Genomic DNA, 55,897 nt, shown 5'->3' with positions numbered 1-55,897 from the left:
CGCCTCACCGGCGAGACCACGATCTCCTGGCGCGACCCGACACCACCGGATGAAACCCGCATCTCGGGATGAAACAACGGGAGAAAACGACCTCTTACTGATCCCTGAGCTGGACGGTCACCCCGGCGACGTCAGCCCTATGACCTGCGCCGGGTCGGTTGGACGCGCCTGGTCGGTCGGGCGAGCGCCAGGCATGCGGCGACGCCTGCCGGCCCATGGACCGCGAACCCGTCCAGCGTGGCCGGCCTCCCCGACGGCATCGAAAACATGTTGCCCGTACCCGTGCGGCCCCGTTATGTTCGCCGCACTCTGACGCACACGCTCTCTTGAACCATCGCCGCAGAACGGGAGCAGGTCCGCGCACAGCGCGCGGCGCCACGGAGGGGCGGCAACGGATCCGGCCGACCGGCGGATTCCGCACGCCCTCCGGAGGACTCTCCCATGAACATCGGCCTCGGCCTCCCCATCGAAGCCCCCGACCAACTGCTGACCTGGGCCCGGCGCGCCGACGCGGGCCCCTTCAGCACCCTCGGACTGCTCGACCGCCTCGTCTACGACAACCCCGAACCCCTCGTCACCCTCGCGGCCCTCGCCGGCGCCACCTCCCGCATCCGCATCCAGACCGAGGTGCTGATCGCGCCCCTCCACAACACCGCCCAGCTCGCCAAGCAGACCGCGACCCTCGACCGCCTCTCGGGCGGCCGCTTCACACTCGGCATCGGTGTCGGAGGCCGGGAGGACGACTGTCTGGCCGCCGGGATCGACCTCCACCGCCGAGGCCGCCGCCTCGACGAGCAGATGACACTGCTGCGCCGCGCCTGGTCCGGCGAGCCGTACGGAGAGGGCGTCGGTCCCATCGGCCCCGCCCCCGCGACCCCCGGTGGCCCGGAGGTGCTGTTCGGCGGCTTCGCTCCCGCTGCCCTCGAACGCGTCGGCCGCTTCGGCGACGGGTTCCTCGGCGCCGCCCTGCCACCGTCCTTCATGTCCAACCTCTTCCGCGACGCCACAACGGCCTGGCAGAAACACGACCGGCCCGGCCGACCCCGCCTGGTCGCCCAGGCGAACGTCGCTCTCGGCCCCGACCACACCCTGGACCGGGCCCGCCGCAACCTCCGCGACTACTACGCCTTCAGCGGCCACGCCGCGTACATGGAGGCGGGCCTGCTCACCACACCGCGGCAGATCCGCGAGGCCGCCGACGCCTACTTCGGCATCGGCGCCGACGAGGTGATGCTCTACTGCTGGGCCCCGGACACCGACCAGATCGACCGCCTCGCAGACGCGCTCCTCTGACCTCGTCCACTGCCACGGCTTCGAGGCCCGCAACTTGCGGCCGGGCCCCGAAGCCGTCGCCCGCATGGTGGACGTTGCACCGAAGCCGTTCGGCGTGCCCGGTAGGCTGGCCGACAGGCCGTGACTGGCGCGCTGGGATGGGACGGACCATCGGGGAGCGGCCTGTGAGTGACCAAGTGCCGTGCGCCTGGGCCGAACCGTGATCCGTGACCGCTTCAAGCCACGCAGCCCGGAGGCCGCCATGTCAGAGCAGCAGCCCCTGTCCCCCGAGTCCACGGCCTTCCGCGCCGCCCTCGACGTGATCCGCGCCGTCGAGCCGCGCGTCGCCGACGCCATCGGCCAGGAGGTCCACGACCAGCGCGAGATGCTCAAGCTGATCGCCTCCGAGAACTACGCCTCCCCGGCCACCCTCCTCGCGATGGGCAACTGGTTCAGCGACAAGTACGCCGAGGGCACCGTCGGCCGCCGCTTCTACGCCGGCTGCCGCAACGTCGACACCGTCGAGTCCCTGGCCGCCGAGCACGCCAAGGAACTCTTCGGCGCCCGCCACGCCTATGTCCAGCCGCACTCCGGCATCGACGCCAACCTCGTCGCCTTCTGGTCCGTCCTGGCCCAGCGCGTCGAGGTCCCCGCCCTGGAGAAGGCCGGCGTCCGCCAGGTCAACGACCTCTCCGACGCCGACTGGGCCGAGCTCCGCCAGGCCTTCGGCAACCAGCGCATGCTCGGCATGTCCCTGGACGCCGGCGGCCACCTCACCCACGGCTTCCGCCCCAACATCTCCGGCAAGATGTTCGACCAGCGTTCCTACGGCACCGACCCCGCCACCGGCCTCGTCGACTACGACGCCCTGCGCGCCTCGGCCCGTGAGTTCAAGCCGCTGATCATCGTCGCCGGCTACTCCGCCTACCCCCGGCTGGTGAACTTCCGGATCATGCGCGAGATCGCCGACGAGGTCGGCGCCACGCTCATGGTCGACATGGCCCACTTCGCTGGTCTCGTCGCCGGCAAGGTCCTCACCGGCGACTTCGACCCGGTCCCGCATGCCCAGATCGTCACCACCACCACCCACAAGTCACTGCGCGGCCCGCGCGGCGGCATGGTGCTGTGCGACGACTCCCTCAAGGACCAGGTCGACCGGGGCTGCCCGATGGTCCTCGGCGGCCCGCTCCCGCACGTCATGGCCGCCAAGGCCGTCGCCCTCGCCGAGGCCCGTCAGCCCTCCTTCCAGGACTACGCGCAGCGCATCGTCGACAACTCCCGCGCCCTGGCCGAGGGCCTGATGCGGCGCGGCGCCACCCTGGTCACCGGCGGCACCGACAACCACCTCAACCTGATCGACGTGGCCTCCTCCTACGGCCTCACCGGCCGCCAGGCCGAGGCCGCCCTGCTCGATTCGGGCATCGTCACCAACCGCAACGCCATCCCGGCCGACCCCAACGGCGCCTGGTACACCTCCGGCATCCGCATCGGCACCCCCGCCCTGACCACCCGGGGCCTCGGCACCGGGGAGATGGACGAGGTCGCCGGACTCATCGACCGCGTTCTCACCACCACGGAGTCCGGCACCACCAAGTCGGGTGCGCCCTCCAAGGCCCAGCACATCCTCGACCCGAAGGTCGCGGACGAGATCTCCCACCGGGCCAGCGACCTCGTCGCCGGCTTCCCGCTGTACCCGGAGGTCGACCTCGGCTGAACCACGGCCCCGGCAGGGCCGAGCGGCACATCACGCTCTTGAGTTGTCAAGGACCGACGATTCCGAGAGATCGATGGCTTCTAGAGATCGATGAGTTCCTGTCGTGGCCCTTCCCGCGGCGGTCCGGCTCCCGGCCGGGCTGCCGCGCGGCGTATCAGCCGTGTGCCGCCGGCCCCGGCCACGAACCCCACGGCGAGCCCGGGCACCGCCCACCGGGCCCCGTGGGTGAGGCTCCAGGACCCGTCACCGCCCTCGGCCCCCGCACCGGACACGTGCTGCCCCTCCACGGGTCCACCCACCAGACCCTCCCGGTCCAGCTGATCGAAAACCGTCCGCGGCGCCCGGTGCCAGCGGATGTCGTCGTCCTCTGTCTCCGGTGCCGGGTCCGAGCGCACCCACGGAGTGCCGTCCGCAGCAAGGAACAGCTGGTCCTGGCGCTCCACCGCCACGTCACCACCCGGCGCCGAATCCGTCTGCGGCCAGCCGCCGACACCAGTCAGCCCCCACACCACAGTGATCCGCACCGGCGGATACCGGCCCTCCTCCCACGCGTCCGACACCCGCTCCGTGCCCATGTCCGTCGGCTGCAGCAACCGCCACAGGCGATCGAAGTACGGCTCGTGGGAACGCACGGCCTTCGTCCGGCCCGAGGCGCCGGTGACGACCATCGCCAGATCGGGCCGGTCGAGGCCCGCTCCGCGCATCGGCGGTGTCCCCGCGTAGGCCATCGGTGCTCCGAGCACGGTCACCGCCATCGCCACGGCTACGAGCGCCGTGAGCACTCCGCGTGGCCCGAGCCGCAGCCCTGTGTGTCTGCTCCGCACTGCCATCCCCCTCGATCGACTCAGCCTCGCTTCCTCAAACTCGCGGGCCCGTCCCTTCGTCACATATCGCGCAGTTCCTGGCGCGGCCCCGGCTCCCGGCGCAGGCGCTTCCATGGCATCCGCTGTGCGAACGGCCGCAGTGCCAGCGTCAGTACGGCACCGGCCGCCAGGCCCGGCAGAGCCCACCACCACTCGGTGCCGTCCTCCGCCGCCGAGGAGGCTCGCACGGGTGCCGAGGTCTCCGCCGCGTCCGTGTCCGTCGACCCGACGTCGATCCCCGGCTCCTGTCCGGGCGCCGGGAAGATGGCGTGGCCTTCGCCGGAGACCTTGCCCATCACGCCCAAGTCCTTCAGCAGCGCGCGCAGTTGGTCGGGATTCTTGGTGCGGTGCCAGTGGCCGTTCACCGACTCCGGCATGTTCTCCGTGGTGTGTATCCACACCTGGTCCGTGTCGGCCAGCGGGAAGATCTGGTCCAGCCGCCAAGGTGAGACGTCGTGCGCCAGCCATGTGACGTTGATCTGCCGGGCGGCGAGCACATTTGCCCCAGGGGGCCTGGAGGGAGTGCCCACACCGAGCGGGCCGAGCAGTCGCTGCAATTCGTCGTACTCCTCGTCGGAGTGGTAGAGCGACGACGTCTCCCCGCTCTCCGGCGAGACCACGAGCACGCTCGTCGGTCCGCCGGCCGACGCGGAGGGCGCACCCCACAACGTCAGAGCGAGCGTCGCGGCCAACGCGCCCAATCCCGCCGCCAGTTCACGACGTCGGCTCCTCAGGCCGGCCTCACGCCTCTCCATGTCAACCCCCTACAGACGATCCCCGTGCGGCCCGTCCGCGAGCCGCGTGTCACTTCTGGTACACCGCCCGGCCCGGCGGGGTTCCCACTCCGCGCGCACTATTTCGAGGAGTCTCGGCACCGTCGTCCGCCGGGTCGCCGAGCGACTTCGCGATCTCCATCGCCCGCTCTTTGGATGCCACGCCCTCCAGCCGCAGCGTCACGTCCGGCACGTCCACCCCGCCCGACGTGTGGGTCCACAGCAGCGTCGGCCCGGCGGTCCGCTTCTCGCGGGTAAACCGGGAGCCGTCCGCATCCACCAGCCAGAAACTCAGCACATGGGGCCGCGGAAACCACAGAGCCGTGTCATTCAGCCCGCCGGGGGCCGAGGAGTCCCCACCCAGCGAAAGCCATTCCGGCTGCTCGCGGACACTCTTGGCGAAGCCGACGTCCAAGCGGGCCGGATACTCGTCCAGCCGGATGGTGTCCCCTCGCTCACGCCAGCACAGGCTCACCAGAAACCGCCCCTGCGGCTCGGTCGCCACCGTCACCACGTCCGGAGTGCCGAGCGCCGCCGGCACCAGCGGCTCGAATCCCGCCCGCCGCTCCGCCTGCGCGAGCGACACCGAGCGCCCGCAGCCGGGCACCTCGGCCCCCGGTGAGGGCACCGCCGAAGGGTCGTACCGCACCTCGACCCCGCCGAAGTCGAACCAGTCCAGGACCGCCGCCCGCACCGGGGGAGTGAGCGCGAGCACCGCCAGTAGTCCGCACAGCGTCGCGGTCAGTGACCGCCACCGCGCCCGCGTCCAGCGCCGCACCGCCCGCAGCCGCTCAGCGGGCCCCGACGCCTGCGCCACCGGAACCGGCAGCCGCTCGGCGAGTATCTGCTCCAGCACCCGCTCCACCATCGACTCGGCCCCTCCCGTATACGGCGCATCCAGCGAACGCCCGAGCGACCGCAGCTCCTCCGGCAACCGGGACGCGCGCTCACGCCCGCTCCCGTCGGCGCCCTCACCGCCGTAGGACTCACTCACGCTCATCACCCCCTTCCCGAGGCTCGAAGTCCGGCAGCAGCTTCTGCAGCTTGCGCAGGGCACGGTTCAGCCGGGACTTCACCGTCCCGCGGGGCCAGCCCAGGGCCTGGGCCGTCTCGGACTCGTCCATCTCCAGCAGATAGCGGTAGGTGACGACCAGGCGGTGCTCCTCGCTCAGCTTCGCCAGGGCGGACTCCAGCGCGGCGCGGCGCTCTATCTCCACGGCCGCCACCGCCGGGTCCGCCGATTCCGGTATCAACGGCTCGGCCTCAGCGAAGGCTGCCTCGCGGCCGGCGAGGGTGCGCTGGCGGGCCGCCGTCCGCACTGTGTTCCTCGTCTCATTGGCCACGATCGACAGAAGCCACGGCTTGAACGCCGAGCCCTCCTTGAAGCGGCCCAGCGCGCAGTACGCCTTGACGAAGGCCTGCTGCACCACGTCCTCCGCGTCCGCTCCCGCCCCGAGCGCGGCGGCCGCCCGTAGCGCGATGCCCGTATGGGCCCGCACCAGCTCCGCGTACGCCTCCGGCTCTCCGGTGCGTACGCGTGCGATCACCGCGGCCTCATCGACGATGCGGCCCCCCTCCCGCGTCCTCACACGATTGGTACACCGCCCGGACCGAATCGGTTCCCACCCGTGGCACATCTGTTTCCGACTGGTTCCGGATCGGCCCCAGACACCTGAGAGAATGGTGAGCATGGCCTCTGACCGACCCCGCGTGCTCTCCGGAATCCAGCCCACCGCAGGCTCGTTCCACCTCGGCAACTACCTCGGCGCCGTCCGCCAGTGGGTGGCTCTGCAGGAGTCCCACGACGCGTTCTACATGGTCGTCGACCTGCACGCGATCACGATTCCGCAGGACCCGAAGGAGCTCACGGCCAACACCCGCCTGGCCGCCGCCCAGCTCCTCGCCGCCGGTCTCGACCCGGAGCGCTGCACGCTCTTCGTCCAGAGCCACGTCCCCGAGCACGCCCAGCTCGCCTGGGTCATGAACTGCCTCACCGGCTTCGGCGAGGCCTCCCGCATGACCCAGTTCAAGGACAAGTCCGCCCGTCAGGGCACCGACACCGCCAGCGTCGGCCTGTTCACGTACCCGATCCTCCAGGTCGCGGACATCCTGCTCTACCAGGCCAACGAGGTCCCGGTCGGCGAGGACCAGCGCCAGCACATCGAGCTGACCCGTGACCTCGCCGAGCGCTTCAACGGCCGCTTCGGCGCGACCTTCACCATCCCGAAGCCGTACATCCTCAGGGAGACGGCGAAGATCTACGACCTCCAGGACCCGTCGATCAAGATGAGCAAGTCGGCGTCCACGCCGAAGGGCCTCATCAACCTCCTCGACGAGCCGAAGACCACCGCGAAGAAGGTCAAGAGCGCGGTCACGGACACCGACACCGTCATCCGCTACGACGTCGCGAACAAGCCGGGCGTCAGCAATCTGCTCACCATCTTCTCGACGCTCACCGGCACGAGCATCACCGAGTTGGAGCAGCAGTACGAAGGCAAGCTCTACGGCGCGCTCAAGACGGACCTCGCCGAGGTCGTCGTCGACTTCGTGACGCCCTTCCGGGAGCGCACCCAGCAGTACCTGGACGACCCGGAGACGCTGGACTCGATCCTGGCCAAGGGCGCGGAGAAGGCCCGCGCGGTCGCCGCCGAGACCCTCTCCCAGGCCTACGAGAGGGTGGGCTTCCTGCCCGCCAAGCACTGATCACCGGCATGGCCCGTCGGCACCGGCGCCCGGGCGCACCACCGCACACCAGCCACACCGGGCAGAGCGCTGCACATCACTACGCCTGCGCCTGCCCACAGCACAGCCGTGGCCGTACAGTCGATAGCCGGACGGCTGGGAACGAATCCGACAGGACGACAGAACGAACAGGAGACGACGTGGGGACCGTAACGATCGGTGTGTCGATCGCGGTCCCGGAGCCTCACGGCAGCCTGCTCCAGGAGCGGCGCGCGGGCTTCGGCGACGCCGCTGCTCACGGCATCCCCACCCATGTCACCCTGCTGCCGCCGACCGAGGTCGAGGACACCGCGCTGCCCGCCATCGAGGCGCACCTCACCGAGGTCGCCGCGGCGGGTCGGCCCTTCCCGATGAAGCTGTCCGGCACCGGCACCTTCAGGCCGCTGTCACCGGTCGTGTTCGTCCAGGTCGTCGAGGGCGCCGAGGCGTGCACCTGGCTGCAGAAGCAGGTCCGTGACGCCTCCGGACCGGTGGCGCGGGAACTGCAGTTCCCGTACCACCCGCACGTCACGGTGGCACACGGCATCGACGAGCCGGCCATGGACCGCGCCTTCGAGGAGCTCGCCGCGTTCGAGGCCGCGTGGCCGTGCACCGGGTTCGCGCTCTACGAGCAGGGACCTGACGGTGTGTGGCGCAAGCTGCGCGAGTTCGCCTTCGGCAGGTCTGTGGTGCCGCCGCAGGCGGGGCATGTGGAGCGCGGCTCCCTGCCCACGGGCCAGCTGTAACCACGGTTACAGCCGCTGTATCCGTAGTTACAGAGTCAGCCGAGTTGCAACGGCAGCCGCCGAAACACCGTCTGCGGCAGATGCCGTACCGCGGACATCACCACCCGCAGCGCCCCCGGCACCCACACCACCTCCGCATGTCGGCGCAGCCCCAGCTCGATCGCAGTCGCCACCGCCTCCGGAGTGGTTGCCAGGGGTGTCTTCCCCATACCCGCCGTCACGCTCGACCGCACGAACCCGGGGCGTACGACCATCACGTGCACACCCGAGCCGTGCAGGGCGTCGCCCAACCCCTGGGCGAAGGCGTCGAGGCCGGACTTGCTTGAGCCATGGATGAAGTTGGCGCGACGGGCGCGCTCAGACCTGGCTCGCGATCTGCGGCCTCGCGGTGGCCAAGTTGGAGCCGGACACCGCGAGCCCACGAGCAGGACATGCGCCGATACACCGCTTTTTCGGGGTACCCGCACATCGGTCTTCCGCACGGAGGGCAAGATCCGATCATGGACTGGCTGAAGAGACTCCCCGTCGTCGGGCCGCTCTGGGTGCACCTGACGGCCACACACGCGTGGCGGTCGTACGAACGGCTGGACCGGGTGAAGTGGACCCGGCTGGCCGCGGCGATGACGTTCACGAGCTTCGTCGCGCTGTTCCCGCTGCTGACCGTGGCCGCCGCGATCGCCGCCGCCACGCTCAGCACGAAGCAGCAGAACGACCTTCAGGACAAGATCGCCGAGCAGGTGCCCGGCATCTCCGACCAGCTGAACATCGACGACCTGGTGCAGAACGCCGGCACCGTCGGCCTCATCGCCGGCGCTGCCCTGCTGTTCACCGGCATCGGCTGGGCGGGCTCGATGCGCGAGTGCCTGCGCGCGGTGTGGGAGCTGCCCGACGAGGACGAGAACGCGATCCTGCGCAAGGGCAAGGACCTGGGCATCCTGGTCGGGCTCGGCGGCGCCGTCCTCGTCACGCTCGCCATCTCCACCATCGCCTCCGCGCTGGTCGACTGGATCGGCGGCGAACTCGGCCTCCAGGAGGGCGGTGCCGGCCGGATCCTGCTGCGGATCGCCGCGTTCGTCATCGCCGTACTCGCCGACTTCCTGCTCCTGCTGTACGTGCTGACCCTGTTGCCCGGCGTCGAGCCGAGGCGCCGCAGGCTGTCCGTCGCCGCGCTGACCGGCGCGATCGGATTCGAACTGCTGAAGCTGCTGCTGAGCGGCTATATGCAGGGCGTGGCGACGAAGAGCATGTACGGCGCGTTCGGCGTCCCCGTCGCCCTGCTGCTGTGGATCAACTTCACGGCGAAACTGGTGCTGTTCTGCGCCGCCTGGACGGCGACGGGCAGCAAGGAGCAGGAGCTCACGGACGGGACGAGCGACGCCGTACCAGATCCGGCAGCGGCCAGCGGCGGTTGACCAGGAACGCGGCGCCCGCCAGCAGCACCAGCAGCCCGCCGGTGATCGCCAGGGCGGTCTCCACGCCCCTGGAGTCGCCGTCGGCCGTGGCGGACGCGACGGGCTTCGCCGAAGTTCTTGAACCCGCGGAGTCCCCTGAGCCGCCCCCGGCCTGCCCGGCCTCGCCTGAGCTCCCCGGCTGCTCGCTGCCCTTCGGCGGCACCAGCTCACCCACCGGCTGTACCTTGCCGGCCGCCTTGAAGCCCCAGTCGAAGAGCTTCGCGGTCTCCTTGTAGACCTCGTTGTGCCCTTCCCCCGACGGGTTCATGACGGTGACGAGCAGCACCCTCCCATCGCGCTCGGCGACGCCGGTGAAGGTGGCTCCGGCGTTGGTGGTGTTGCCGTTCTTCACACCTGCGATGCCCTGGTACTGCGAGATGTCGTAGTCGCCGCTCAGCAGCCGGTTGGTGTTCTGGATCTCGAAGGACTTGCGGACGGTCTTGCCTTTCTTGTCCTTCTTCGTCTCGCCGGGGAACTTCGCGGTGACTGTCGAGCAGTACTCGCGGAAGTCCTTCTTCTGCAGGCCGGAGCGGGCGAACAGGGTCAGGTCATAGGCGGAGGAGACCTGGCCGGGGGCGTCGTAGCCGTCGGGGCTGACCACGTGCGTGTCGAGGGCCTGGAGCTCCTCGGCGTGCTCGTTCATCTCCGTGACGGTCTTGGCGACGCCCTTGTTCATCGCCGACAGGACGCGCACCGCGTCGTTGCCGGAGCGAAGGAACACGCCGAGCCACAGATCGTGGACCGTGTACGTCTCGCCCTCCTTTATCCCGACCAGGCTGGACCCGGCGCCCATGCCCGCGAGGTCGGAGGGGACGACCTTGTGCTTCTCGGTCTTGGCGAACTTCGGCAGCACGGTGTCCGCGAAGAGCATCTTCATGGTGCTCGCCGGGGGGAGCCGCCAGTGCGCGTTGTGCGCGGCGAGCACATCGCCGGACTCGGCGTCGGTGACGATCCAGGACCGCGCGGTGACGTCCTTCGGCAGCACAGGGACCCCGCTGGCGAGATTGACCTGGGTGCCCGCCTGACCGAGCCGGTCGCCACCCACGGTCGACATGTTCGCCGGAGGTGTGGCCGAGGGACTGGCGCTCGGCGTCGGACTGGGGGCCGCGAGGGCGACGGGCGCCGTCAGCGCGAGGGACGACAGGGCGGCGGCGGAGGTGACCAGCAGGGATCGCCCGGGGGTCTTCTTCTGGGGAGCGGACACGCTCAGGAACGTACATGCCGCGGAGGGCGGAGTCCCACCGTCCTCCCCACCCCGGGCGCCGAACCGGACAGCGCCCCGCAATACTGGACCCATGAAGCTCAGCCGCCCCGTCTCCTGGTTCCTGCTCGCCTTCGGGGTGTGGAGCTGGATCATCTGGATCACTTTCGTCAAAAACCTGGTCAAGGACGCCAGCGGGCTCGCGTTCGACGACGCGGGCGACCCGACGGGTTACTTCTGGGTGCACCTGCTGCTGGCTGTCGTCTCCTTCGTACTGGGGACGGTCGTCGGGGGCATCGGGTTGCGTGGAGTGCGCGCACTGCGCCGGAACTCACAGCCGACCCCGGAGAGTTAGCACACCGTGTTCATCGTCTTCGCACTGCTCGCCCTGGCCGTCCTCGTGTCGGCCAACTGGTATCTGTGGCGGCGCCTGTTCCGCGACACCACCAGCGGTCCGGGGTGGGTCCGCCGGGTGGGTGCCGTGGTCATCGGTGGCGGCTGGGCGCTGGCGGTCGCCGCCCTGGTCGCGGAGCGCACCGGCGCTCCTTTCTGGCTCCAGCGTGTGCTCGCGTGGCCGGGCTTCCTGTGGCTGGCGCTGTCGGTCTACCTGCTGCTCGCGGTCGTGGCCGGAGAGCTCGTACGACCCCTGCTGCGACGTTTCCTCGAACTCCGGGACGGGCGCCGGGAGCGGGCCGTGGCGGTCGTACCGCGTCCCGAGTCGGTGCCGGCGGGAGCGCCTGCCGAGAAGCCGCAGGAGGCCGTGAGCCTGCCCCAGGAGCCGGGGGACGGCGGGCCGGTGTCCGAGGAGCCGCGGGGACCCGGCTCGACCACCCTCGCCCCCGCCCCCTCCCGCCGTCTCTTCGTCTCCCGGATCGTCGCCGGAGCCGCCGCCGCGGCTGCCGTGGGGACTGTCGGCCAGGGCACTTACGGCGTCCTGCGCGGACCGAAGGTCAAGCGGGTCACCGTGCCGCTGGCCAAGCTCCCGCGCGCTGCACACGGTTACCGGATCGCGGTGGTCAGCGACATCCATCTGGGCCCGGTCCTGGGGCGCGGCTTCGCCCAGAAGGTCGTCGACACCATCAACTCCACGCAGCCCGACCTGATCGCGGTCGTCGGCGACCTGGTCGACGGCAGCGTGAAGGACCTCGGCCCGGCGGCGGCCCCCCTCTCCCAACTCCGGGCACGGCACGGCTCGTTCTTCGTCACCGGCAACCACGAGTACTTCTCCGGCGCCGAGCAGTGGGTCGACGAGGTACGGCGGCTCGGTCTGCGCCCGCTGGAGAACGACCGTACGGAACTGGCCTGGTTCGACCTCGCCGGCGTCAACGACATCGCGGGCGAGAGCGAGGGCCAGGGCCCCGACTTCGCCAAGGCCCTCGGTGACCGGGACACCGCACGCGCGTGCGTGCTCCTCGCCCACCAGCCGGTCCAGATCCACGACGCGGTCGACCACGGCGTCGACCTCCAGCTCTCCGGCCACACCCACGGCGGCCAGCTCTGGCCCGGCAACCTCGTCGCCAAGGCCGCGAACCCGACCGTCGCCGGTCTGGAGCGGTACGGCGACACGCAGCTCTACGTCAGCCGCGGCGCCGGCGCCTGGGGCCCGCCCACGCGCGTGGGCGCCCCGTCGGACATCACGGTCATCGAACTGGCCTCCAAGCAGGCCTGAACGGCGGCGCGGGACTGTGTACGGCCGCGCCGGGCGCGTCGTACGGCTGTGCCCGCCGTGCGAGTCGGCGTACGTTGACGTACGACGGCCCCGTCGGGCCGCCCGGGGGAGGGCTCGCCGCATGATCGCCGACGTGTCCGTCGTGCGCCTCGCACGCAACAGGCCGGTTCTGTTCGCCCTGTTCGAGACGCTGCTCACCGGCGGCTGCGCGCTGGGCTGGTACGCCCTCGCGGGGTTGCTGTACCTGGAGAACGCGGCTCACGAACCCTGGGACCCGCGTACCCGCCCGCGCGGCCGTTCCTGCTCCTCGCCTGCGCGGCCGCGCTCTCACTGCCGGTCACCTGGGCGCTCAGGTGTCTTCCGGTCGCGCCGCTGCGGCGGGCCGTGGACCGGGCGGTCCAGGTGCGGGCGGTCGCGACGATCGTCGTGTCCGTCGGGGTGCTCGCGTTCGCGATCGTGTTCTGACGGGCCCGAAGGGCGCCCGCCGGAGGACCCTGTGGAAGGCCTGTGAAACATGGCCGAAACCCCTCGCGGTAACGTCTTGTCCAACTCGACAAATCCCTCTTCCCCCAGGTGAAACACCTGTGATTAGGTGATCCGCGCCACTAGGGGGTGGCGCGTGCACTGGGGCCCGTGGGGGCCCGGGGAGGGCAAACCGATGCGGTCGGTTCGCATGCGGATTCTCGCGACGCTACTCGTGCTGGGCGTGGTGGGAGTGGGCGGCTGGCAGTTGCTCCCGTCCGATGAGGGCACAGGCGAGACGATCAAGGTGGGGACGACCGACGAAGTCACCTCGCTCGATCCGGCCGGCGCCTATGACGCCGGTTCCTGGGCGCTGTTCAACAACGTTTTCCAGTCACTGCTGGCCTTCGAGCCGGGCAGTGTCGCACCCGTGCCCGACGCGGCCGAGAGCTGCGGGTTCGAGGGCAGCGATCTGCGCACCTACCGCTGTGTGCTGCGTGAGGGCATCAAGTTCCCGAGCGGCCGCGAGATGACGGCCGAGGACGTCAAGTACTCCTTCGACCGGGTCAAGAAGATCAACTCCGACGTCGGCCCGGCCGCCCTGCTGGACACCCTCAAGTCGGTCGACGCCAGTGGCCGCACCGTCACCTTCAAGCTGTCCACGCCCGACGCCACCTTCCCGTTCAAGGTGGCCACGGGGGCCGGTGCCATCGTCGACAGCACCAAGTACCCCGCCAACTCGCTGCGCACGGACAACGGTGTCGACGGCACCGGGCCGTACGAGCTGACGACGTACACCAAGGAGAAGAAGGCGGTCCTCGCGCCCAACGGCGACTACAAGGGCGAGATCAAGGGCACCGGCCGCCCGGTCGAACTCGAGTACTACAGCGACTCGACCAAGCTGAACGACGCCTGGAAGGCGAAGCGGATCGACGTCGCCTACCGGCAGCTGCCGCCCAAGGTCCTCGCCGGACTGAACCCGAGCGACCCCGGCCAGCGTGTCTCCGAGGCCGACAGCTCCGAGATCCGCAATCTCTACCTCAACACCCGCGCGGGCAAGCCGCTGCACGACGTCAAGGTGCGCCAGGCCATGGCCTGGCTGATCAACCGTGAGCAGCTGGCCGCCTCGGTGTACGAGGGGACCGTCGACCCGCTGTACTCGCTGATCCCGACCGGCATCACCGGCCACACCACGTCGTTCTTCGACACCTACGCGGAGCCGAGCGTCAAGAAGGCGCGCGCCCTGCTCACCGCGGCCGGTGTGACCACCCCGGTGAGCTTCACCTACGGCTATGGCCTCAACAGCGGTTCCGCCGCCGCGGAGGCCGCGGAGATCAAGAAGCAGCTGGAGGCGAGCGGCCTGTTCAAGGTGACGCTCAAGGGCTACGAGTGGACCGACTTCCAGAAGCGCTGGGCCACCGGGAAGCTGGACGCCTACGCGGTCGGCTGGGTGGCCGACTACCCCGACCCGGACACCTACGGTTCCCCGCTGGTCGGCACCGACGGCACCATGAACACCGGCTACAGCAGCAACGGGGTCGACCATCTGATTCAGGACAGCCAGCGGTACGCCGACCGCGCCGAGGCCGAGCAGGACTTTCGTGACCTCCAGGCGGACGTTGCCCGTGATGTCCCGGTCATCCCGCTGTGGCAGGCCAAGGACTACGTCGTGACCAGCGAAAACGTCGGTGGCGGCCAGTACCTCTCGGACGGCACGGGAGTCTTCCGGCTCTGGCGCCTCGACTGGATCTGACCCCGACGCGATTGCGCCGTATCTGACGCATTTACATGGAACTGACATTCGCCCGAGTGACGCCGGGCAGCCACTCAACGCAGCACCATGTGACGGAGGTGTGCGCGGGGTGAGGAGCAAACGTGCTGAGACGCAACTCCTTCCGGCTGCCCCGGCATCCGGCTTCCGTCGGTCTGGCCCGGCGCCGGGTCCGGGACCATCTGTCCGACTGGGGGCACGGTCCGGACGATCCGGCGTTGGCCGACGCGGTTCTGCTGGTGTCCGAACTGGCCACCAACGTGGTGCGTCACGGGCCGCTCCTTGAGCGGGAGTTCGAGGTCGCGGTGACCGCTCTCGCCGACGGCTCCTGCCTGATAGAGGTCTCGGACGAAGGCCGGCTGGAACCCCGGCTGCGGGTGGTCGGCGAAGGGGAGGAGGCAGGCCGCGGTCTGCATCTGGTGGAGCACATCGCCGCCGCGTGGGGGGTGTGGGGCCGGGGCGGGCACGGCAAGACCGTGTGGGCCCTGGTGATGGCCAACTGACCGGCCGTACGAGACCGTCCGGCCGGTCTGCGCAACCGTACCGGCGCGATCACGACCGTACGACCGCCCGCGCGGGCAGCGTGACCGTCACCGCCAGCCCCTCGCCCGGGGCTGTGCGGACCGCCACGTCGCCGCCGTGGGCCCGGACCACGCCCTGCACGATCGCCAGGCCGAGACCGCTGCCCGCGCCACCGCCGGTCCGGAAGAACCGGTCGAAGACCCGCGCCGCGTCGTCGGCGGGCAGTCCCGGCCCCTCGTCCGCGACGCACAGCCGTACGACCCCGTCCTCGCGCTCCACTCCCAGCCGCACCGGCACGTCGGCGGGCGTGTGCGTGCGGACGTTGCCCACCAGGTTGCCCAGGACCTGTCTGAGCCCCGACTCGTCGGCCTGGACGAGCAGCGCGCCCTCTGCGGCGATCTCCACGGGCCGGTCGGGCTGCTGCACCCGCAGGTCCTCGGCCGCCTCCCGCACCAGACGGCTCAGGTCGACGTTCCTGAACCGCAGTTCGGGCTGCTGGTCGAGACGGGCGAGGGTGAGCAGCTCGTCCACGAGCCGTCCCATGCGGTCGGTCTCCGCGAGGACCCGAGCCCAGGCCCGCCTCCGCTCGTCCGGATCGGACAGCATGCCCTTGTCGTACAGCTGGAGATAGCCGCGTATCGCGGACAGCGGGGTGCGCAGCTCGTGCGAGGCGTCGGCGACGAAGCTGCGCAGCTGGGCCGCGCTGCGCTCGCGCGTGCGGTACGCCGACTCGACCTGGTGGAGCATGGAGTTGAGGGCGACCCGCAGCTGCTCGACCTCCAGGGTGGCCTCACGGCTGGACGGGACGCGCCGGGTCAGATCGCCCTCGGCGATCGCCGACGAGGTCTCCACCATGTCCTCCAGCGGTCGCATCCGGCGCCGGACGCTGAACATCGTGAGGCAGGCCAGCAGGGCGAGCAGCAGGCTGCCGATGGCGAGGTCGAGCCGCACCGCCTTGGCGACGCCCTGGTGCAGGACGTCGGTGGGGGCGGCCATCAGCGCGTAGCTGCCGTCGGCGAGCCGGGCCGCGGTGGCGCGGTAGGCAGAGCCGTCCAGGGTGACGTCGTGCGGCCCGGAGTCGGCGTCGAGCGTGCGCGGGTCGCCGACCGCTTTCGCGAGCGCCCGCTGGGTCCTGGTCGGCGCGAAGCCGAGGATCTCGACCGGTTTGCCCCGGCTGTCCACTGCGGCGAAGACGGTCTCCGTCGCGCGGTCCTCGTCCTGGTCCTCCGGCACCACCCGGTCGCGGACGAAGCTCATGGCGCTCAGCGAGTCGATCTGGCGCAGGGTGAGCTGCGAACCGCCCAGGGAGTCCCGGGTCTTGATGAGCTCGGTGTCGATCTGGTCGAGCAGGTAGTACCGCATGCCCATCACGCTCACGGCGGTCGCCGCGACGATGCCGATCGCGAGCAGCACCACATTGGCCAGCGTCAGCTTGCCGCGCAGGGAGTGGATGCCGTGGCGGTGCCGGAACGTCATGCGAGCCCGTATCCGACACCCCGCCGGGTGGTGATCACCGGCGGTCCCAGGGCGTCCAGCTTGCGTCGCAGATAGCTGATGTAGGTCTCGACGACGGTCGACTCGGGCGGGGTGTGCTCGTACTGCCAGACATGGCGCAGGAGTTGCTCCTTGGGCACGATCCGGCCGCCGTTGCGCACAAGGAACCGCAGCAGCGCGTACTCGGTGGGGGTGAGCTGGACCGTGCGGCCGTCGCGGTGCACCGAGTACGTCGTCTCGTCCAGCTCCAGGTCGCCGTAGCGCAGCGGCGGGCGCTGCGGCAGGACATCGGCCGGGCGGGTGCGGCGCAGGACCGCGGTGATCCTCGCGACGACCTCGTCGATGTTGAACGGTTTGGTGATGTAGTCGTCGCCGAAGCCGAGGGCGCCGACGATCTCGGCGGGGGAGTCCCGCGCGGTGAGGAAGACCAGGGCCAGGTCGGGCCGTTGTGCGCGCAGTTCGCGGGCGAGGGCGCGGCCGTCGCCGTCGGGCAGCATGACGTCGAGCAGGGCCGCGTCCGGGCGGGTGCGCCCGGCGAGGGCGAGTGCCTCGCGGACGGTGCCCGCGACCATCACCTCGAACCGGTGGAAGCGCAGGGCGATGGTGAGCACGTCGGCGATGCTCTCCTCGTCCTCCACCACCAGCACGGTGCCCGGATGTGCCGTCTCTCCCCCAGTCATGTTCCCCAGTATCGGCCGGGCCACTGACAGTCGGGCCGGTTCGCGCTTTGGAGTTCCTTGAGAGTCATGGGCGTCTCATGTCCACGCGCGTGTGCCGCCGCCAATCCTGTTGCGAGGACCTGGGGGACCAACCGACCGACCTACTGAGGAGAGATGAGCGTGGCGGCATTGGCACGCTGGTGCTACCGGCACCGGCTGGTGGTCCTGTTGCTGTGGGTGGGGGCGTTGTTCGGGCTGGGCTTCTCGGCCTCGACGGCGGGCACGAACTACGCGAACGTGTTCTCCCTGCCCGACACGGACTCCAAGAGCGCGTACGACCTGATGGAGAAGGCCTTCCCGAACACCTCGGGCGACACCGACACGGTGGTCTGGAAGGTCGACGACGGCTCGGTGCGGGACCAGACGGTCCAGGACCGGATCCGGCCCGCGCTGGACGACATCGCGAAGATGCCGGGCGTCGGGGCGGTGACCAGTCCCTACGGCGCCCAGGGGGCCGCGCAGGTCAGCGAGGACGGCACGATCGCGTACGCCCAGGTGACCTTCGTCAAGCGCGCGAACGAGGTGCCCAAGGAACTCGTCCAGGACGTCGTCGACACCGCGCAGGGGGCCGAGCGGGCCGGTCTGCAGGTGGAACTGGGCGGCCAGGCGATCCAGCGCGTGCAGGAGCCGCCGCAGGGACTGTCGGAGACGGTCGGCGTCGTCGCGGCGGCGGTCGTGCTGTTCCTGGCGTTCGGCTCGTTCTTCGCGATGATGCTGCCGATCGCGATCGCCGTCTTCGGTGTGGGCATGGGCCTGTTCGCCACGCAGCTGCTCAGCCACACCACCGACGTCCCCGACATCGCCCCGCTGCTGGCCTCCCTGATCGGCCTCGGCGTCGGCATCGACTACGCCCTCTTCATCGTCACCCGGCACCGGCGCGGCATCCTGCGGGGCCTGGACCCCGAGGAGTCGGCGGTCATCGCCCTCAACACCTCGGGCCGGGCCGTGCTGTTCGCGGGCGGCACCGTCTGCATCGCGCTCGCCGGGATGCTGGTGACGCAACTGCGCTTCCTGGACGGCGTGGTCATCGGCACGTCCCTGACCGTGGTGCTGAGCGTCCTGGCCGCCACGACCCTGCTGCCGGCCCTGCTCGGCTTCCTCGGCCCGCGTGTGCTCAGCCGCCGCCAGCGGCGCAGGCTGGCCGCCCAGGGGCCCGAGCCGGAGAGCGCCTCCGGTCTCGCCGCCCGCTGGTCGGCGGGCGTCGAGAAGCGCCCCCGCAGGACCGCCGCGCTCGCCCTGCTCTTCATGGCCGTCCTGGCCATTCCGGTGCTGTCGCTCCGCCTGGGCGCCACCGACCAGGGCAACGACGACGCCTCGACGACCACCAGGAAGGCCTACGACCTGCTCGCCGAGGGCTTCGGCCCAGGCTTCAACGGCCCGCTCCAGGTGGTCACCGAGGGCGGCGAGACCGGCACCCTGGTCAAGGGCCTCCAGGACACGCCAGGGGTCGCGAGGGTCGCCGCGCTGCCGCCCGCGCGGGGCGTCACGGTGATCCAGGTCGTACCGGCGACCTCACCGCAGTCCGAGGAGACGGACCAGCTCATCGACAGGCTGCGGGACGACGTCATCCCCGGTGCCGGGGTGGAGGCCCATGTGGGCGGGGTGACGGCCGTTTCGAAGGACTTCTCGACCGTCACGGGCGACCGTCTGCCGCTGTTCATCGCGACGATCATCGGACTCGGCTTCCTGCTCCTGCTGGTCGCATTCCGCTCGCTGGTGGTGCCACTGACGGCCGCCTTGATGAACCTCATCGCCGCCGCGGCCTCCTTCGGCGTCCTGGTCGCGATCTTCCAGTGGGGATGGGGTCTGGAGCTGCTCGGACTCGGCAAGGAGGGACCGATCAACGCCTTCCTGCCGGTCATCATGCTGTCCCTGCTCTTCGGGCTCTCGATGGACTACCAGGTCTTCCTGGTGAGCCGTATGCACGAGGAGTGGGTGCACACGCGTGACAACGCGCGCGCGGTACGCGTCGGCCTCGCGGAGACCAGCCGGGTCATCAACTCCGCCGCCCTGATCATGGTCTGCGTGTTCATGGCGTTCGTGCTCAGCGGAGATTCGGGCGCGGCTGTGGCGGGCGTGGGCCTCGCGGCCGCCGTCGCCCTGGACGCCTTCATCCTGCGTACGGCGCTGGTGCCGGCCGCGATGCATCTGCTCGGCAACTCCAACTGGTGGCTGCCGCGGTCGCTGGAGAAGCGGCTGCCGCACCTGGCGGTGGAGCCGAAGGAGGAGGCGGCGGCTCCTTCGACCGAGGCACCCGCGCGCGGTGGCCCGGCATCGGTCGTCCACGGCTTCGTCCGTACGACGGAGGGGGACCCGGTGGAGGGTGCGGCCGTCACGCTGCTGTCGGGCGGGGGCCGGCAACTGGACCGCGTCGTGTCGCTGGCCGACGGCTCGTACATCGTCTCGGTCCCGGCCCCGGGGACGTATCTGCTCGCGACCACGGCCGCGTCGTTCGGCTCGCGTGCTCGTCATGTCGTCGTGGGGGAGGGCCCACTGGTGTACGACGTGGAGCTCGCGGACGGTGAGGTGGACGCCGTCAACTGACGTGGCTACGACTTCCCGCCGGGGCCGGGCATCAGCTTCGTCATCCCCGGCAGGAAGTCCGTGAACAGCTCGTGCACCTCCCGTACGAGCGGCCGCAGTACCCGGAACCGGGCCAGTGACACGCCCCTCGCGGTGAGCCGTGCACCCCGCTCCGCGAGCCGGTAGCTCCGCTCCCTTCCCTCCGTGCGGTCGAAGATCCAGTACAGGACGAGCCCCATCTGGGAGAGCCACATCAGCTCGGGCAGGATGTCGCGGAGTTCCTCAGGCACCTTGGTCCTCGTCGCGCCGCGCAGCACCTCCCGGTGCACCGAGATCGCCTCCACGCGTGCGTGCTCCGACTCGGGTGAGAAGGGGCTGAGCGGGCTGTCGGGATCGGCGGCGTTCTTGAAGAACTGCACCGCGAACTCGTGGTACGGCTGCGCGATGTCCAGCCAGACCTTCAGCACGCCCGCGAGCCGGGCCTCCAGGTCGCTCTCCCGGGCCAGGACGTCCCGGACCGCCACCTGGTGCTCGGCGGCGATCCGGTCGTAGAAGCCCTGGATCAGGTGCTCCTTGCCCGCGAAGTAGTAGTACGCGTTGCCGACGGAGACGCCGGCCTCCTGGGCGATGGCCCGCATGGTGGTCTTGTCGTACCCCCGCTCCTGGAACAGCCGCATCGCGGTCTCCAGGATCAGCGCGCGGGTCTGCTCGGACTTGCTCGTCGGCTCGGACTTGCCGGTGGTACCGCCCTCGTCGGGGCCGTCGTTGTTCGCAGGCACGACAAGAGAGCCTAGCCAGTGGCGCAGCCGCCGCTGTCGCAGCCCGGTGGGGTGTACACCCAGCCCCGGCTGGTGTCGTAGGCCCAGCCGTCCGTGCGGCGGTACACCTTGCCGCCCCACTGACCCCCCTGCCACTGCGCGCCACGCCACTTGGCGGCGGCGAGCACCGCGCCCCTGGCGAGCCGCGCCCCGGACGGGGTGCTGAGCCGGTGGGCGAGCGGCCGGTGCTCGCGCAGCGCCCACAGGGTGACGATCCAGGCGGCGGTGCCGCGGTAGACCTGCCCGGCGTCGCCGACGACGGTGATCTCCTCCAGGGTGGCGCGGTGGTCGAGCCCGGGAAACCTCCGCCCGGCCTCCTCGGACGCCGCTGGCACCGGCTCCAGCGGCACCAGTTGCGGCTGGCGTACGAGCCAGTCGCGCAGGAACGCGCAGAGGGAGCACTCGGCGTCGTACAGGACAGTGAGCCGGCGGACCGGGGCGCGGTCCGCCGAAGTGCCGCTGTTCATGCCCGAACCCAGTCCTGCGGTGCGACCGGCGGCACCTGCTCGCGCTCCATGGCGCCCCGTCGGCGGATCCGGTTGAGGACGTACACGTTGGCCAGGTGCATCACGCCGAGCACCAGCAGCACCACGCCCAGCTTGGTCGACAGGGCCTCGAAGACTCCGCGCGTGTCCTCGATGGTCCCGTCACCGCTGAGGTACAGCGCGACGAAGCCGAGGTTCACGAGGTAGAAGCCGACCACCAGGAGGTGGTTGACGGCCTCGGCGAGCTTCTCGTTCCCGCGCAGTACGTCGGCGAGAAAGATCCGTCCGTTCCGGCTGAGCGTGCGGGCCACCCAGACGGTCAGGGCGATGCTGACGACGAGGTAGATGACGTAGGCGACGACCGTGCGGTCCATGCGCCTCCCCCTTCTTGAACACGTTCAAAACTCTGACAGGGGAGACTCTAGACCCGCTTTTGAACGTGTTCAACCCGCTCGTCGAGAGGTCTGCGTCACGCTCTGCGGCCCAGCTCCGGCCGTTTGCCGTAGTCGGTGAACCCGAGGACGTTCCCCCAGGGGTCGGCGACCTCGACCGTCCAGCCGGTTACCACGGAGAAGGGCTCATTGAGCAGCTCGATGCCCGCCGTGCGCAGCTCCCGGGCGGCGGTCCTGGCGTCGGGCACCTCCAGCCACACGCGCGTGGCGGGCCACGGCGGCGGCCGGTGCCCGAGCGCCTCCTCCTGCCGGAGCAGGATCCCGGGCGTCTCGCCCCCGACCTTCAGGAGCGCGATCCCGGCCTCGTCGAGCCGGAAGCCCACGGTGAAGCCCGCTCGCTCGTAGAAGGAGACGGCCTCGCCCAGGTCTCCGACGGGAAGCAGTACGTTGTCGAAGCCGAGCAGTTCGTACGACTGGTCATCTGACATGTCGTCAGATTAAGCCGGAGGTGACGGAACGGGCTTCTGCGACGCGGTGTCCGTCGTGCATGATGACCGGGCTCATTGTCGTTTTTTCGCGGGTCCGCCCGCTTCGGTCCCCAGGAGTAGTCCCCCTTGAGCGAGCAGCAGGGTCACGAGCAGCAGGACCCCCAGCCGGGATACCAGCAACAGGCTCCCCCGCCCGGATATCAGCAGCAGGGGTATCCGCCGCCGGGGTATCCGCCGCCGGGTTATCCGCCTCCCGGTTTCCCGCCGCCGGGCTACTACCCGCCCCCGGGGACGTACACGGGCGACCCCAACGCCCCCTACGGCTACGACCCGTACGGGCGGCCGTACTCCGACAAGTCGAAGGTCATCGCAGGCATCCTGCAGCTCACCCTCGGCGGCTTCGGCGTCGGCCGCTTCTACCTCGGCAACGTCGGGATGGGGCTCGCGCAGCTCTTCACCTGCGGCGGGCTCGGCATCTGGTCGCTGATCGACGGCATCCTCCTGCTCACCGGTAACGATCACACCGATGAACATGGCCGGATCCTCCGGAGCTAGGGCGGAGAGGACCGTCGTCGGAGCGGAGTCCTCCGCTTCCGTACGGCGCTCCCCGCTCCGTCACCCCGCGGCGGCTCCCTCAGCGGTGCTCACCGCGGGCGCCGTCGGTGCCTGGTACCTCTACCGCACCGATCCGCACGAGCCCGGTCACGTCCTGCCGCAGTGCCCGTTCCGGATGCTCACCGGCCTGCTCTGCCCGGCCTGCGGCGGCACCCGCATGGTGTACGACCTGATGCACGGCCACTTCACCGAGGCATGGCTGGACAACCGTGCCCTCCTGCTCGCCTCCCCCTACGCCCTGGTCCTGCTGGGCCGTTGGGCGTGGGAGGGCCTGCACGGCCGCCGCTGGCGCCCCACACTGAGCCCCCGGGCCCAGGTGGCGGTCCTCGCGGCGGCCCTGGCCTGGACCGTGGCCCGCAACATCGTCTAGCCCATGCCGGTCCGGGCCCGTTGTCAGTGGTGCCTCGTACTGTCGTGGCATGGGAATCGTGATGTTCGTCGACGAGACGACAAGCGGGAGCCGTAGCGACGGCTGGGGTCTGGAGATCGCCGAGGAGCGGCTCGCCGTGCGCGAGTTGATCCGGCGCCGGGTCTTCCAGGAGGTCGCCGAGTACAACGCGCGCACACCCGCCGTCTTCCAGGGCCTGGTCCAGCCCGAGAACACCGAGCGCGTGCTGAACGGCTACGCGTTGCGCACGCCCCGCCGCATAGACCCCGAGACCCAGACCGAGCTCGCCCTCAAGGCCTTCACGGGCAACGGCTTCCTGGTGCTGGTCGGCGAGCGCCAGGTCACCGAGCTCGACGAGGAGATCGACCTCGTGCTCGGCACCGAGGTCACGTTTCTGAAGCTCGTGCCGTTGGTGGGTGGCTGAGCATGGGACACGTCCAGAGATTCAAGGACCTGATCCGGCAGCGGGTCGCCGACGGCGACCTGGAGGAGCTCGCCGCCGACCTGCTCAAGGCCGCGGCCGTCAACAACGGTAACTGGACCGGCCTGTGGGACGGCGTGCTGGCCCGGCTGCTCGAACTGCCGCCGGACGCGCGGTCGCGGGTCGCCGACGGCCTCGTCACGCAGTACCACTCGGAGCAGGCGGGTCCGATCGCCCGGGAGAACGCGCTGGTCCTGCTGGGTATCGTCTCCCGCGACCTGCCGCCCCACGACCGCCTGGCCGCGGAGCGCCTGTCCCTGCTCGACAAGGTCTCCCGTCAGCACTCCTTCTGGTACGGCGCCCGGTACGAGAACCTCATCGAGGCCGAGCTTGCCGCGGGCCGCCCGATCGCGCCCGCCGTCGTCGCCACCGTCCGCCGCGCGGTCCTGCACGCCTACCAGAACGAGGACCTGCCCAGGACAGCGAAGAAGCTGACCGAGCCACCCCTCAACGTCGGCGAGGAGTGGGCCGAACAGGCCCTGCGGGACACCGATGCCGGCCCCGCCTGGAAGGCACTGCTCGCGCACACGGCGACCGCCACCGCGGCCAAACCCTCCGCCAAGTGGGACAAGCAGGCCGCCGCGCTGATCGAGGCTCTCGACCCCGACCACGTCCGCGAGGCGGTGATCCGCTGGCTCGTCCTCGTCGGCCGCCCCCGCACCTTCGAGCTGGAACGCGGGCAGTACGAACCCGACGTCAACGGCGCCTACGACCCCTACAACGCCAACGCCCTCCGCGGCCTCGCCTGGCTGCTCTCCCTTCTCCCACCGCACCCCGACACCGCCCGCACCCTCGGCGCCCTCGTCGAGACCTCCCTCAGGAAGGTCGCCGGCCTGGGCCCCCGCAACCCGAAGGTCGCCAACGCCGGGGTCAACGCCCTCGCCCGCATCGACAGCGAGGCCGCCCTCGCCGAACTGGCCCGCCTGGCCACCCGGGTGACCTACAAGAACACCGCCAAGCTCCTCGACACGGCCCTGGAAGCCCGTGCCGTCGCCCTCGGCCTCAGCCGCGAGGAGATCGAGGAACTGGCCGTACCGGCGTACGGGCTCACGGAGATCGGGCGCGCGGAACACCAACTCGGCGAGGCCACCGTCGTCCTCGAAGTCCAGGGCTCCAAGGCCGTGCTGGCCTGGAGCAACGCGAGCGGCAAGCCGGTCAAGAGCGTGCCCGCGGCCGTACGACGGGACCACGTGGAGGAGTTGAAGGAGCTCAAAGCGGCCGTCAAGGACATCGACAAGATGCTCTCGGCCCAGAGCGAGCGCCTGGACCGCCAGTTCCTGGCGGACCGCACCTGGTCCTACGCCACCTGGCGCGAGCGCTACCTCGACCACCCTCTGGTCGGCACCCTCGCCCGCCGCCTGTTGTGGACGGTCGACGGCACGACGGTCGGATACGCCGAGGGCTCCCTGCGCACCGCCACGGACGCCCCGGTCACCGACGGCACGGAAGTCCGCCTCTGGCACCCGGTGAACCACACCCCCACCGAGATCGTCGCCTGGCGCGACTGGCTGGAGCGCCACGGAGTCACGCAACCCTTCAAGCAGGCCCACCGGGAGGTGTACCTGCTGACGGACGCCGAGCGCACCACCGGCACCTACTCCAACCGCTTCGCCGCCCACGTCCTGCGCCAGCACCAGTTCCACTCCCTTGCCGCGGCCAGGGGCTGGCGCAACAAACTCCGCCTGGCCGTCGACGACGAGGCCCCGCCGCCCAGCCGGGACCTCCCGCGGTGGGGCCTGAGAGCCGAGTACTGGATCGAGGGCGACGGCGGCGCGGACTACACGGACATCACCGACTCCGGCACCTTCCTGCGCCTGCGCACCGACCAGGTCCGCTTCTACCCGATCGACGCCCCGGAGAACTGGGCGCACTGCGCCGGCGGTGAGTACCGCATGTGGCTGCGTGACGGCGCCGACCCGGTGGACCCGCTGCCCCTGACGGAGATCCCGCCCCTGGTCCTCTCCGAAGTCCTGCGCGACGTGGACCTGTTCGTCGGAGTGGCCAGCATCGGCAACGACCCCACCTGGCAGGACGGCGGCCCCGGCGGCCGCTTCCGCGAGTACTGGACGTCGTACGGCTTCGGAGAGCTCAACCAGAGCGCCGAGACCCGACGCCTCCTCCTGGACCGCCTGATCCCGAGACTCGCGATAGCCGACCGCTGCACCCTGGAAGGCCGCTTCCTCCACGTCAAGGGCGACCGCCACACCTACAAGATCCACCTCGGCTCGGGCAACATCCTCCGCACCCCCAACGACCAGTACCTCTGCATCGTCCCGACGTCCAACCCGTCCACCCCGCAGGCCGGTTACCTCCCCTACGAGGGCGACCGCATGCTCGCGGTCATCCTGAGCAAGGCGATGATGCTGGCGAAGGACACGAAGATCACGGACCCGACGATCCTGAGCCAGCTGTGACCGATCCGACCCAGGGGACCGTCACAGGTTCCCGTATCCGTCCCTGACGACTTCCCGGGCCAGCGTCTTACGTACCTCCGCCAGCTCACCGGCGATGCGCTCGGTCGTCTCGGTGTCCGTCGTCACCGAGGCGGGCAGCGGCGTACCGCCCAGCAGGAGCCGGCGGCGCAGATGGGTCGGCGGGTGGCTCGCGTCGATGCTGTGACCGCGAAGTGCCCCGATCCGGCGCCGGCGTTCGAACTCGGACTCCGGGACGGAGCCCAGATGGGCGGTGAGGGCCTCCCACAGGCCGTCGGCGTTCTGTTCGTGGCCCCGGCCCGGCCCGCGCAGTCGGCCCCTGTTGGTCTCGCGGAACAGGGTGGTGACGATGCGCAATCCCGGGTTCAGCCCCCGTTTCCGCAGCCACCCACGCGCCGGGAGGAGAGCGCGATGTCGTCCATGCGGATGTCGTACGACGACGGCGTCGGGTCGGCCTGGTAGAGCTGCCAGCCCAGCTTCAGCTTGTCGAAGGCCGGGAAGACGAAGTCGTCCGCCGTGCCCCCGTGCTGTTTCGTGGACACGGTCAGGTCGGACTGCTCCACGCCGCCCAGGTACACGGTGACGCGATTGTCGCTGGCATCGAGATGAAACTCGACGCACTGCCACGCCCCGGCGACGGCGGGAGCGGAGGTCTTCCAGTCCGTCCAGTCACCGGTGGGCCCGAGATCCGACCCGACCCCCCAGAAGTTGCCCCCGTCGGTGGGTGCGTACTGCCCACCGAGCGGCCGCACCAGCGTCGCCGCGTCCGCGCCCGACGCCTCGGCGATGGTCCAGTGCGCCCAGTCGGGAGCGGTGGGAAACCCACCGACCCGCAGCCGGACCCGCCCCCAGAAGCTGTTGCCGGGCGCCGAGAGCTCGTCGAACACGAGAAAGGCCCGCCCATTGCCCTCGGTACGAATCCGAAGCTCATGCCCATGCCCCGTGGCGCTGGGAGCGACGGTCAGCGTGCCGTTGTCCGTGTCGGCGGACCACCCGAGTCCCCCGGTGACCGGACCGAGGGGAAGACGGTCGAAGTCCTCCCGGGCCAGTGTTCCGTAGGGAGCGGGGGTCGCGGAGGCAGTGGAGGGTATCGCGAGCAGCGCGGCCGACGCGGCGAGGAGCGTGGCGGCGACTCTTCTCAGGATTGCCATGACGGCAGTCTGCGACTGAGGCCACACAAGTCACAACAACCACACAAGACTTGGACCGTTTCAGCCCTGAGCGTGTCCTGATCGCACGGTCGGCACACGTCGGCTCTCTCCAGTGGATCACTCCTTGAAGGTGAGGCGGCTGCCGTTTTCGCTGGATACGCTGAACGGACTGGCGAGACTCCCTCCCATGGGAGCACCGATGAGCGGCGCATCCGACGACGGCTTGGACGACGAGCCGGTATACCGCCGACCGAACCCACCTGCCGAAGGCTGGACCGCGGACGACCTCGACCGGATTCCGGGCCCCCGCACACTGAGTTGATCGACGGGAGTCTCGTCTTCATGAGTCCGCAGACTCGATTCCACAGCCGGACGACGCGCCTTCGACATCGAGATCGACCTCACTGCGGTGAACCGGCGCTCTGGGCTCTCCCCGGAGGAAACCCACGGGGATGAGTCAGAGGAAGACCGTCGGCGCTGAGCTCCCGCTGGGACGGCGCGAACGCCCCGCCGTCTGCCCTGCCTGACACCGCGCTCCATACTGAACAGCGCTCAAGGAGCGGATGGGGAGGGCGGGCTTCGTGCGACGGGTGCTGGCGGTGCACTTCGCGCCGTGCGCGCTGTTCGTCACGGGGGTGCTCGCCTTGGTGCGGGCGGGGAGCTTTTCGGGGCGGAGCGACTGGCATGCCGTACCGCCCCAGGGACCGTCTGACGCACTCGCCCTGACCGCGACCGTCACTGCCTGCGCCATACTTCTCGGCCTGCTCCTCCAGCCGTTCCAGGTCCGTGCGGTACGCGTCCTGGAAGGCTATTGGGACCGCTGGCTCCTGACGACCCGGCTTGCGGGGGCGCTGGCCAGGATGCAGCGCAGGCGGTGGCAGGCATTGCACGAGCGGGCCCAGCGCCAGGCCGACGGGGACGCGGAGCTACGCCTACGTGCCGACGCACGCCGTCGCCTCGCCGCGCACCCGCCAGCTGAGGTGCTGCTTCCCACCGCCCTGGGAAACGCCCTGCGGGCCGGGGAATTGAGCGCGGGCGAGCGCTACGGCCTGACGACGCTGACCTCCTGGCCGCGCATCTACCTCCAGGTGTCCGACCGCATGGCCGAGGTCCTCCGCTCGACCCGGGACGCGTTGGACACCGCCGTGAACCTGTGCTGGGCCTTCCTGATACTCACCGCGACGGGGTGCACGGCCCTGTACGACGAGCCGGCGGTTTGGTGGTGGTGCAGCGCCGGTCCGGTGTTGGCGGCGGTGGCGTACAAGGGCGCGGTGACCGCGGCGCAGGCCTACTCAGGTTTGATGCATGTCGTGTACGACCTGCACCGCTTCGATCTTCTGGACGCGCTGCACTTGCCGTTGCCCGCGGATGGCGCGAGCGAGAAGACGTTGTTCGCCGAGTTGTCGGATGAGTTCGTCGGAGTGCGGCGACGGGAACGGCCGTATGGTCACGCGGCACGGGGCGGGCGGGAGGACCCGACGGAGCCCTAGCAGTTGTCGATGATCGCCCGGACCTTGTTCATCTGGGCCTCAAGTTCCTCGTTGGAGCATCGTGCGATGAGGACCGGAGGCAGGCACCTGAGGGGACACGTGGGGTCGTGGTCCACGTCCTGAACGCGGGCGGCCTTGTTGAGGTAGTTCTTCACGGCGTCGGGGTCGCCTCGTTCGACAACGGCGTCCCAGGCGGCTTTGTCCTTCTCCGTGTAGAGGCCGGAGAAGGTCCCCGGACACCTTCGCTGAGGACATTTGTGAACTGGGGGATCGATACCCGGAAGCGTGACGTCATAGAGCATCAGATCTTGCCTCCGCCCGGTGATGCGGGTTTCTTCTCGGCTTTCCTGGGCTTCTTGTGGAAGAGGTGATAGATCCACCAGGCCTCGACCAGAGCGCCCGCGAGCGCCAGACCAGCGGAGATCCATCGCAGGACGGCGTGGTTGTCCTGGGGAAGCAGCGCAGCCGACAGGGCCAGAACCAGCAGTAGGGTGCCGAGGTTGAAGGCGATCACCGCCAGGTAAATGCGCTCCTTCCAGGTGTTGAAGTGCGTGGTGTGCTCGGTCCAGTCCCTGGTGAGCGTGATGTCCTCGTCCTTGCCGTGCCAGGCCTCGATTGTCTCCCTGTTGTAGAGGTACTTGCGGGCGTCCGCGCCGATCTGGATGCTCGTGATCAAGGCGATCGAGGCCCCGACGACGAGGAGCAGGGTCACGTCGGGCCACCGGAAGTGCTCTTCGCCTTCCACCAGGATCACGCCGACCAGAGCGAGGGCCGCCCCCGTCAGCAGAGGTGCGGTCACCGTCTGACTGGAGGTCGCCGCCTCCGCGTAGCCAAGCGGATAGGGAGCTCGCGGCTCCAGATCCAGTTTCATGTTCATCGCCATGAAATCGCCCCCACCTGTTGGGCATTGTGCCCGGAGCATGACAGACGGAACCAGGAGTTCAGTAGTGGTGAAAACCGGTCAGAAAGGCCAGAGGGCCCTGTTTCCCAAGTGACGGAAACAGGGCCCTGAGGTGGAGCTGGGAAGATCAGAACCGCCGAGTGATCAGCGCCCTCTTCACTTCCTGGATCGCCTTCGTGACCTCGATCCCGCGAGGGCACGCGTCCGTGCAGTTGAACGTGGTCCGGCAGCGCCACACGCCGTCGCGGTCGTTCAGGATCTCCAGGCGCTGTTCGCCCGCCTCGTCACGCGAGTCGAAGATGAAGCGGTGGGCGTTCACGATCGCGGCCGGGCCGAAGTACTGGCCGTCGTTCCAGAAGACCGGGCACGAGGAGGTGCAGGCGGCGCAGAGGATGCACTTCGTGGTGTCGTCGAAGCGCTCGCGGTCCTCCGCCGTCTGGAAGCGTTCCCGGGTCGGCTCGTTGGTGTCCTTCGTGATCAGGAAGGGCATCACGTCCCGGTACGCCTGGAAGAACGGCTCCATGTCGACGACCAGGTCCTTCAGGACCGTCAGGCCCTTGATGGGCTCGACCGTGATCGGCTTCTCGGGGTTGATGTCCTTGATCAGCGTCTTGCAGGCAAGGCGGTTCTTGCCGTTGATCCGCATCGCGTCCGAGCCGCAGATGCCGTGCGCGCAGGAGCGGCGGAAGGTCAGCGAGCCGTCCAGATCCCACTTGATCTTGTGGAGGGCGTCGAGGACACGCTCCTTCGGGTCGATCTCCAGCTGGAAGTCTTCCCAGACCGCTTCCGCCGAGACCTCGGAGTTGAAGCGGCGGACACGCATCGTGACCGTGATGTACGGGGAGTCGGCGAAGCCGGGCTCGGGCTCGCCGGCCGCGTCCGCCTTGTCCAGAACAGGGGTTGCCATCAGTACTTACGCTCCATCGGCTGGTAGCGGGTCTGGACGACCGGCTTGTAGTCGAGACGGATGGACTCGGCGCCGTCGTCGCCCACCTCGCGGTACGCCATGGTGTGGCGCATGAAGTTGACGTCGTCGCGGTTCGGGTAGTCCTCGCGGTAGTGACCGCCGCGGGACTCCTTGCGGGCCAGCGCGGAGACCGCCATGACCTCCGCGAGGTCCAGGAGGTTGCCGAGCTCGATCGCCTCCAGCAGGTCCGTGTTGAAGCGACGGCCCTTGTCCTGGATCGAGACGTTCTTGTAGCGCTCGCGCAGCTCCGCGATCTTCTCGACCGCCGTCTTGATCGTCTGCTCGGTGCGGAACACCATGACGTTCGCGTCCATGGTCTCCTGCAGCTCGCGGCGGAGGACGGCCACCCGCTCGGTGCCGGTGGAGGAGCGCAGGTGCTCGACCTGCTCGACGACCAGCGAAGCCGGGTCCTCCGGCAGCTCCACGTACTCCGCCTTCTGCGAGTACTCCGCCGCCGCGATGCCGGCCCTGCGGCCGAACACGTTGATGTCCAGCAGGGAGTTGGTGCCCAGCCGGTTCGCGCCGTGCACCGACACACACGCGACCTCGCCGGCCGCGTACAGGCCCGGGACGACCGTGGTGTTGTCCAACAGGACCTCACCCTCGACGTTCGTCGGGATGCCGCCCATCGCGTAGTGCGCGGTGGGCTGGATCGGGATCGGGTCCGTGTACGGCTCGATACCGAGGTAGGTGCGCGCGAACTCCGTGATGTCCGGGAGCTTGGCGTCCAGCTGCTCCGGCGGGAGGTGGGTGAGGTCGAGGTAGACGTGGTCGCCCTCGGGGCCGCAGCCACGGCCCTCACGGATCTCCGTGTAGATGGACCGGGACACGACGTCACGCGACGCCAGGTCCTTCATCACCGGCGCGTACTTCTCCATGAAGCGCTCGCCGTCCTTGTTGCGGAGGATGCCGCCCTCACCACGGGCGCCCTCCGTGAGCAGGATGCCCATGCGCCAGATGCCGGTCGGGTGGAACTGGAAGAACTCCATGTCCTCCAGCGGCAGCCCGCGCCGGTACACGGCGGCCTGGCCGTCACCCGTCAGCGTGTGCGCGTTCGACGTCACCTTGAAGAACTTGCCGCAGCCGCCGGAGGCGTAGATGACCGCCTTCGCCTGGAAGACGTGGATCTCGCCCGTCGCCAGTTCGTAGGCGACGACGCCCGCCGACCGCTTCACACCATCCACCTCGGTGATCAGCTGGTCCAGGACATAGAACTCGTTGAAGAACTCCACGCCCTCCTTCACGCAGTTCTGGTAGAGCGTCTGGAGGATCATGTGGCCGGTGCGGTCGGCCGCGTAGCAGGACCGGCGGACCGGCGCCTCGCCGTGGTTGCGCGAGTGACCGCCGAAGCGGCGCTGGTCGATCGTGCCGTTCGGGGTCCGGTTGAACGGCAGGCCCATCTTCTCCAGGTCGAGGACCGAGTCGATGGCCTCCTTCGCCAGGATCTCGGCGGCATCCTGGTCGACCAGGTAGTCACCGCCCTTGACCGTGTCGAAGGTGTGCCACTCCCAGTTGTCCTCCTCCACGTTGGCCAGCGCGGCGGCCATGCCGCCCTGCGCGGCGCCCGTGTGGGAGCGGGTGGGGTAGAGCTTCGTGAGCACGGCGGTACGGCTGCGCTTCGTCGACTCGATCGCGGCGCGCATGCCGGCGCCGCCAGCGCCGACGATGACGGTGTCGTACTTGTGGATCTTCATCAGGAATTCCTCAGCCCCGTGCCTAGCGGATGTTCGGGTCGAAGGTGAAGATCACCAGCGTGCCCAGCAGGATGGTGAACACCGTGGCGGTGTAGAGCAGCCCCTTGAGCCACAGCCGGGTGTTCGCGCGCTCCGCGTAGTCGTTGATGACCGTGCGCAGGCCGTTGGCGCCGTGCAGCATCGCGAGCCACAGCATCAACAGGTCCCAGACCTGCCAGAACGGGGACGCCCAGCGGCCCGCGACGAACGCGAAGCCGATCTTCGAGACACCGCCGTCCAGCACCAGCTGGATCAGCAGGTGGCCGATGACCAGGACGACCAGCACGATGCCGGACAGCCGCATGAAGAGCCAGCCGTACATCTCGAAGTTGCCCCGTGTGGACTTCGGGGTCTTCTTGGTGCGCTGGCGCGGGGCCTCGATGAGGGGCGCCGGGTTGTCGACGCCGAAGCCGGAACCGCCCTCTACGGGGCCGATGCCGGAAGCGGTGGATTCAGTGGTCGCCATCAGTCTCAGCTCCCGAACAGTTCACGAGCGGCGTGGCCGAGGACGGGGTAGATCGCCCCGATCATGAGTACGACCCACAGGCCCACGACGGACCAGAGCATCTGCTTCTGGTAGCGGGGCCCCTTCGACCAGAAGTCGACGGCGATGACGCGCAGGCCGTTGAGCGCGTGAAAGAGGATGGCCGCGACGAGGCCGTACTCCAGCACAGCGACGATCGGGGTCTTGTACGTGTCTACGACCTTGTCGTAGTCCTCGGGGGAGACACGAACGAGAGCGGTGTCCAGCACGTGAACGAACAGGAAGAAGAAGATGAGGACGCCGGTGACTCGGTGAGCCACCCAGGACCACATTCCTTCCCGGCCGCGGTACAGCGTTCCAGCCGGCACGGAAGTCCCTCCGGGAGCGGGGTATCGGGGCCTGCCGGCTTGTGCTGTCGGTCGGGCCCGGCCGGGTACGGTCCTCCGGCCCTCAGCATCGTAGCGAGACGCTGGCGCTGGGCTTACGCCGGGCCTACCGGTGTGATCAAAGTGGCACGCGTATGGGTGAGCCGCGGCGGCATCCGGGGCGATCTCGGCTGTTATGTACCGGGTGCGGGCTCGCGGTGGCTGGTCGCGCGGTTCCCCGCGCCCCTCAAGGACGTCATCAACCGTTGCCGTGCGAGGCGACGGAGTTCCTCTGCCGCCACCACCCGTTCTTCCTCGGGATCGTTCGTCAGTCGTGACCGGATGCCCTCCAGGACGTGGTCCAGGGCCTCCGAAGGGGGCAGCGCGTCCAAGCAGATGACGAACGCGTGTCCGAATCGGGCCTCGTATGCCGCGTGGGCCGCGTCCATGGCCATGTGGGCCGCCGAGTGGGCGCCGTCCGGCAGGGCGGGCAGGGTCTCACCCGCCAGGGCCTCGGAGAGGTCGGACGGGGTCAGGTCGTACGCCGCCTCGTCCGATGCCGCCAGCAGTGCGTCCGCGGTCGGGTAGGGACGGTGGGCCGTGACCCGTTCGGCCCAGCGGAGACTGCGCAGGCAGTCCAGGAGCAGGGGCAGGAGCTCGTCGGCGGGCGCGATGTTGAAGGCGTCCAGGACGGTGGGCGGCGACGGTACGGCCAGTCGGCCGGGAGAGTGTGTGGGCGTCACGTGTGTTTCGGCAGAGGAAGCTGTGAGCGGTGTGACGTCACGCTATCGAGAGTGGACATGACCTGTCCGACGGATGCCCGAATTCCACCCGCACGGGAGAGTTTCGGAACATGTGATGGACGCGGCTGTTCTCCCGAGGCCCTAGCGTGGACAGTGTGAGCCAGCACAGGAAGCGATCGGAGAAGCAGGTGCGGGGGCTGATCGCCGGGGCGGTCGCCGTGACCGTGGCGGCCGGCGTGGGTCTCGGACTGTGGGCCGGGGACGACGACAGTGCCCCCGCCGGATCGGCCACGTCGCAGGCCCGGTCATCCTCGGGCACCAGCTCGGAAGGCTCCCCGACCCCCTCCAGGACACCGAGCCCGACCCCTACCCGCTCCTACCCGCTGTCCACCACCCCCCGCACCATCCCCGCCGTCCGCGCCCACACCCCGGCCCGCGGCCCCGGCTGGCGCCCGGCCGCCGGGCTCCGCGTGGTCGTGAACGACGCCGGCCTCGCCGACGAAGGGCGCCTTATCGCCGGTGAGCTGGGGCTGACGTACGCCGGGAAGAAGGACGACGTGCGCGCCGGGGACGTGCAACTGGCACTCAACGACGGCGGGGGTGCCGATCCGGAGTCGTACCGCATGACCGTGCGCGGTGGGCGGGTCGTCATCAGCGGGCCGGGCGAGGCCGGGGTGTTCTACGGCACCCGCACGCTCAAGCAGGAGGTGCACGGCGGCGGTACGGCGCCGGAGGGCGTCGTACGCGACGAGCCGGCCAAGCCGGTGCGCGGGTTCATGCTGGACATCGCGCGCAAGCCCTTCACGGCCGGGTGGATCGAGGACCGGGTGCGGGAGCTCGGCGATCTGAAGTTCAACCAGCTGGGCCTGCACTTCTCCGACGACCAGGGGTTCCGGATCGAGTCGGACTCGCACCCGGAGATCGTGTCGAAGACGCACCTGACCAAGGCGCAGGTGAAGAAGATCGTCGCGCTGGCGGCCCAGCGGCACATCACCGTCGTACCGGAGATCGACTCGCCCGGGCATCTGGGTGCCGTCATCGCCGCGCACCCCGAGCTTCAGCTGCGGAGTGCGGCGGGGCTCGCGCCGCAGGGGACCGTCGACATCTCCAAGCCCGCTGCCGCCGAGATCGTCGACGATCTGCTGAACGAGTACGCCGGGCTGTTCCCCGGCGCCGACTGGCACCTCGGCGGCGACGAGTACCGCGCGCTGATGGTGTCCAGCCCGGCCGCGACCTACCCCCAGCTCGCGGCTGCCGCCCAGGCGGCCTACGGCTCCGGCGGCACCGTCGCCGACCTCACCACCGGCTGGCTCAACGACCGCGCCGCCACCGTCCGCGCCCACGGCAAGACCCCGCGCGCGTGGAACGACGGCTTCTTCCGTGGTACCTCCGTCCAGCCGGACAAGGACATCCAGGTCGGGTACTGGACCGGCAAGGAGATCGGCGCCCGGCAGCCCGTGGAGTATCTGAGCGCGGGACGCAAGGTCGTCAACTACAACGACGAGTTCCTCTACTACGTCCTCGGTCAGCCGAACCAGTTCTCCTATCCGACGGGACAGCGGATCTACGAGCAGTGGACGCCGAGAGTCGTCCGCGGCACCACGGCCGTCTCCTCGAAGTACGACGCCCAGATCCTCGGCGGGTACTTCGCGGTGTGGTGCGACTACCCGAACGCGCAGACGCAGGACCAGATCGCCGCCGGTATCCGGATGCCGCTGCGCGCGACCGTGCAGAAGCTGTGGGACCCGGGCAAGCCCGCGCTGACCTGGACGCAGTTCAAGGCGCTCGGAGACCGGCTGAACTGAGAGCCGGGGATTCCTGGTGGACGTACGGGGTCGGCGAACCGTATCTTCCGCATACCGCGCGCGAGGCTCTGGGGAGAACCTGCGCGGTCTGCCGATCGTCCACAGCTCGCTGATCATCCATGTCCCGGGGGGACCCCACCATGCTCTGCACGCGCTGCCGTCACTTCGAAGCGGCACCGGACGGCGTCCTGTGCACCCAGTGCGCCGCCCCGTCCGGCTTCCAGGCCCCGCCGGCCGGCGCGCCGAAGATCTGGCTGCGCTCGCCGGTCGGGCTCGGGTGGGCCACCGTGGCACTGCTCGGGCTGTCCGCGGCCGTCGACTTGTTCGCCCTCGGCGCGGACTTCCTGATGTACGACGTCACGGGCGACGTCGGCGGCGGTGACCTCGGGAACGACGTGCTGGACCGGGCCGACCTGGCGGACACGCTGACGGCGGTGGCCGCCTCCGCGCAGGCCGCCGTGTTGCTGGCCAGTGCCGTCGTCTTCGTGATCTGGTTCTGGCGGGTGCGGGTCAACGCCGAGGTGTTCGCCCCGGGCGGGCACAGCAAGGCGCGCGGCTGGGTGATCGCCGGCTGGGTCGTGCCGATCGCGAGCCTCTGGTATCCGCGCCGGGTCATGCTCGACGTCTGGGACGCGAGCGGCCCCGAGGGCGGGCGCAAGGGACATGCGCTGGTCAACGCCTGGTGGACGCTGTGGCTCCTGACGAACGTCGTCGGGCGGTTCCTGGCGAGCATGGCCGACGAGGCCGACACCTCCCAGGAGATCCACGACACCATGGTCCAGATGATGTTCGCGGACGGCGTCGACCTCGTCGCCGCCCTGTTCGCCGCCGCCGTGGTGCTGCGGCTGACCCGGATGCAGGACGAGAAGGCCCACCAGGGACCCGCGGTATCCGTCGCAGTGTGACGGAATCGGTCCTTCCTGCTGCGAACTGCCGTACGACTGTGGTGTATTCGGCACCCTAAGCGCTCCGCTAAATGTGCGGCGATGCGTCGTCGTTCGTCTGCGGTGCCGTCGTGGCTGGTCGCGCTCGCGCGGCGGCAGCCGCACAACGGCACAGCCCCGCGCCCCTTCAGGGCGCTGCCGAACCGCAGCCGACTTCGCCCTGCCCGCTCAGCCGTACCGAACAGCCAGGGGGAACCGGGGATGGGCTACTGGGGTTACTTCGTCGTGGGTCGCGGGGAGCGGCCGCTCGCCGAGCTGGACGCGCTGGCCGGCGCCGACGGCATGGTGCTGCGCGAGTCGGCGCCCGGCGGATGGCAGGTCTGGGAGTACGCGAGCGGCGATGGCGACATCGGCAACATGAACGCCCTCGCCCTGGAGACAGGTTCGCCCGCGCTCTTCGGGTACGTCATGGACAGCGCCTCGGCGGTGGTGGAGGCGGCGGGGCCGCAGAGCGGGAGCTGGACGACCTGTCTGGCGCGGGCCGCCATGGCCAAGTTCGTCGGGGGCGGTGACGACGGGCTGACCCTGGAGGACTACTTCCTCGAACCCCGGGACGCGGCCGCGCGGGCCGTCGCCTGGGCCGCGGAGGCGGGGCGCGAGGTGGCCGAGGAGCCGCTGCTCGACGTACTGAGCGCCGAACCGGACCCGTTGGCCGAAAACCTCTTCTTCCGTATGCTCGACCGGCTCGGTGTGGTGCCCCTGTGACACTCCCGGGTCGTCGCACGCAGTAAGGGGAAGTGCGGGTTCCGTTAGGGAACACCGCTCGGCGAGGGAGGCGTGGATGAGTCTGGTGGAGCTGATCGGCCAGGCCGACGAACGCGGACTGGCCGCCAGCGGGTTGGCTTGTTTGGATCGCTGTGTATCGCTGCTGGGCGGCGATGACGAGGTCCTCCGCCCCCTGTGGGCCGGGCTCGCGGACGACGCCGGGGCCGCGGAGTGGGGCGAGCGGCTTGAGCAGGTGCGGGGGAAGCTGGGCGGCGGTGGGGAGTTCGAGGCGGAGGGCGAGGACCAGGCCGTGCTGCTGGCCCGTCGGATGCTCGCCGCCGCGCCCGCCGAACGGTCCGTCGCCGAGGTGCGGGTGTGGGCCGACGCCTGTTCGGTCGCCGCGCTGCGGATCCACCGGCTGCTCGACCCGCTGAAGGACGCCGCCGACTCGGTCGAAGCCCGCCGCGAGGGCCGTACGGAGGGCATGTCCCCGCTCGTCGCCGCCGAACTGCGCCGCCAGATCACCGTCCTTGAGCTGCTCGCCGGCCACGGCACGGCGGGCCTGCGTCCCGCGCTGGAGGTCTCCACGGAGGGACGCCGGGTGCTGCGGGCGGTCGTGTCACGGAGGAGCCGGCGGCGGGGGTGAAGGCGGCGGCTCAGTGGCGAAGCGGCTCACTGGATGAGCCACTTGACCACCGCATCGCCGTACACCGCCGTCTGCCCGTAGAACGCCGTCAGATCCCGGTGGGCCGCCGCGAACACCTCTCGCGCCTCACGCTCCGCGCCCGCGCCGCCGTACTTCGGCAGCAGCTCCTCGCGGGCGATCCGCCACAGCGTCTCGAAGTCGGCCGAACCGAGATACGCCGAGACCCGGTTCGCCCGGGCCGCGGTCAGGAGCAGGAACGGAGGCTTGTCCCGGTCGCCCGGGTAGACCGGCAGCCCGCCCAGGACCACCTCGGCGCCGGGGTACAGGAGTTCATGGTCCAGGTAGGACTTGTCCAGGATCTCCTCCCGGTGGCGTCCGATGCGTTCGCGCACGGCGTCCCAGTCGTCCTCGAACAGCCGTTGCAACCAGTTCGCGCTGTTGCGCAGGGCCGAGGGCGGCACCGCGCGGAGATGGAAGTAGTCACTCATCAGTGACAGGAGCGCATGGGAGGCGTGAATCGTCACTCCGGCGTCAACCTCGCTGCGGCAAGGGTCCTGTGACCGTCCGGGGAGGGATGCGGCGAAGGTGCGTCGGTCCTGCACCGGTCCCGGTGAAGCCCCCCGATCGGCGTGACGAAACACCTCTCCGGAGCGCTTTCCCCCATGTGACGACTGATGTGACGCCCCGCCAGGCACCCGCGACCGCCCACGCACCCGCGCCCACCCACAGGCCCTCCGCCGCCGCCAAGCCCGTGCGCTGGGCCGCCGACGCGGTGTCGGCCCTGCGCGAGGGCGCGCGTGTGCGGCTCGACTACTCGGCGCAGAGCCTGTGGCGCGTCGACCGGCTGATCGAGGAGATACGACGGGAAGGGGCGCCGTACGCCGCCGTGGAGACCGTGCTGCGGGGGCTCGGTGCCTACGCCGGTGAGGTCGTCGTCCGTCAGGCCGGTGCCGAGTGGTGGACGAGCGGGGGTGAGCACTGGATCCGTACGCCCGACGGCCGGCTGTGGGACCCGGTGGACGAGGCCCGCCGCTGCTATGCCGGGGACGGCTCGCTCCGGTTGCTGTGCCGGGACGCCACGGGGACCGTACGGCGCTGACGGCGGAGGCAAAAACAGCGTAATAAGAGACGCTGCCGTTCCCAAAGGGGTGGTGGCAGGCGCACGATGGAGTAATGGCCGACAACCGTCGTTGGTGGGCTCTCGTAGTCATCGCGCTCGCCCAGTTGATGGTCGTGCTGGACATGACCATCGTCAATATCGCCCTGCCGTCCGCCCAGGCCGACCTGAACATGTCGGACGGGAACCGGCAATGGGTCATCACCGCCTACACCCTCGCCTTCGGCGGGCTCCTGCTGCTCGGCGGCCGGATCTCCGACCTCGCCGGGCGCAGGAACACCTTCATGATCGGGCTCGTCGGTTTCGCCGCGGCCTCCGCGCTCGGCGGTGCCGCGACCGGCGAGGGCATGCTGTTCGGGGCCCGGGCCCTGCAGGGTGTGTTCGCCGCGCTGCTCGCGCCCTCCGCGCTGTCGCTGCTCGCGACGACGTTCACCGACCCGAAGGACCGCGGAAAGGCCTTCGGCGTGTTCGGGGCGATCGTCGGGGCGGGCGCCGCGATCGGACTGCTCGCGGGCGGTCTGCTCACCGAGTACCTGGACTGGCGCTGGTGCCTGTACGTCAACGTGCCCATCGCGCTGATCGCGTTCGCCGGCGCCTGGGCGCTGCTCGACTCCGGCGGCCGGCACCCCGACGCGCACCTCGACGTGCCGGGCGCGCTGCTCGGCTCGGGCGGGATGCTGTCGCTGGTGTACGGCTTCTCCGAGGCGGAGTCGAGGAGTTGGGGCGACCCGCTCGTGGTGACCCTGCTGGTCGCCGGAGTCGTCCTGCTCGCGGCGTTCGGTCTGTGGCAGACCCGTGCGCGGGTGCCGTTGCTGCCGATGTCCGTCGTCAAGGACCGCCAGCGCGTCGGCGCCTTCCTGACCGTCCTGTTCGTCACCGTCGGCATGTTCGGCGTGTTCCTCTTCCTGACCTACTACCTCCAGGGCGTCCTCGGCTGGTCGCCTCTGAAGACCGGGCTCGCCTATCTGCCGATGACGGTCGCGATGGTCGTCGGCTCGACGCAGATCGCCGCGCGGCTGCTGGGCAAGGTGGCACCCCGGGTCCTGATGGTGCCCGGACTGCTCCTGGCGGCGGGCGGGTTGGCGATCATCGCGCAGGTCGGCGTGGAGCCGGCGTACGCCTCGCATGTGCTGCCCGGGATGCTGATGCTGGGCCTCGGCATGAGTACGGCGATGATGACCTCCATCTCGCTCGCCACCGGAAGTGTCGCGCCGCGCGACTCGGGGGCGGCCTCGGCGACCTTCAACACCGCTCAGCAGGTGGGCGGTTCGATCGGTACGGCCCTGCTGAACACGATCGCCGCGAGCGTGACCGCGACCTATCTGACCGCACACGCCGGACCCGGCGTCGACCAGAGGCTGTTGCAGGCCGAGGCCACCGTGCACGGCTTCAACGTGGCCACCTGGTGGGCGTTCGGCGCGCTGCTGCTTGCCGCCCTGATCGCGGGAGTCGTGGTGAACGCGGAACGGGCGCCCACTCCCCAGGGTGCGGGGGAGCGGACGCCCGAGCCGGTGGACACCGCCATCTGAACGGCTCCTGGGTGAGCGCTACTTGACGTACACCAGGCCGTCCGTCGTGATCGTCGGGCGGCCGCTGGTGCCGACCACCACGATCTTCACGGTGTGCTTGGCGCTGCTCGACCAGGACTTGGTCCAGATCGCCTGGCGATACTTCGTGGTCGAGGACTTGAGGTCCACGGTCGCGACCTTCGTGCCGTCCACGTAGACGTACGCCTGCCCCGAGGTGGACGCCCGCGAGACCACCCAGGCGGCGGACCGCCCGGTGAACGTCCAGGTCAGGCTCGCGCCCTTGGAGGCGCTGGAGTACGACTTCCCGCCGAGGTAGCTGGTCGACGAACGACTGGTCCAGCTACCGGACTTCGTCGCCGAGGTCTCCTGGAGGATCATCGGCGTGTACGAGGGCGACGACGTACGGGTGTTGCCCGCGACGTCGTACGCCTTCATCGACCAGGTGCTCGCGGCACCGGACTTGACGGTGCGGCTGGAGCTGGTGGTGGTCGGGCCGAAGGTGGCAGTCGTCGGGGAGAGCAGGCTCACCTGCTTCAGGGCCTGCGTGTCGGCGGCCTTCCAGGCCAGGGTGACCGGGACGGCGGTGGTGCTCACCGTGCCGGTGCGCAGGGTGATCTTCGGGGTGGTGGAGAAGGTCGGCGCGGTGGTGTCGGTGGCGACGGTCAGCGCGGTGGTCGTCGCTGTCTTGCCGGACTGGTGCACGGCCCGCACGGCTACCTTGTGGCTGCCCGCCGCGAGGGTGGTGCCGGCCGAGGTGGCCGTACCCGCGACGGACGTGACGACGTTGCCGTCGACCAGCAGCTCGAACTTCGAGATCAGCGAAGCCGGCGTGGTCGTCGACCACTTCGCCGTGATCGCGCCCTTGGTGTAGTACGTCGAACCGGACAGGGTGGCGCCGGTCAGCGAGGTGACCTTCAGGCCCTGCACCGGGCCGGACGCCCAGGCGCGGATGGTCGGCAGCTGGGCGTAGAGCGAGGTGCCCGGGCACTCGGTGGCGTAGCCGTCGCGGTGGCCGGAGATCCGGTTGAAGGTGTAGAGGGTGCCCGCGGTGAAGCTGGTACCGGCGAGGTTCTTCTGGGTCGCGCCCGCCTTCAGCTGGACCGTCGAGTTGGGGTCGACGCCGTACTGGCCGAGCTTCCAGGCGGCGATCCGGGCGACCGAGGTGAGGGCGGCGTTCGAGGCGCCCGCGTCGGTGTAGTTGCCGAGGATCGCGATGCCGGTGGACTCACGGTTCCAGCCGTAGGTGTGCGCACCGAGGACCGGCAGGTCCACGCCGCCCTTGCGGCCCTCGAAGATCGTGCCGCACTTGTCGACGAGGAAGTTGTAGCCGATGTCGTTCCACTTGTTGGTCTGCGTGTGGTACGCGTAGATGCCCCGGACGATCGCGGCCGAGTCGGCGCACGAGTAGTCGTTGGTGCCGTCCGTGTGGTGCACGAAGACGGCCTTCACGTCGTCGTTGTACTCGGACGGGTCGGGGCTGAGCGACTCGTCGGCGCCCCAACCGGAGCGGGAGACGATCGGGGGCTCGGGCACGGTCGACGGGGGAGCGGTGGGGGTGGTGGCGGAAGCCGTGGCCGTGGCCGTAGCCGTGGCGGTCGCCGTCGGAGAGGCGGACGTGCTGTCGCTCACCGTCGGTGTCGGAGTGGGCGTCTCGTCCACGGCGAACGCCGCCGGGTCCGTGTCGTCGCCGGTGTTCCGCTGCTCCGCGGCCGTCGCGATGCCGGGGTCGACGAGGTTGACCTCAAGTCCCTTGGGCAGTCCTGCACTTGTGGTGCCGTCCTCGTGCACGACCTGGACCTGCACACCGTCCGAGGGCCCGACCCACAGCGGTTCGGACGCACCGCGCGCCCCGTTCCGCTCGTCGGCGTCCTCCGGCGGGTCGATGTTCGTCTCCAGGTCCTGCCAGCCCGACCAGTCGCCGGTGTCGGTGCTGCGGGTCCGCACCTGCGCCGTGCCCTCCAGCGGCTTGGTCACGCCCGTCCACGAGACGCCGAGCAGCGAGAACTGCTTGGTCTCGGTGCGTGGCAGCTCCCGCTTGCCGGTCGCGGCGGACTTCAGCGTCAGGTCGTAGACCTTCACCGGCCGCTTGGGCTGTATGCCCTCATTGGCGTCGGTGGACGGGCTGGCGGCGGCGTAGGTCGCCACACCGCCGCCTCCCAGGACCACCGCGCCGAGCGTCAGCCACGCCCGCCGCTTCATGCTGAGCGGTCTGTACGCACGGCTCTTCCGACGACTCACTGCCCCACCCCTGTTTTTGGTCACAGAAACACCACCTGTCACACAGGTGGCACTAACACAGCGCTCGAACGATGCCAGATGTCACAGCCGGTGGTTCGTGGGACCCCCGGGACGACCGGCGGACTGTGACACTTCTGTGGGGTCAGGCGCTGTTGACCGTGGGGGACATGGGCAAGGGTGACCGCGCCGGACGGTGCGCAATCGCCACGAACCGGTACGGACAGGAAAGTTCTTGGGTCAGGGAGGGGAACCCCGCCGCGTGCAGGCGTACGACGGGGAACTGGGCGCGGCCGTCGCGCGGGCCCAGGAGGGCGACGAGGCCGCCTTCGCGGTCGCCTACCGGTTGGTACAGCCCGGACTGCTCGGGTATCTGCGCGGGCTGGTCGGGGACGACGCCGAGGACGTGGCCTCCGACGCCTGGCTGGAGATCGCCCGGGACCTGGGCCGGTTCAGGGGGGACGGGGCCGGGTTCCGCGGCTGGACCGCGACCATCGCCCGGCACCGGGCCCTGGACCATCTGCGCCGGCTCAGGGTGCGGCCACGGTCGGCGGCACAGGAGCAGGACATGCTGGATCTGCCCGGCCCGCACAACACGCACGACCAGGCGCTGGAGTCCCTCTCCACCGAGTACGCCCTGGAACTGGTCCGGGGCCTCCCGCGCGACCAGGCCGAGGCCGTGCTCCTGCGGGTCGTCGTCGGCCTGGACGGCCCCGCCGCCGCCCGGGTCCTCGGCAAACGCCCCGGCGCGGTGCGCACCGCCGCGTACCGGGGCCTGAAGCGGCTGGCACACCAGCTCGGTGCGGAGAGTGTGACGGATGACGGCCCCCGGACGCTGGGGGAGTCGACATGACAGACGAGGACGGCACGTCGGACAGGAACGGACACGGCATGGGTGACGAGCGGAGCGGCGGCAGCCCGGACCGCCGTCGTGCGCGCCCGGAGGAGAGTGCGCGGGGCGGGGCGCGGTCGTACGACCAGGAACAGGCCCCCTTCGACGACAGCCCCCTCGAAGCGCTGCTCGCTGCGGCCATCCGTGGGGGGAAGGCCGAGGGGGAGGCGGAGCGGCGGGCCGTCGCCGCGTTCCGGGCCGCTCGGGACGCGGGGGCGCACCGGGCGCGGACCCGGCGTCGGGACGACTGGCGGCCCCGCGCACGGTGGCGGACCGTACGGTCGTTGCGGACGACGCTGTCCGTGCTGCTTGCGAGTCTCACCCTCGGTGGTGTCGCCTACGCGGCGATCGGCTCGGTGGGCGGCGGTCCGGCCAGGGGCGCGGCGGGCGACGGGTCCGCCGACCCGAGCGCCGTGGCGAGCACCCCGGCCGAGTCACCCAGCGCCTCCGGGCCCTCCGTGTCCGCGCCCGCCGACCGTCCGCCCACCGCGAAGGACACCCTCGCCCACTGCCGTGTGTACGAGAAGCTCCGGAGCCGTGGGGAGGCGCCGGACTCCACGGCGTTCCAGCGGCTCGTCGAGGCGGCCGGCGGCGAGGCCAACGTGAGCGCCTACTGCGCCGGCCTGACGGGCGGCACGGCGGCGGCCGGTGCGAGCGACGCGGACGACGCGAAACCCGGGAAGGGGAAGGCGAACGCCGGGAAGAACGCCGACAAGAACACGTCCAAGAAGCCGTGACCGGCGCTTCGACGCGCACGCGCACGCGCACGTGCCCGTTCGGGCCGGCCCGGACGGGCGTTCGGGCCGGCCCGGACCGACGTCAGTACCGTCCGTTCCTGGACACCGCGGCGCTCTCACCGGCGGCCGTGGTCACCACGCTCCATACGTCATGGACCGTCTCACGCGCGCCCTCGTCGTGGTTGTACCCGAACTGGAAGACGTACGTTCCCGCGTCGAGCGTGACGCCCCCGTTGAGCACCACCACGTAGTCCGCTCCTCCGTCCGAAGCCTTCGCGGTGTGCACCGTGGCCTTGTCACCGAGCGATGTCCAGACACCGGTGTTCGCCACGCCACCGGTCTGAGCGACGTGCAGGACGACCTTGAGCGCGGTGAGCTTCTTGGTGGTCGTGACGGTGACGGAGCTCTGGCTCCAGTAGCCGTTCGGGGACTTCACGGAGGTCTGGACGGAGAGATAGCTGCTCTGTCCGGCCACCGAGGCCTTGACGCCCGTCCGCTGGGACGCGGCTTCGGGGGTGGGCGTCGGCGTGGAGCTGTGAGCGCTGGGGACGTGGGCCGCGGCGGCCGCGGCGGGTGCTGCCGCCGCGGCCGCCTTCCCGGCCCCGGCCGCAGCACGCTTCTTCGCAGGCGTCGTCGACGAAGTCGGCGTCGGGCTGCCGTTCTCGTCGAGGCCCTGGCCGGGAGCCAGGATCGGCTCCGGCTTCTCCTTGGCCGTCGCGGCGGGCGGCGAACTCATGCCCTTGACCGCTCCCGCGGCCGCGACCAGACCGCCGACCGCGACGGCCGCGCCGAGCAGCCACTTGGAGACGGCGTGGCCGGCGACTCCGGTGGCTCCCACGGGAGTCGGCGCCGCGTGCGCACCGCGTTGCTGGTCGGCGGCGGCGGCCTGCCACAGTGCGACGGAGGAATCCTTGTCGGCGGCCTCCGCGCCCTCCGCGCCCTCTTCCGCCGCGCCCTTCGCCTCGTCCGCGCTCTCCTCACGGACGGCTGCCGGGCCCGCTGCCGGGACTTCCTCGGCGGCGGGCGACACGGCCTGCGGGGACGTGGGCTCCTCGGAACTCTGGTCCTCGGCCTGGGACGTGGCCCAGGGCAGGGGCTGGTCCCAGACGGCGCCGGCCGGCTGACCGGCCTTGCCGTCGGCGTCGGCCCCCTGCGTGGCGGGCGCCGGCGCGACCGCGACCTGTGCTCCGGCCTGTGCGGCGGAGACTTCCTCGCCGCCGGGTTCGTCGGAGGCGTGCTCTGCTGGTCTCATCTGGGCCTCGTTCACTTTCATTCCTCGTCGGTATCGGTACGGCTGCCGGTATCGGCCGCGTGTCGGTCATCGTTGATCAGCGTGAGGAACCGTTCCGCGCTGGCCTCGACGGTCTCCGCTCCGTCCGACTGGTGCACCACCATGTCGGACTCGTTCTCCGGCGCCGACACCGGGTGCGGCGCCGGCGGAACGGGAGGTTCTGGTAGGCGGCCGTCCGACCCGGCCGGCGCCGACACCGGGTGCGGCGCCGGCGGAACGGGAGGTTCTGGTAGGCGGCCGTCCGACCCGGCAGCACCGTTGATGCGGGTCAGAAACGCCTCGACCAGGGGATCGACCGGGCGCTCGGCGCCGGATGCCGGGCCGGGGACGTCGCCGTCGTCCGCCTGCTGGGGCTCCGGCTCGGTGACGAGGACCTCCCGCAGGGCGGGGGAGTCGTCGAGGTCGGTGGGGAGCATGAGGTACAGGCCGCCGGGGGCGTCCACGAGCAGCTTCCCGTGCGGACCGGCGAGGGCGAGTTCGACGTCCGCCTTGTAGTAGCGGAACTGCCGGGTGGAGGCCGTGTTGCGCTCCAGGATCTCCTCGGACTCCGCGGCCTGCTCCCCGGAGCCGTGGCTTTCGTAGCGCAGCGGCAGCGAGTCCCGCAGCGAGTGGCCGTCGACCTCCCCGCCGACGACCGGGCCTATACCGGCGAACCACGCACTGGCCGCGCCGCCGACGTGCTCCTCGGTGTCCCGGACCTGGTCGAAGTGGCGCGAGAGGATCTTCACCTCGGACCCGGGCAGCGCGGTGACGCGGTTGATCCGCATGCCCACGGTCACCTTCTCGCCGCCGACCAGCACCTGGTACCTGTGCCGCAGCAACTGCTCCAGGCTGAGCCGCATGTGCACCTCGTTGGTGAGGTGGTCGTACAGCGTGCCGAAGAGCGTGCTGCCGTCCGGCCGCCAGGACTCCGGCGTCGTCGGCTCGGGACGCGAGGTCGTCGGGGCCGCGGGCAGCACGGCCCAGCGGTTCACGGCGCCGGCGGCGGGGAACGCCCAGGGATGCCCGTGCTCGGCGAGCAGGTCCACCAGCGCGTCGTTCGACGGCCGTTCCTCGGACTCCCACCGCGCGACGGTGTGCCGGGCGGGGAGTGCGGTCGGCTGTGGCGCCGGGCCCGGCTGGACGGTGTGCCTGGGGATGACGACCCGTACCCAGCCGTCGACGGAGCCCTCCCCGGGCCGTCGCGGGAACCGGGCGACGAACGACGGGTCTCGCTGGACGCGTCCCGCCGCGTGACGGCGGTGGCCCAGCAGGCTCGACGTGGCGAGCGTGACGCCGTGGTAGGCGCGCACGGGCGCGGCGAGGATCTCGGGCAGCTCCTGAGTGAGGGCCATCTCGATGTCGAACCGCTGGCGCAGCTGGAACTCGACCGACGGAGTGCTGGTCTGGCCCCAGTAGACGCCGACGCCCTGCGCGTGCCGCTCGTGCGCGGTGCTCGCCTCGCGGGACCAACCGCCCGCGATCTGGAGCCCGCCGGTGGGCGAGGTGCCCATCCTGCCGTGCGCCTCGGCGTGGGCCTCGACCTCGGTCGAGCGGGAGGCGCTGGTCGTGTTCTCGGTGACCGCCTTGCCGCGCAGCACCATCGTCATCTCGGACCGGTCGTGCTGCGCCATCGGCTCCAGGGTCGCGGCGGTCACCTTGGTCCACAGATAGCGCGTGGCACCGAAGGCCGACGGAATCGGCCACCACCGTGTGACCCCGGCGGTGTTGAGCAGGGTGAACTGGTCGAGCAGAGCCGCAGGCGAATAGGACGCCTCGATCCCGCTCAGCAGCCGGCTCGGCAGGTGACCGACGCCGTCGGGGCCGGGCCGCAGCAGGCGCTGCTCGGTCAGCCACCGCTTCATCGTGTCCAGTACGCCGTCGGACCTGAGGACTTCCGGGTGGGTCCCTGCGGCCAGCAGCGCGGGGTCGAAGTGGTCGGTGGGCGGGTGCGGTTCGACGTGCCGCACGCCCTCCGGTACCGGCAGGCCCAGGTCGAAGATCCGGCGCTCGGGGACCACGAAGTCCAGGCCGTGCCTGACCTCCAGGGTCACCTCGTCGCTGGTCGTGCCGGAGGTGCCGCCGGTCACGGCGTCGGCCGGACGGCGCCCCCGCCACCGGTCGAGGGTGATCTGGAACACCGCGTCGGCCCGGTAGGTGTGCTTGGGACCGCCGTAGGTGCCGCGCGTGATGCCGACCGGCCCGACGGCGGTGCTGTCGCCGGTCTCCCAGCCCCACTGATACCCGCCGCCGAAGGTGGCGCCGACCGAGGCGGACAGGGCCTGGTGCTGTTCGGCCGAGGACAATTCCCCGCCGACGGAGGACACTTCTGCGCCGACGAAGGACCCTTCCCTGCCGACCGAGGACACTTGTCCGCCGGATGAGGCCGACTCCTCGTCCTCGTCCGCACCGTGGCCGATGTGCAGCATCGGACCCAGCCGACCCGCCAGGCCCAGGGCACGAGTGCGGTCACCGGCGTGCTCGTACTTGGCGGAGGCGCTGCTGTTCTGCCACAGCTTGAAGCCGGAGCCGTCGTAGGCCCGCACATGCTGCGGGTCGACGACGACGAGCCGCAGCCGCAGAGCCTGGTGCCATCCGTCGGGGCCATCGGGCAGCTCCGTCAGCCGCCCCTGGGCGCTGGTCAACGTCGGGAAACGCGCCACCAGTTCGTTCGGGGAGAACAACCCCCTGATCTCCGCGGGCCAGTTCGCCGGGTCCGCCGCCCAGGTGTCCGGATGGCCGTTGGCCCTGCCGTACATCTCCGCCGCCGCGCGCACCACCTCGGGCGGGGCCATGACCGACCGGAACACGGCGGTGGCGCCATGGCCGGCGAAGTCCACCCGCCGGTCCACGGCCGGCAGCGCCGGAAGCGGCCGCGTCACGTAGGCCTCGCGCAGCGCTTCCCGGGAGATCCGCTCCTGCGGCACATGCAGCTGCGGCACGGCCACCTGGGCCACCACCTGGTCCGGCTTGTCGATCCACCACCTCCGCTCCGGGTGACCGTCCGTGCGTACGGACAGCTCGTAGACCACGTTGTAGACGTGCTCGTCGACCTTGCCGCTCATGTCCGCGCGCTGGCCGGACGCCGCCCCGCCGGAGAACGCGTGCTTGGTTCCGCCCCCGAGCCCGCCGGTCACACCCGCCTGCCCGAGCCGCAGTCGCACCTGATCGGTCAGCTCGACCCGGCCGCGCGCACCGACGAAGCCCCGCAGGCTCCAGCCGTTCTTCCGCTCGCCCGTGACGGTGGCACCCTGATTGGTGCGGACGTTGAGCGACATCGGCCGCGCCTCGTCACCGGTGATGCCGCCGACCCGCTCCAGCAGCCGGGCAGCCATCGACACGTGGTACGTCCGCCCGCCCAGCCGCACCGAGTGCTCGATGCCCGACATCAGCTGCGCCAGGTCGGTCTCCAAGGACGCCCGACCGAACGTGGTGAGCAGGTCCGCGTCCGCGCCCGCCCAGTTCACCCGGGGACGGCGCAGCTCCACGAAGGGCGGGTGGAGCGTCAACTTCGGTCGGCGGCCGGCCAGTTGCTGGTGCGTCAGCTCGATGACGGTCCGGATCTGGTCGTGGACCAGTTCGGAGCCGGGCAGCCCGAGGAGAACGCCGAAGCCCGGGCCCTTGCGCGCCGCCAGGGCCAGCGGCTCGCGCTCGTGCGGCTCGGGCAGCTCCGCGTCCAGCCGCTCCGGGCGCCGGAACGCCGAATCCGGCAGGCCTACGCCCAGCTCGGCGGCCTCGGCGAGCAGTGCTCGCACATAGGGGTGGGCCTCCAGCGGTCCGGCCGACTCCGGCAGCGGCCGCCGTAGCAGCGTGGCGTCCGGCCCGAGCACGCGGTGCTCGAAGTCGGCTGCCTCATGGCTGGGGACGGCGAGTTCGGCCGGCACGGTCAGGGTGACCGGCTCGATCCGGTGGGTGGTGGAACGCACCTCGATGGTGAGGTCCAGCGAGGCGCGGTAGCGCGCATGGTCCTCGGTGGTCTGGATGATGGTGTGGGTGTCGGTCGCGAGGGCCAGACCGTGACCGGTGGCCCGGCTCATCCCGCCGGTGAGCGAGAGAAACTCCGCCGGTCCCGCGGTGACCCGCGCGCCCAGCGAGAAGCCGGTGCGTGCGCCCTGCTTCCGGTGCACGACCAGCGTGTTCGCCGCGTCCTCCCGTACGGCGACCTTGCTCGTGTCGCCCAGATACCGCAGGCCCTCGACCGTCGCGCGGATCGCCACATGGCCCTTGAAGGAACCGCCGATGCCGGTGGAGCCGGACACCCGGCCCGTCACCAGCCCGTTGCTCAGCAGGTTCTTGCTCTGGTTGATGGCGGACCGCTCGTTCAACTGGGTGAGCGTCTGGTCCATCACGGCTCGTACGACCTCGGCCGGCAGCCCCGAGGAGCGCAGCCGGCGCTCCAACTCGGCGGCCGACGGAATCAGATCGATCGCGTTGATGATGGTCCGGGCCCGCTGGTACCCGGCATCCGAGGCCTCGCCCCCATACGACGCGTCGCGGGGGACGGGCCGCAGAGCGCCGGGCGCGGTCAGCGACTTGGGGAGCTGCACGGTGAGGCGGGCGGGCGTGACCAGGTCGTGGGGGCGCTCCTCGCCGTCGATGAAGATCCGCAGCTTCAGGCCCGCGCCGAACGGGGTGCTCCGCTGCATGAAGACCTTGCGGTCGAAGGCCACCGTGCGGTTGGTCAGCGTCTCACCGGTGCGGTGCGCCTCCAGGGCGATCACCGGTGCCGGTGTGACCGACGACGCGACCCTCAGACCCGTGGAGAGCGCCGTCAGCACGGACGTCCCGCCGCCCCAGCCCTGCTCCCACGCCGACTTGTGCGTGGTGGCCGGCTTGGTCCAGTTGAGGGCGTACTGCTCCATGGCCGGCGTGGTCGCCGGCAACGGCTCGACATCGCGCAGCACCGGCCGCAGCCACACCGTACGACCGCCCGCCGTGAGCCGCAGCCCCCGCTGGAGGGCCGCCTCCCAGAAGTCCAGCCGCCGCTCCTTGTCCTTGTCCGCGGCGGACGCGGCGGACGCGTCCGCGTGCCCGCCGGCCGACAGCGCCTCGGGTACGGTCCCGTCCCGGAGCAGGGTGCGCAGACCCTCGCGGATACCCGTCGCCAGCTCGGCACTGTCGCCGTCGCTTCGCACCGCGTTCGCGATGTCGTCGGCCCACTGCCGGATCAGCGCCTCGTCCCAGGGGTCGACGGCGATGACGTTCAGCTCACCGTGCGCGTCCATGTCGTCCCGGCCCATGTACCAGGGGGCTTCGGCGTGCGGGGGCCGCGGTGGGGCGGTGTCGGTGCTGTCGGCAAGGGGCTGCTCGGTCTCGTCCGCCCGAGGTGACGAGACCTCCGGCTCGCCGACAGCCTCGGTTTGCGTGCCGTCGGCGCTGAAGTAGTACGTCGCCCCGGTGCGCCCGTTCTCGATGAGGAACTGGCGGAGTGGGTCTGTGTTCGCCTCGTTCTCGTCGCCGGCCCAGCCGACGGTGAGGTGCTCCGTGCCCTCGGGCGTGTCCGCCCAGTCGAACATGAACTCCCCGCTCGGGCCGTGGCTGACGAGCATGCGCCGTCCCACCAGCTCCTGGGTGACCTCGTGCAAGTAGACCTGGTGCGAGACGACTTGGCCTGCGCGTCCGAACACCGTCTCCAGTCCCGTGGCCTGGTGGATCACCGGGCGCAGACCGCCCGGCCGGGCGGGGAGCACCGTGAACCCGTTCGCGGAACGTCCCGCCGCGTCGGTGACCGGCCCGGCCTCGTCCAGGGCCCGTCGCGCGTCCGTCCACAGTGCCTCGTGGACCGCGGCCCGCAGTTCGGTGAGTTCCTCCCGGTCTGCCGCCGGGTCGAGTCCGGCACGCCGCAGGATGTCCGTGGCATCGCCGGCGATCAACGACATCAGCAACGGAGCTGTCTCACCGCGCGTGCCGGAGTCGCCGGTCTGCTGTGCCTTGGGCAGTGTCTCGTCGAAGATCCGGGCCAGCTCGGGGTCGTACTCCAGGCCTATGGTGCCCAGGTGGTTCTGTGGCTCCACCCGGGGCGGCCGCTTCGCGAACAGCCCTTCGTTCAGCCGGCGCAGCAACGTGCGCCAGGGCGCCTCATGGTGTTTGCGGACCGGTACCAGGACCCCGTCCGTGCCGAAGCGGAAGGCATCGTCGGTCACCCGGTCGGTGAGGACGTACGCGTCCGAGGTCGTCTCCAGGCTGTGGGACGCCACGACCCACGGGTCGTCGGCGACGAGTTCGGCGACCCAGCCCCGAGGCGCGGTCTCGGAGACCGGGACCCGGAGCTTGCGGATCAGCGCACCCGCCAGATGACCGGGCAGCTCCGCGCCCGTCAACGGCACCTCGACATCGCGCGGTACGCCGAACCCGTCGTAACGCCAACCCAGGTCGTCGCCGGGAGCGCTGACCCACACCTCGGTCAGCGCGCCCGCCGCGTCGCGGATCTCGCCGAGCTCGTAGTGGTCCGCACCCAGTACTGACAGCGCGGGACCGTCCTCACCGGCGGCGAACCGCAGGAAGTCCTCCGTCCCCGCCAACCGCACGTCCAACGCCTGCGGCACCCGGTCCGCACCGAACTGCCAGCGGGTCTCGCCCGACGCCTCGGACGCGGTGAACCCGCCGTCCGCTCGCGAGGTCACCGCCCAGCCCGGCACCGGCTTCCGGCCCGCGTCCACGACCTCCGGGACCACCGGCAGGCCCAGCTGCTCGTACTGGGCGACCACCTTCGGAGGCGGCACCACCAGCCGGAACGGGGGAGTCGCGGTCAGCCCTTCGGGGACGGTCGGCAGCCCCGGCTGCCACCGTGGCCGCCGCTCCCGCTGTTCCGCGGCCGTCTGCTCGCTCGTCTTCTCCGGTTCCGCGGTCTCCACCGTGTCCAGCGGTGCCTTGCCGCGGCCGGTGACCGTGCCGCCGGACGACTCGCCGGTCTGCGGAAGCACCGTACGGTCGAGCGTGCCTTGGTTGTTGAAGTGCCACTCGGCCGTGGTGCCTTCGTAGGGGCCTGTCAACGGGACGGTGACGGTGAGGCGGTCCGGGAAGCGGGCGAGGCGTCCGCCGTCGACCGGGGTGCCCTGATGGTCCAGGAGTTCGAGGGGACCGTCGATACCGGCCGGTTCCCGCATCCGCACCACGTGGTCGAGGCCCGGCAGCTCCAGTTCGCGGTACTCGAAGCGGACAGCGGAGTCCAGGTGCAGGTTGCCTTCGGGGCCCTGGACGACGAACCCGCCCTCCGCACGCGGCAGTACCGTCCGGTCCGGTACGACCGCTCCCTCGGCGTCCACCAGCTCCAGCCGAGAGGACGTCGGAGTGTCGGTCCGCCGCAGCCGGTGTCCGGCAAGCGGCGCGATGCCGTGCATCGGCTCCTCCACCACCCGTACCGCCGGGCCGGCGGCAGGGTCGGGCAACCGCGCGTCGGAGGGTGCCGCCTGCTGTGCGTCGGGAGCGGCTGCCGGTGGTGCCAACTTGATCTGAAGCGGGCGGACATGGACCCCGAGGTGCTGGGTGAAGCGCTCGGCGACGTTGGCGACCCAGGTGGCCGCCTGGGCGGGGTCGAGGTCGGGCCGGACCTGCGCGCTCATGTAGCGGCCGGACTTGTCGTTGACCGTCCAGGACCGGAGTTCGGGGCTCCAACGGAACTCGCCCGATACGCGGCTGGGGCCGGGGGTGAGGGTTCCGTCCGGGTTGAAGGTGGCACCCAGGCCCGTATGGCCGAGTCCGTCGATCTTCTGCCGGAGCGCTTCCGCGGTCAGCGGGGTGTGCGGTGCCTCGGTTGCGGACGGGTCGGTCTCCCTGCCGCGTTCTTCGGCGGCCCGCATGCCGGCGAGCAGAGCTTCGAACTGGTCCTCGGGCATGACGGATGAGGCTGCTTCGCTGCCGAGGAGGATGCGGCCGTCCTCGGTGACGGTGTAGGCCCAGACCGCTTCGAGGTTTCCGCTGACGAGCAAGGCGGGGTCGATCTCGTCGAGCGGGGTCCACAGGGGGTTGGCCCGTACCTCGCCGGTGTCATCGCGTTCCTCGTCCTTGACCCGCTTGGGAAGGACGGGGTCCCCGAAGTCCCGGCCGAGGTCCGGATCCGGCGATGCGCCGCGCAGGTGGGCCGACGCCGACGCGGACGGCTCGGGTTCCGGGCGGGGGCTGTCCGCGGTCGCCGCGGTCTCCGCGGTCTCCGCGGGCTCCGCCGGCACCGTCGGCAGTGCGGTCCGGGTGGTGTCGTCACCGGGCTCGCGCAGGCCCAGTCGGGCCAGTCCCTCCTGGTCGACCATGACCAGGATGGGCTCGTCCGGCTCGGTGGTGATCGGCGTCTGCCACTCCGCGAGGGCGGGACGGCTCCGCGCAGGAATCTTCTTCTCGCGGTAGGCGGGCGTGACCGTCCACCTCGGAGTCAACCGCACCAGGTAGTGGGGGCCGGCTTCGACTCCCGCCGCCGGCTTCGGAGCCTCGCGGGTCGTGTCCGCCGCCACGGACTCCGGGTCCCCGTACGTCAGCCAGGTGCTGTACGGATCGGCGAGGAGCACGTTGGGCCGGTTGGCCGCTGTCTCGTCCCCGACCTGGATCGTCGGCTGGCGGAAGTCGGCGATCCACTCCGGGCCCAGCTCACCCGCGCTCGTCCAGGTCGTCTCGGCCTTCGAGGTGTCGGTGGCGGTCCTGCTCAGGGAGCCGCCCTGGATCACCCGGACGACCTCCCGACCCACCACGTCGGCCTTGACCGTCACCCGTGCCAGGGCGTCCCCGGCGACGTCGATCACATGGCCCTGCTCGGAGAGCGCCTCCGGCAGCCTCGACCGCAGCAGTTCGGAACCCGTCTGTGACAGCAGTTCGAAGCCCGCGCTCGGGCGGAGCACCGGCCGCTCTTCCCGGCCCTGGAAGGCCAGGTCGTTCAGCACCTCGTGGAGCCGCGGCGCGTCGAATCGACGTACCAGCGCCTTCGTGTGCAGACCTGCCGGCAGTCCGGCATTCTGCTGCCACTCCGTCAGCGACCCCTGGACCGGCGCCCCGGCCGACGGACCTGCCCCGTCCGCCGGGAGCACCTCCTCCGCGGGGACGGTGGAGCGCGCCGCACCGGGCAGCGTGAACCGCTCGGTCCACGAGCCGTCGAACGAGCGGCCGCCAGGCTTGGGCATCCAGGCCGGAAGATGCTTGCTGTAGGTGCCCGGACTCGCGTGCGGATGCACCTCCATCGTGATCCGCAGATCGTGGAGGAACTGCACACTCACCCCGGCCTCGGAGCCGGTGAGCGAGTCGGTGTGTTCCTTCGAGACCTCGTCCTTCGTGGTCCAGGAGTGGGCACCGCCGACTCCGGCCATGAACATCGCGCCCGGCATACCCGTAGCGCCCGGGTTGGCGACGAGGTACGCGCCCCACAGAGCGGACCAGCCGGACTGGGTCGTGTCGGACGTGCGCGCGGTCGTGTCCAGGCCGCCGCGCGAGGTGTGCCGGGAGCGCGTGGCGTGGTACGCCCCCTCGCCCAGCTCTGCCTTCAGCACCACCAGCTGTTCCACCTTGCCGAAGGCCGTGTCGCCCTCCAGGAACACCGGCCGCCCGCCGTTCAGCATCTGCTCGATCGCCGTACCGGCGGCGGGCCCCGACAGCACCGGGCCCAGCACGTCGTGCACCAGCCGCTCGTTGATCCGGTCGAACCTCGTCGGCCGCCCGTTCTCCACCGACCACTCATCCAGCCGACGCGCGATCTGCTGGACCAGCTCTCCGCCGGCCTCCAGGCGGTACAGGTCGACGCTCCCACTGCCCCGGCCCACATGGGCGGGCGCCCGCACCGCAGGCACATCCGGCGCCCGCGTCGGCGCCGGCGGCTCCTGCGCCGTCGTGTCCTGAGCGGACCGCGTTCCGGCGTCCGCCGTCGTGTCCTGAGCGGACCGCGTTCCGGCGTCCGCCGTCGTGTCCGGAGCGGACCGCGTTCCGGCGTCCGCCGTCGTGTCCGGAGCGGACCGCGTTCCGGCGTCCGTCGTCGTGTCCGGAGCGGACCGCGTTCCGGCGTCCGTCGTCGTGTCCGGAGCGGACCGCGTTCCGGCGTCCGCCGTCGTGTCCGGAGCGGACCGCGTTCCGGCGTCCGTCGTCGTGTCCGGAGCGGACCGCGTTCCGGCGTCCGTCGTCGTGTCCGGAGCGGACCGCGTTCCGGCGTCCGCCGTCGTGTCCGGAGCGGACCGCGTTCCGGCGTCCGTCGTCGTGTCCGGAGCGGACCGCG

General features: G+C 70.7%; 47 protein-coding genes, 3 pseudogenes and 1 riboswitch. Of the genes and pseudogenes, 25 read left to right on the top strand and 25 right to left on the bottom strand.

Features of this window, described 5'->3' with window-relative positions; genetic code table 11:
* The first annotated feature begins 441 nt into the window (after positions 1–441).
* Positions 442–1,293 carry an LLM class flavin-dependent oxidoreductase gene (locus ACI2L1_RS39315; protein ID WP_404744244.1) on the top strand — a complete coding sequence of 284 codons (852 nt, stop codon included), beginning with the start codon at positions 442–444 and terminating at the stop codon, positions 1,291–1,293.
* Between the two features lie 110 nt (positions 1,294–1,403).
* A riboswitch (ZMP/ZTP riboswitch) is annotated at positions 1,404–1,493 on the top strand.
* Between the two features lie 41 nt (positions 1,494–1,534).
* Positions 1,535–2,986 (top strand): glycine hydroxymethyltransferase, encoded by a 1,452-nt coding sequence (locus ACI2L1_RS39310; protein ID WP_404744243.1) that lies wholly within the window; start codon positions 1,535–1,537, stop codon positions 2,984–2,986.
* An 80-nt stretch (positions 2,987–3,066) separates the two neighbouring features.
* Here ACI2L1_RS39310 and ACI2L1_RS39305 read toward each other — a convergent pair whose 3' ends face one another.
* From ACI2L1_RS39305 to ACI2L1_RS39290, 4 genes are all read right to left on the bottom strand, one after another.
* Positions 3,067–3,714 carry a hypothetical protein gene (locus ACI2L1_RS39305; RefSeq protein WP_404744249.1) on the bottom strand — a complete coding sequence of 216 codons (648 nt, stop codon included), beginning with the start codon at positions 3,712–3,714 and terminating at the stop codon, positions 3,067–3,069.
* Positions 3,715–3,869: 155 nt separating this feature from the next.
* A complete protein-coding gene (locus ACI2L1_RS39300) occupies positions 3,870–4,604 on the bottom strand; it encodes a hypothetical protein (protein ID WP_404744242.1) in 735 nt (244 codons plus the stop codon).
* A gap of 49 nt (positions 4,605–4,653) precedes the next feature.
* Entirely contained in the window at positions 4,654–5,616 is a 963-nt protein-coding gene (locus ACI2L1_RS39295; RefSeq protein WP_404744241.1) for a hypothetical protein, read from the bottom strand.
* Positions 5,609–6,169, bottom strand: a complete 561-nt coding sequence (locus ACI2L1_RS39290) for an RNA polymerase sigma factor (protein WP_404744240.1) — start codon at positions 6,167–6,169, stop codon at positions 5,609–5,611. The genes ACI2L1_RS39295 and ACI2L1_RS39290 overlap by 8 nt, the downstream gene beginning before the upstream one ends.
* 142 nt (positions 6,170–6,311) lie before the next feature.
* On the opposite strand from ACI2L1_RS39290, the gene trpS reads away from it, so the two are divergent.
* Positions 6,312–7,325, top strand: a complete 1,014-nt coding sequence (gene trpS / locus ACI2L1_RS39285) for a tryptophan--tRNA ligase (RefSeq protein WP_404744239.1) — start codon at positions 6,312–6,314, stop codon at positions 7,323–7,325.
* Positions 7,326–7,504: 179 nt separating this feature from the next.
* Positions 7,505–8,089 carry a 2'-5' RNA ligase family protein gene (locus ACI2L1_RS39280; RefSeq protein WP_404744238.1) on the top strand — a complete coding sequence of 195 codons (585 nt, stop codon included), beginning with the start codon at positions 7,505–7,507 and terminating at the stop codon, positions 8,087–8,089.
* 35 nt (positions 8,090–8,124) lie between these two features.
* On the opposite strand, the pseudogene ACI2L1_RS39275 reads toward ACI2L1_RS39280, so the two are convergent.
* Positions 8,125–8,463: pseudogene (locus tag ACI2L1_RS39275) on the bottom strand (decaprenylphospho-beta-D-erythro-pentofuranosid-2-ulose 2-reductase); the annotation flags it as partial.
* 126 nt (positions 8,464–8,589) lie between these two features.
* On the opposite strand from ACI2L1_RS39275, the gene ACI2L1_RS39270 reads away from it, so the two are divergent.
* On the top strand, positions 8,590–9,501 hold the full coding sequence (locus tag ACI2L1_RS39270; protein WP_404744237.1) for a YihY/virulence factor BrkB family protein: 912 nt from the start codon (positions 8,590–8,592) through the stop codon (positions 9,499–9,501).
* Here the strand turns inward: ACI2L1_RS39270 and ACI2L1_RS39265 are convergent.
* Entirely contained in the window at positions 9,446–10,744 is a 1,299-nt protein-coding gene (locus ACI2L1_RS39265; protein WP_404744236.1) for a D-alanyl-D-alanine carboxypeptidase family protein, read from the bottom strand. The genes ACI2L1_RS39270 and ACI2L1_RS39265 overlap by 56 nt on opposite strands.
* A 91-nt stretch (positions 10,745–10,835) precedes the next feature.
* Between ACI2L1_RS39265 and ACI2L1_RS39260 the strand changes: the two genes are divergently transcribed.
* The 4 genes from ACI2L1_RS39260 to ACI2L1_RS39245 all read left to right on the top strand — a co-directional run bounded on the left by ACI2L1_RS39260 (position 10,836) and on the right by ACI2L1_RS39245 (position 15,146).
* Positions 10,836–11,096 (top strand): SCO4848 family membrane protein, encoded by a 261-nt coding sequence (locus tag ACI2L1_RS39260; RefSeq protein ID WP_362666434.1) that lies wholly within the window; start codon positions 10,836–10,838, stop codon positions 11,094–11,096.
* Between the two features lie 6 nt (positions 11,097–11,102).
* On the top strand, positions 11,103–12,410 hold the full coding sequence (locus tag ACI2L1_RS39255) for a metallophosphoesterase (RefSeq protein WP_404744235.1): 1,308 nt from the start codon (positions 11,103–11,105) through the stop codon (positions 12,408–12,410).
* 658 nt (positions 12,411–13,068) lie between these two features.
* The gene (locus ACI2L1_RS39250; protein ID WP_404744234.1) at positions 13,069–14,625 is read left to right on the top strand and encodes an ABC transporter substrate-binding protein; all 1,557 of its coding nucleotides are present in this window, start codon (positions 13,069–13,071) and stop codon (positions 14,623–14,625) included.
* A gap of 122 nt (positions 14,626–14,747) precedes the next feature.
* Positions 14,748–15,146, top strand: a complete 399-nt coding sequence (locus tag ACI2L1_RS39245; protein WP_404744233.1) for an ATP-binding protein — start codon at positions 14,748–14,750, stop codon at positions 15,144–15,146.
* A 49-nt stretch (positions 15,147–15,195) separates the two neighbouring features.
* On the opposite strand, the gene ACI2L1_RS39240 is transcribed toward ACI2L1_RS39245, so the two are convergent.
* Complete coding sequence (locus tag ACI2L1_RS39240; protein WP_404744232.1) at positions 15,196–16,641, bottom strand: sensor histidine kinase; 1,446 nt, start codon at positions 16,639–16,641, stop codon at positions 15,196–15,198.
* Positions 16,638–17,339, bottom strand: coding sequence for a response regulator transcription factor (locus ACI2L1_RS39235; protein WP_404744231.1), 702 nt, complete (start codon positions 17,337–17,339; stop codon positions 16,638–16,640). Before ACI2L1_RS39235 ends, ACI2L1_RS39240 begins: the two co-directional genes overlap by 4 nt.
* 168 nt (positions 17,340–17,507) lie before the next feature.
* Between ACI2L1_RS39235 and ACI2L1_RS39230 the strand changes: the two genes are divergently transcribed.
* Positions 17,508–19,922: an MMPL family transporter gene (locus ACI2L1_RS39230; RefSeq protein ID WP_404744248.1), complete on the top strand. Its 2,415-nt coding sequence runs from the start codon at positions 17,508–17,510 to the stop codon at positions 19,920–19,922.
* Between the two features lie 5 nt (positions 19,923–19,927).
* Here the strand turns inward: ACI2L1_RS39230 and ACI2L1_RS39225 are convergent, their stop codons facing one another.
* The 4 genes from ACI2L1_RS39225 to ACI2L1_RS39210 form a co-directional block, all read right to left on the bottom strand.
* Positions 19,928–20,680, bottom strand: a complete 753-nt coding sequence (locus ACI2L1_RS39225) for a TetR family transcriptional regulator (RefSeq protein ID WP_404744230.1) — start codon at positions 20,678–20,680, stop codon at positions 19,928–19,930.
* Positions 20,681–20,691: 11 nt separating this feature from the next.
* A complete protein-coding gene (locus ACI2L1_RS39220) occupies positions 20,692–21,186 on the bottom strand; it encodes a thiol-disulfide oxidoreductase DCC family protein (protein WP_404744229.1) in 495 nt (164 codons plus the stop codon).
* Positions 21,183–21,578 (bottom strand): hypothetical protein, encoded by a 396-nt coding sequence (locus ACI2L1_RS39215; RefSeq protein WP_020118685.1) that lies wholly within the window; start codon positions 21,576–21,578, stop codon positions 21,183–21,185. The genes ACI2L1_RS39220 and ACI2L1_RS39215 overlap by 4 nt, the downstream gene beginning before the upstream one ends.
* Positions 21,579–21,673: 95 nt before the next feature.
* Positions 21,674–22,084: a VOC family protein gene (locus tag ACI2L1_RS39210; RefSeq protein ID WP_404744228.1), complete on the bottom strand. Its 411-nt coding sequence runs from the start codon at positions 22,082–22,084 to the stop codon at positions 21,674–21,676.
* Between the two features lie 126 nt (positions 22,085–22,210).
* On the opposite strand from ACI2L1_RS39210, the gene ACI2L1_RS39205 reads away from it, so the two are divergent.
* Genes ACI2L1_RS39205 through ACI2L1_RS39190 form a run of 4 tightly spaced genes read left to right on the top strand, consistent with a single transcriptional unit; the run spans position 22,211 to position 25,982 of the window.
* Complete coding sequence (locus ACI2L1_RS39205) at positions 22,211–22,639, top strand: TM2 domain-containing protein (protein ID WP_404744227.1); 429 nt, start codon at positions 22,211–22,213, stop codon at positions 22,637–22,639.
* Positions 22,617–23,069, top strand: coding sequence for a DUF2752 domain-containing protein (locus ACI2L1_RS39200; RefSeq protein ID WP_404744247.1), 453 nt, complete (start codon positions 22,617–22,619; stop codon positions 23,067–23,069). Before ACI2L1_RS39205 ends, ACI2L1_RS39200 begins: the two co-directional genes overlap by 23 nt.
* A 49-nt stretch (positions 23,070–23,118) precedes the next feature.
* Positions 23,119–23,511, top strand: coding sequence for a hypothetical protein (locus ACI2L1_RS39195; protein WP_404744226.1), 393 nt, complete (start codon positions 23,119–23,121; stop codon positions 23,509–23,511).
* A gap of 2 nt (positions 23,512–23,513) precedes the next feature.
* Positions 23,514–25,982 (top strand): DUF4132 domain-containing protein, encoded by a 2,469-nt coding sequence (locus tag ACI2L1_RS39190; protein ID WP_404744225.1) that lies wholly within the window; start codon positions 23,514–23,516, stop codon positions 25,980–25,982.
* Positions 25,983–26,003: 21 nt separating this feature from the next.
* Here ACI2L1_RS39190 and ACI2L1_RS39185 read toward each other — a convergent pair whose 3' ends face one another.
* Together ACI2L1_RS39185 and ACI2L1_RS39180 are read right to left on the bottom strand one after the other, a co-directional pair.
* Positions 26,004–26,357, bottom strand: coding sequence for a hypothetical protein (locus ACI2L1_RS39185; protein WP_404744224.1), 354 nt, complete (start codon positions 26,355–26,357; stop codon positions 26,004–26,006).
* A gap of 8 nt (positions 26,358–26,365) precedes the next feature.
* On the bottom strand, positions 26,366–27,151 hold the full coding sequence (locus ACI2L1_RS39180; protein WP_404744223.1) for a hypothetical protein: 786 nt from the start codon (positions 27,149–27,151) through the stop codon (positions 26,366–26,368).
* A gap of 199 nt (positions 27,152–27,350) precedes the next feature.
* Between ACI2L1_RS39180 and ACI2L1_RS39175 the strand changes: the two are divergent.
* Positions 27,351–27,523: pseudogene (locus ACI2L1_RS39175) on the top strand (Uma2 family endonuclease); the annotation flags it as partial.
* A 191-nt stretch (positions 27,524–27,714) separates the two neighbouring features.
* On the top strand, positions 27,715–28,641 hold the full coding sequence (locus ACI2L1_RS39170; protein ID WP_404744222.1) for a hypothetical protein: 927 nt from the start codon (positions 27,715–27,717) through the stop codon (positions 28,639–28,641).
* On the opposite strand, the gene ACI2L1_RS39165 is transcribed toward ACI2L1_RS39170, so the two are convergent.
* The 7 genes from ACI2L1_RS39165 to ACI2L1_RS39135 all read right to left on the bottom strand — a co-directional run bounded on the left by ACI2L1_RS39165 (position 28,638) and on the right by ACI2L1_RS39135 (position 33,834).
* The gene (locus ACI2L1_RS39165) at positions 28,638–28,943 is read right to left on the bottom strand and encodes a hypothetical protein (RefSeq protein ID WP_404744221.1); all 306 of its coding nucleotides are present in this window, start codon (positions 28,941–28,943) and stop codon (positions 28,638–28,640) included. The genes ACI2L1_RS39170 and ACI2L1_RS39165 overlap by 4 nt on opposite strands.
* Entirely contained in the window at positions 28,943–29,524 is a 582-nt protein-coding gene (locus tag ACI2L1_RS39160; protein ID WP_404744220.1) for a hypothetical protein, read from the bottom strand. Before ACI2L1_RS39160 ends, ACI2L1_RS39165 begins: the two co-directional genes overlap by 1 nt.
* 145 nt (positions 29,525–29,669) lie before the next feature.
* Entirely contained in the window at positions 29,670–30,449 is a 780-nt protein-coding gene (locus ACI2L1_RS39155) for a succinate dehydrogenase iron-sulfur subunit (protein WP_404744219.1), read from the bottom strand.
* Complete coding sequence (sdhA, locus tag ACI2L1_RS39150; protein ID WP_404744218.1) at positions 30,449–32,203, bottom strand: succinate dehydrogenase flavoprotein subunit; 1,755 nt, start codon at positions 32,201–32,203, stop codon at positions 30,449–30,451. Before sdhA ends, ACI2L1_RS39155 begins: the two co-directional genes overlap by 1 nt.
* Before the next feature lie 22 nt (positions 32,204–32,225).
* Positions 32,226–32,708: a succinate dehydrogenase hydrophobic membrane anchor subunit gene (locus ACI2L1_RS39145; RefSeq protein WP_404744217.1), complete on the bottom strand. Its 483-nt coding sequence runs from the start codon at positions 32,706–32,708 to the stop codon at positions 32,226–32,228.
* Between the two features lie 5 nt (positions 32,709–32,713).
* Positions 32,714–33,094 (bottom strand): succinate dehydrogenase, cytochrome b556 subunit, encoded by a 381-nt coding sequence (sdhC, locus tag ACI2L1_RS39140; protein WP_404744216.1) that lies wholly within the window; start codon positions 33,092–33,094, stop codon positions 32,714–32,716.
* 191 nt (positions 33,095–33,285) lie between these two features.
* Positions 33,286–33,834: a 2-oxo-4-hydroxy-4-carboxy-5-ureidoimidazoline decarboxylase gene (locus tag ACI2L1_RS39135; RefSeq protein WP_404744215.1), complete on the bottom strand. Its 549-nt coding sequence runs from the start codon at positions 33,832–33,834 to the stop codon at positions 33,286–33,288.
* Between the two features lie 155 nt (positions 33,835–33,989).
* Between ACI2L1_RS39135 and ACI2L1_RS39130 the strand changes: the two genes are divergently transcribed.
* The 4 genes from ACI2L1_RS39130 to ACI2L1_RS39115 all read left to right on the top strand — a co-directional run bounded on the left by ACI2L1_RS39130 (position 33,990) and on the right by ACI2L1_RS39115 (position 37,934).
* Positions 33,990–35,639 carry a glycoside hydrolase family 20 protein gene (locus ACI2L1_RS39130; protein WP_404744214.1) on the top strand — a complete coding sequence of 550 codons (1,650 nt, stop codon included), beginning with the start codon at positions 33,990–33,992 and terminating at the stop codon, positions 35,637–35,639.
* A gap of 140 nt (positions 35,640–35,779) precedes the next feature.
* Entirely contained in the window at positions 35,780–36,544 is a 765-nt protein-coding gene (locus ACI2L1_RS39125; protein WP_404744213.1) for a DUF4328 domain-containing protein, read from the top strand.
* A 240-nt stretch (positions 36,545–36,784) separates the two neighbouring features.
* Entirely contained in the window at positions 36,785–37,288 is a 504-nt protein-coding gene (locus ACI2L1_RS39120) for a hypothetical protein (RefSeq protein WP_404744246.1), read from the top strand.
* 76 nt (positions 37,289–37,364) lie between these two features.
* Positions 37,365–37,934: a hypothetical protein gene (locus ACI2L1_RS39115; protein WP_404744212.1), complete on the top strand. Its 570-nt coding sequence runs from the start codon at positions 37,365–37,367 to the stop codon at positions 37,932–37,934.
* A 26-nt stretch (positions 37,935–37,960) separates the two neighbouring features.
* Here the strand turns inward: ACI2L1_RS39115 and ACI2L1_RS39110 are convergent, their stop codons facing one another.
* Entirely contained in the window at positions 37,961–38,422 is a 462-nt protein-coding gene (locus ACI2L1_RS39110) for a DUF1877 domain-containing protein (protein ID WP_404744211.1), read from the bottom strand.
* Positions 38,423–38,610: 188 nt separating this feature from the next.
* Between ACI2L1_RS39110 and ACI2L1_RS39105 the strand changes: the two genes are divergently transcribed.
* Together ACI2L1_RS39105 and ACI2L1_RS39100 are read left to right on the top strand one after the other, a co-directional pair.
* A complete protein-coding gene (locus ACI2L1_RS39105) occupies positions 38,611–39,033 on the top strand; it encodes a hypothetical protein (protein ID WP_404744245.1) in 423 nt (140 codons plus the stop codon).
* 74 nt (positions 39,034–39,107) lie between these two features.
* On the top strand, positions 39,108–40,580 hold the full coding sequence (locus tag ACI2L1_RS39100) for an MFS transporter (RefSeq protein WP_404744210.1): 1,473 nt from the start codon (positions 39,108–39,110) through the stop codon (positions 40,578–40,580).
* 18 nt (positions 40,581–40,598) lie between these two features.
* Here the strand turns inward: ACI2L1_RS39100 and ACI2L1_RS39095 are convergent, their stop codons facing one another.
* Complete coding sequence (locus ACI2L1_RS39095; protein WP_404744209.1) at positions 40,599–42,779, bottom strand: peptidoglycan recognition protein; 2,181 nt, start codon at positions 42,777–42,779, stop codon at positions 40,599–40,601.
* Between the two features lie 271 nt (positions 42,780–43,050).
* Here ACI2L1_RS39095 and ACI2L1_RS39090 point away from each other — a divergent pair, with 271 nt between their 5' ends.
* Both ACI2L1_RS39090 and ACI2L1_RS39085 read left to right on the top strand, forming a co-directional pair.
* Positions 43,051–43,668, top strand: a complete 618-nt coding sequence (locus tag ACI2L1_RS39090; RefSeq protein WP_404744208.1) for an RNA polymerase sigma factor — start codon at positions 43,051–43,053, stop codon at positions 43,666–43,668.
* Positions 43,665–44,444: a hypothetical protein gene (locus ACI2L1_RS39085; protein ID WP_404744207.1), complete on the top strand. Its 780-nt coding sequence runs from the start codon at positions 43,665–43,667 to the stop codon at positions 44,442–44,444. Before ACI2L1_RS39090 ends, ACI2L1_RS39085 begins: the two co-directional genes overlap by 4 nt.
* Before the next feature lie 82 nt (positions 44,445–44,526).
* Here ACI2L1_RS39085 and ACI2L1_RS39080 read toward each other — a convergent pair whose 3' ends face one another.
* Positions 44,527–45,696 (bottom strand): hypothetical protein, encoded by a 1,170-nt coding sequence (locus ACI2L1_RS39080; RefSeq protein ID WP_404744206.1) that lies wholly within the window; start codon positions 45,694–45,696, stop codon positions 44,527–44,529.
* Between the two features lie 17 nt (positions 45,697–45,713).
* On the bottom strand, positions 45,714–55,469 hold the full coding sequence (locus tag ACI2L1_RS39075; protein ID WP_404744205.1) for a hypothetical protein: 9,756 nt from the start codon (positions 55,467–55,469) through the stop codon (positions 45,714–45,716).
* 121 nt (positions 55,470–55,590) lie between these two features.
* Between ACI2L1_RS39075 and ACI2L1_RS39070 the strand changes: the two are divergent.
* Positions 55,591–55,897, top strand: a pseudogene (locus ACI2L1_RS39070) (hypothetical protein); the annotation flags it as partial.

This window comes from Streptomyces sp. NPDC019531, from assembly GCF_044903305.1.
Lineage (GTDB): Bacteria > Actinomycetota > Actinomycetes > Streptomycetales > Streptomycetaceae > Streptomyces.
This window is presented reverse-complemented; position numbering and strand designations above follow the sequence as displayed.

What these genes read in the sequence shown, in the direction of transcription:
- ACI2L1_RS39315 (WP_404744244.1), top strand. Translation starts at nt 442, where the DNA reads ATGAACATCGGCCTCGGCCTCCCCATCGAAGCCCCCGACCAACTGCTG.
- ACI2L1_RS39310 (WP_404744243.1), top strand. Translation starts at nt 1,535, where the DNA reads ATGTCAGAGCAGCAGCCCCTGTCCCCCGAGTCCACGGCCTTCCGCGCC.
- ACI2L1_RS39305 (WP_404744249.1), bottom strand. Translation starts at nt 3,714, where the DNA reads ATGGCCTACGCGGGGACACCGCCGATGCGCGGAGCGGGCCTCGACCGG.
- ACI2L1_RS39300 (WP_404744242.1), bottom strand. Translation starts at nt 4,604, where the DNA reads ATGGAGAGGCGTGAGGCCGGCCTGAGGAGCCGACGTCGTGAACTGGCG.
- trpS (WP_404744239.1), top strand. Translation starts at nt 6,312, where the DNA reads ATGGCCTCTGACCGACCCCGCGTGCTCTCCGGAATCCAGCCCACCGCA.
- ACI2L1_RS39270 (WP_404744237.1), top strand. Translation starts at nt 8,590, where the DNA reads ATGGACTGGCTGAAGAGACTCCCCGTCGTCGGGCCGCTCTGGGTGCAC.
- ACI2L1_RS39260 (WP_362666434.1), top strand. Translation starts at nt 10,836, where the DNA reads ATGAAGCTCAGCCGCCCCGTCTCCTGGTTCCTGCTCGCCTTCGGGGTG.
- ACI2L1_RS39250 (WP_404744234.1), top strand. Translation starts at nt 13,069, where the DNA reads ATGCGGTCGGTTCGCATGCGGATTCTCGCGACGCTACTCGTGCTGGGC.
- ACI2L1_RS39240 (WP_404744232.1), bottom strand. Translation starts at nt 16,641, where the DNA reads ATGACGTTCCGGCACCGCCACGGCATCCACTCCCTGCGCGGCAAGCTG.
- ACI2L1_RS39235 (WP_404744231.1), bottom strand. Translation starts at nt 17,339, where the DNA reads ATGACTGGGGGAGAGACGGCACATCCGGGCACCGTGCTGGTGGTGGAG.
- ACI2L1_RS39220 (WP_404744229.1), bottom strand. Translation starts at nt 21,186, where the DNA reads ATGAACAGCGGCACTTCGGCGGACCGCGCCCCGGTCCGCCGGCTCACT.
- ACI2L1_RS39215 (WP_020118685.1), bottom strand. Translation starts at nt 21,578, where the DNA reads ATGGACCGCACGGTCGTCGCCTACGTCATCTACCTCGTCGTCAGCATC.
- ACI2L1_RS39210 (WP_404744228.1), bottom strand. Translation starts at nt 22,084, where the DNA reads ATGTCAGATGACCAGTCGTACGAACTGCTCGGCTTCGACAACGTACTG.
- ACI2L1_RS39200 (WP_404744247.1), top strand. Translation starts at nt 22,617, where the DNA reads ATGGCCGGATCCTCCGGAGCTAGGGCGGAGAGGACCGTCGTCGGAGCG.
- ACI2L1_RS39195 (WP_404744226.1), top strand. Translation starts at nt 23,119, where the DNA reads ATGGGAATCGTGATGTTCGTCGACGAGACGACAAGCGGGAGCCGTAGC.
- ACI2L1_RS39190 (WP_404744225.1), top strand. Translation starts at nt 23,514, where the DNA reads ATGGGACACGTCCAGAGATTCAAGGACCTGATCCGGCAGCGGGTCGCC.
- ACI2L1_RS39180 (WP_404744223.1), bottom strand. Translation starts at nt 27,151, where the DNA reads ATGGCAATCCTGAGAAGAGTCGCCGCCACGCTCCTCGCCGCGTCGGCC.
- ACI2L1_RS39170 (WP_404744222.1), top strand. Translation starts at nt 27,715, where the DNA reads ATGGGGAGGGCGGGCTTCGTGCGACGGGTGCTGGCGGTGCACTTCGCG.
- ACI2L1_RS39165 (WP_404744221.1), bottom strand. Translation starts at nt 28,943, where the DNA reads ATGCTCTATGACGTCACGCTTCCGGGTATCGATCCCCCAGTTCACAAA.
- ACI2L1_RS39160 (WP_404744220.1), bottom strand. Translation starts at nt 29,524, where the DNA reads ATGGCGATGAACATGAAACTGGATCTGGAGCCGCGAGCTCCCTATCCG.
- ACI2L1_RS39155 (WP_404744219.1), bottom strand. Translation starts at nt 30,449, where the DNA reads ATGGCAACCCCTGTTCTGGACAAGGCGGACGCGGCCGGCGAGCCCGAG.
- sdhA (WP_404744218.1), bottom strand. Translation starts at nt 32,203, where the DNA reads ATGAAGATCCACAAGTACGACACCGTCATCGTCGGCGCTGGCGGCGCC.
- ACI2L1_RS39145 (WP_404744217.1), bottom strand. Translation starts at nt 32,708, where the DNA reads ATGGCGACCACTGAATCCACCGCTTCCGGCATCGGCCCCGTAGAGGGC.
- ACI2L1_RS39125 (WP_404744213.1), top strand. Translation starts at nt 35,780, where the DNA reads ATGCTCTGCACGCGCTGCCGTCACTTCGAAGCGGCACCGGACGGCGTC.
- ACI2L1_RS39120 (WP_404744246.1), top strand. Translation starts at nt 36,785, where the DNA reads ATGGGCTACTGGGGTTACTTCGTCGTGGGTCGCGGGGAGCGGCCGCTC.
- ACI2L1_RS39115 (WP_404744212.1), top strand. Translation starts at nt 37,365, where the DNA reads ATGAGTCTGGTGGAGCTGATCGGCCAGGCCGACGAACGCGGACTGGCC.
- ACI2L1_RS39110 (WP_404744211.1), bottom strand. Translation starts at nt 38,422, where the DNA reads ATGAGTGACTACTTCCATCTCCGCGCGGTGCCGCCCTCGGCCCTGCGC.
- ACI2L1_RS39100 (WP_404744210.1), top strand. Translation starts at nt 39,108, where the DNA reads ATGGCCGACAACCGTCGTTGGTGGGCTCTCGTAGTCATCGCGCTCGCC.
- ACI2L1_RS39095 (WP_404744209.1), bottom strand. Translation starts at nt 42,779, where the DNA reads ATGAAGCGGCGGGCGTGGCTGACGCTCGGCGCGGTGGTCCTGGGAGGC.
- ACI2L1_RS39085 (WP_404744207.1), top strand. Translation starts at nt 43,665, where the DNA reads ATGACAGACGAGGACGGCACGTCGGACAGGAACGGACACGGCATGGGT.
- ACI2L1_RS39080 (WP_404744206.1), bottom strand. Translation starts at nt 45,696, where the DNA reads ATGAGACCAGCAGAGCACGCCTCCGACGAACCCGGCGGCGAGGAAGTC.